Origin of the sequence: Acinetobacter legionensis, assembly GCF_048551735.1 — a bacterium.
Classification (GTDB): domain Bacteria; phylum Pseudomonadota; class Gammaproteobacteria; order Pseudomonadales; family Moraxellaceae; genus Acinetobacter.
In genome coordinates, this window is the sequence record NZ_JBIMBV010000023.1 from 1 (window position 1) to 57285 (window position 57285).

61 protein-coding genes, 1 other RNA gene and 1 pseudogene (1 of these 63 only partly in view) are annotated in these 57285 nt (G+C 38.1%); 29 read left to right on the plus strand and 34 right to left on the minus strand.

Annotated elements, in window-relative coordinates; translation table 11 throughout:
- The first annotated feature begins 205 nt into the window (after nt 1-205).
- The 13 genes from ACG9ZL_RS17770 (at nt 206) to ACG9ZL_RS17830 (ending at nt 5908) form a co-directional block, all read left to right on the plus strand.
- Nucleotides 206-418, plus strand: coding sequence for a hypothetical protein (locus ACG9ZL_RS17770; RefSeq protein ID WP_419360984.1), 213 nt, complete (start codon nt 206-208; stop codon nt 416-418).
- 64 nt (nt 419-482) lie between these two features.
- Nucleotides 483-674 carry a hypothetical protein gene (locus tag ACG9ZL_RS17775; RefSeq protein WP_419360985.1) on the plus strand — a complete coding sequence of 64 codons (192 nt, stop codon included), beginning with the start codon at nt 483-485 and terminating at the stop codon, nt 672-674.
- The gene (locus ACG9ZL_RS17780; RefSeq protein WP_419360987.1) at nt 671-1231 is read left to right on the plus strand and encodes an Nmad5 family putative nucleotide modification protein; all 561 of its coding nucleotides are present in this window, start codon (nt 671-673) and stop codon (nt 1229-1231) included. The genes ACG9ZL_RS17775 and ACG9ZL_RS17780 overlap by 4 nt, the downstream gene beginning before the upstream one ends.
- A complete protein-coding gene (locus tag ACG9ZL_RS17785; protein ID WP_419360989.1) occupies nt 1228-1623 on the plus strand; it encodes a hypothetical protein in 396 nt (131 codons plus the stop codon). Before ACG9ZL_RS17780 ends, ACG9ZL_RS17785 begins: the two co-directional genes overlap by 4 nt.
- Nucleotides 1623-2678, plus strand: coding sequence for a hypothetical protein (locus ACG9ZL_RS17790; RefSeq protein ID WP_419360991.1), 1056 nt, complete (start codon nt 1623-1625; stop codon nt 2676-2678). Before ACG9ZL_RS17785 ends, ACG9ZL_RS17790 begins: the two co-directional genes overlap by 1 nt.
- Nucleotides 2679-2688: 10 nt before the next feature.
- On the plus strand, nt 2689-3480 hold the full coding sequence (gene bet, locus ACG9ZL_RS17795) for a phage recombination protein Bet (protein ID WP_419360992.1): 792 nt from the start codon (nt 2689-2691) through the stop codon (nt 3478-3480).
- Nucleotides 3461-4078, plus strand: a complete 618-nt coding sequence (locus ACG9ZL_RS17800) for a lambda exonuclease family protein (protein ID WP_419360993.1) — start codon at nt 3461-3463, stop codon at nt 4076-4078. The genes bet and ACG9ZL_RS17800 overlap by 20 nt, the downstream gene beginning before the upstream one ends.
- Nucleotides 4079-4127: 49 nt before the next feature.
- Complete coding sequence (locus ACG9ZL_RS17805; protein WP_275059632.1) at nt 4128-4472, plus strand: hypothetical protein; 345 nt, start codon at nt 4128-4130, stop codon at nt 4470-4472.
- Complete coding sequence (locus tag ACG9ZL_RS17810; RefSeq protein ID WP_419360995.1) at nt 4472-4669, plus strand: hypothetical protein; 198 nt, start codon at nt 4472-4474, stop codon at nt 4667-4669. The genes ACG9ZL_RS17805 and ACG9ZL_RS17810 overlap by 1 nt, the downstream gene beginning before the upstream one ends.
- Nucleotides 4670-4747: 78 nt before the next feature.
- Nucleotides 4748-5167: a hypothetical protein gene (locus ACG9ZL_RS17815; protein ID WP_419360997.1), complete on the plus strand. Its 420-nt coding sequence runs from the start codon at nt 4748-4750 to the stop codon at nt 5165-5167.
- Nucleotides 5160-5387, plus strand: a complete 228-nt coding sequence (locus ACG9ZL_RS17820) for a hypothetical protein (protein ID WP_419360999.1) — start codon at nt 5160-5162, stop codon at nt 5385-5387. The genes ACG9ZL_RS17815 and ACG9ZL_RS17820 overlap by 8 nt, the downstream gene beginning before the upstream one ends.
- Nucleotides 5387-5632: a hypothetical protein gene (locus ACG9ZL_RS17825; protein ID WP_419361001.1), complete on the plus strand. Its 246-nt coding sequence runs from the start codon at nt 5387-5389 to the stop codon at nt 5630-5632. Before ACG9ZL_RS17820 ends, ACG9ZL_RS17825 begins: the two co-directional genes overlap by 1 nt.
- The gene (locus tag ACG9ZL_RS17830) at nt 5633-5908 is read left to right on the plus strand and encodes a pyocin activator PrtN family protein (RefSeq protein ID WP_419361002.1); all 276 of its coding nucleotides are present in this window, start codon (nt 5633-5635) and stop codon (nt 5906-5908) included. It abuts the gene before it with no gap.
- Here the strand turns inward: ACG9ZL_RS17830 and ACG9ZL_RS17835 are convergent.
- On the minus strand, nt 5892-7031 hold the full coding sequence (locus tag ACG9ZL_RS17835; RefSeq protein WP_419361004.1) for a tyrosine-type recombinase/integrase: 1140 nt from the start codon (nt 7029-7031) through the stop codon (nt 5892-5894). The two genes, ACG9ZL_RS17830 and ACG9ZL_RS17835, sit on opposite strands and share 17 nt — an antisense overlap.
- Before the next feature lie 173 nt (nt 7032-7204).
- Between ACG9ZL_RS17835 and ACG9ZL_RS17840 the strand changes: the two genes are divergently transcribed.
- The gene (locus tag ACG9ZL_RS17840; RefSeq protein WP_244015433.1) at nt 7205-7657 is read left to right on the plus strand and encodes an Mpo1 family 2-hydroxy fatty acid dioxygenase; all 453 of its coding nucleotides are present in this window, start codon (nt 7205-7207) and stop codon (nt 7655-7657) included.
- 50 nt (nt 7658-7707) lie between these two features.
- Here the strand turns inward: ACG9ZL_RS17840 and ACG9ZL_RS17845 are convergent, their stop codons facing one another.
- The 6 genes from ACG9ZL_RS17845 to rpsB all read right to left on the minus strand — a co-directional run bounded on the left by ACG9ZL_RS17845 (nt 7708) and on the right by rpsB (nt 12331).
- Nucleotides 7708-8022, minus strand: a complete 315-nt coding sequence (locus ACG9ZL_RS17845; protein WP_004820009.1) for a branched-chain amino acid transport AzlD family protein — start codon at nt 8020-8022, stop codon at nt 7708-7710.
- Complete coding sequence (locus tag ACG9ZL_RS17850) at nt 8019-8765, minus strand: AzlC family ABC transporter permease (protein ID WP_419361006.1); 747 nt, start codon at nt 8763-8765, stop codon at nt 8019-8021. The genes ACG9ZL_RS17845 and ACG9ZL_RS17850 overlap by 4 nt, the downstream gene beginning before the upstream one ends.
- A 122-nt stretch (nt 8766-8887) precedes the next feature.
- Nucleotides 8888-9709 (minus strand): AraC family transcriptional regulator, encoded by an 822-nt coding sequence (locus ACG9ZL_RS17855; RefSeq protein ID WP_004722023.1) that lies wholly within the window; start codon nt 9707-9709, stop codon nt 8888-8890.
- 136 nt (nt 9710-9845) lie between these two features.
- Entirely contained in the window at nt 9846-10406 is a 561-nt protein-coding gene (locus tag ACG9ZL_RS17860; RefSeq protein WP_419361008.1) for a DUF3465 domain-containing protein, read from the minus strand.
- A 157-nt stretch (nt 10407-10563) separates the two neighbouring features.
- Complete coding sequence (gene tsf, locus ACG9ZL_RS17865; protein WP_004722025.1) at nt 10564-11439, minus strand: translation elongation factor Ts; 876 nt, start codon at nt 11437-11439, stop codon at nt 10564-10566.
- Nucleotides 11440-11578: 139 nt separating this feature from the next.
- Complete coding sequence (rpsB, locus tag ACG9ZL_RS17870) at nt 11579-12331, minus strand: 30S ribosomal protein S2 (RefSeq protein WP_004722027.1); 753 nt, start codon at nt 12329-12331, stop codon at nt 11579-11581.
- 219 nt (nt 12332-12550) lie between these two features.
- Here rpsB and map point away from each other — a divergent pair, with 219 nt between their 5' ends.
- The 4 genes and pseudogenes from map to ACG9ZL_RS17890 form a co-directional block, all read left to right on the plus strand.
- The gene (gene map / locus ACG9ZL_RS17875; protein ID WP_419361010.1) at nt 12551-13378 is read left to right on the plus strand and encodes a type I methionyl aminopeptidase; all 828 of its coding nucleotides are present in this window, start codon (nt 12551-12553) and stop codon (nt 13376-13378) included.
- A 329-nt stretch (nt 13379-13707) separates the two neighbouring features.
- Nucleotides 13708-14757, plus strand: a complete 1050-nt coding sequence (locus tag ACG9ZL_RS17880; protein ID WP_419361012.1) for an OmpW family outer membrane protein — start codon at nt 13708-13710, stop codon at nt 14755-14757.
- A gap of 129 nt (nt 14758-14886) precedes the next feature.
- Nucleotides 14887-16113 carry an MFS transporter gene (locus ACG9ZL_RS17885; RefSeq protein ID WP_336953902.1) on the plus strand — a complete coding sequence of 409 codons (1227 nt, stop codon included), beginning with the start codon at nt 14887-14889 and terminating at the stop codon, nt 16111-16113.
- Nucleotides 16114-16376: 263 nt separating this feature from the next.
- Nucleotides 16377-16490 (plus strand): annotated as a pseudogene (locus ACG9ZL_RS17890) (glutathione S-transferase); the annotation flags it as partial.
- 69 nt (nt 16491-16559) lie between these two features.
- On the opposite strand, the gene ACG9ZL_RS17895 reads toward ACG9ZL_RS17890, so the two are convergent.
- The 6 genes from ACG9ZL_RS17895 to ACG9ZL_RS17920 all read right to left on the minus strand — a co-directional run bounded on the left by ACG9ZL_RS17895 (nt 16560) and on the right by ACG9ZL_RS17920 (nt 26890).
- Nucleotides 16560-17804 carry an NADH:flavin oxidoreductase/NADH oxidase family protein gene (locus ACG9ZL_RS17895; RefSeq protein ID WP_336953903.1) on the minus strand — a complete coding sequence of 415 codons (1245 nt, stop codon included), beginning with the start codon at nt 17802-17804 and terminating at the stop codon, nt 16560-16562.
- 131 nt (nt 17805-17935) lie between these two features.
- Nucleotides 17936-19531, minus strand: a complete 1596-nt coding sequence (locus ACG9ZL_RS17900) for a dipeptide ABC transporter ATP-binding protein (RefSeq protein ID WP_336953904.1) — start codon at nt 19529-19531, stop codon at nt 17936-17938.
- The gene (locus tag ACG9ZL_RS17905; RefSeq protein WP_336953905.1) at nt 19503-20519 is read right to left on the minus strand and encodes an ABC transporter permease; all 1017 of its coding nucleotides are present in this window, start codon (nt 20517-20519) and stop codon (nt 19503-19505) included. The genes ACG9ZL_RS17900 and ACG9ZL_RS17905 overlap by 29 nt, the downstream gene beginning before the upstream one ends.
- Complete coding sequence (locus tag ACG9ZL_RS17910) at nt 20519-21589, minus strand: microcin C ABC transporter permease YejB (protein WP_419361015.1); 1071 nt, start codon at nt 21587-21589, stop codon at nt 20519-20521. The genes ACG9ZL_RS17905 and ACG9ZL_RS17910 overlap by 1 nt, the downstream gene beginning before the upstream one ends.
- 96 nt (nt 21590-21685) lie before the next feature.
- Nucleotides 21686-23545 carry an extracellular solute-binding protein gene (locus ACG9ZL_RS17915; RefSeq protein ID WP_419361017.1) on the minus strand — a complete coding sequence of 620 codons (1860 nt, stop codon included), beginning with the start codon at nt 23543-23545 and terminating at the stop codon, nt 21686-21688.
- Between the two features lie 72 nt (nt 23546-23617).
- A complete protein-coding gene (locus ACG9ZL_RS17920; RefSeq protein WP_419361019.1) occupies nt 23618-26890 on the minus strand; it encodes a LysM peptidoglycan-binding domain-containing protein in 3273 nt (1090 codons plus the stop codon).
- A gap of 215 nt (nt 26891-27105) precedes the next feature.
- Here ACG9ZL_RS17920 and dnaQ point away from each other — a divergent pair, with 215 nt between their 5' ends.
- The 3 genes from dnaQ (at nt 27106) to nudC (ending at nt 31056) form a co-directional block, all read left to right on the plus strand.
- Nucleotides 27106-28527, plus strand: coding sequence for a DNA polymerase III subunit epsilon (gene dnaQ / locus ACG9ZL_RS17925; RefSeq protein WP_419361021.1), 1422 nt, complete (start codon nt 27106-27108; stop codon nt 28525-28527).
- Between the two features lie 127 nt (nt 28528-28654).
- Complete coding sequence (locus ACG9ZL_RS17930; RefSeq protein WP_336953909.1) at nt 28655-30298, plus strand: chemotaxis protein; 1644 nt, start codon at nt 28655-28657, stop codon at nt 30296-30298.
- Nucleotides 30298-31056 (plus strand): NAD(+) diphosphatase, encoded by a 759-nt coding sequence (nudC, locus tag ACG9ZL_RS17935; protein ID WP_336953910.1) that lies wholly within the window; start codon nt 30298-30300, stop codon nt 31054-31056. Before ACG9ZL_RS17930 ends, nudC begins: the two co-directional genes overlap by 1 nt.
- Nucleotides 31057-31098: 42 nt before the next feature.
- On the opposite strand, the gene ACG9ZL_RS17940 is transcribed toward nudC, so the two are convergent.
- The 4 genes from ACG9ZL_RS17940 to ACG9ZL_RS17955 form a co-directional block, all read right to left on the minus strand.
- Nucleotides 31099-32001: an alpha/beta hydrolase gene (locus ACG9ZL_RS17940; protein WP_336953911.1), complete on the minus strand. Its 903-nt coding sequence runs from the start codon at nt 31999-32001 to the stop codon at nt 31099-31101.
- Nucleotides 31985-32692 carry a BON domain-containing protein gene (locus ACG9ZL_RS17945; protein WP_336953912.1) on the minus strand — a complete coding sequence of 236 codons (708 nt, stop codon included), beginning with the start codon at nt 32690-32692 and terminating at the stop codon, nt 31985-31987. Before ACG9ZL_RS17945 ends, ACG9ZL_RS17940 begins: the two co-directional genes overlap by 17 nt.
- 105 nt (nt 32693-32797) lie before the next feature.
- Nucleotides 32798-33214, minus strand: coding sequence for a YraN family protein (locus tag ACG9ZL_RS17950; protein ID WP_336953913.1), 417 nt, complete (start codon nt 33212-33214; stop codon nt 32798-32800).
- A gap of 13 nt (nt 33215-33227) precedes the next feature.
- Entirely contained in the window at nt 33228-34178 is a 951-nt protein-coding gene (locus ACG9ZL_RS17955; RefSeq protein ID WP_336953914.1) for a penicillin-binding protein activator, read from the minus strand.
- 10 nt (nt 34179-34188) lie between these two features.
- Between ACG9ZL_RS17955 and rsmI the strand changes: the two genes are divergently transcribed.
- Nucleotides 34189-35034 carry a 16S rRNA (cytidine(1402)-2'-O)-methyltransferase gene (gene rsmI / locus ACG9ZL_RS17960; protein ID WP_336953915.1) on the plus strand — a complete coding sequence of 282 codons (846 nt, stop codon included), beginning with the start codon at nt 34189-34191 and terminating at the stop codon, nt 35032-35034.
- 461 nt (nt 35035-35495) lie between these two features.
- On the opposite strand, the gene ACG9ZL_RS17965 is transcribed toward rsmI, so the two are convergent.
- The 3 genes from ACG9ZL_RS17965 to ubiH all read right to left on the minus strand — a co-directional run bounded on the left by ACG9ZL_RS17965 (nt 35496) and on the right by ubiH (nt 38369).
- Nucleotides 35496-35747, minus strand: coding sequence for a hypothetical protein (locus ACG9ZL_RS17965; RefSeq protein ID WP_336953916.1), 252 nt, complete (start codon nt 35745-35747; stop codon nt 35496-35498).
- 175 nt (nt 35748-35922) lie between these two features.
- Nucleotides 35923-37161: an FAD-dependent monooxygenase gene (locus ACG9ZL_RS17970; protein WP_419361023.1), complete on the minus strand. Its 1239-nt coding sequence runs from the start codon at nt 37159-37161 to the stop codon at nt 35923-35925.
- Nucleotides 37158-38369, minus strand: coding sequence for a 2-octaprenyl-6-methoxyphenyl hydroxylase (gene ubiH, locus ACG9ZL_RS17975; protein ID WP_034614245.1), 1212 nt, complete (start codon nt 38367-38369; stop codon nt 37158-37160). Before ubiH ends, ACG9ZL_RS17970 begins: the two co-directional genes overlap by 4 nt.
- Nucleotides 38370-39287: 918 nt before the next feature.
- Between ubiH and ACG9ZL_RS17980 the strand changes: the two genes are divergently transcribed.
- On the plus strand, nt 39288-40151 hold the full coding sequence (locus ACG9ZL_RS17980) for a hypothetical protein (protein WP_419361025.1): 864 nt from the start codon (nt 39288-39290) through the stop codon (nt 40149-40151).
- A 5-nt stretch (nt 40152-40156) separates the two neighbouring features.
- A complete protein-coding gene (locus tag ACG9ZL_RS17985; protein WP_336953919.1) occupies nt 40157-40402 on the plus strand; it encodes a hypothetical protein in 246 nt (81 codons plus the stop codon).
- On the opposite strand, the gene ACG9ZL_RS17990 is transcribed toward ACG9ZL_RS17985, so the two are convergent.
- The 4 genes from ACG9ZL_RS17990 to ACG9ZL_RS18005 all read right to left on the minus strand — a co-directional run bounded on the left by ACG9ZL_RS17990 (nt 40396) and on the right by ACG9ZL_RS18005 (nt 43538).
- Nucleotides 40396-40599, minus strand: coding sequence for a hypothetical protein (locus tag ACG9ZL_RS17990; RefSeq protein WP_336953920.1), 204 nt, complete (start codon nt 40597-40599; stop codon nt 40396-40398). The genes ACG9ZL_RS17985 and ACG9ZL_RS17990 overlap by 7 nt on opposite strands.
- A gap of 67 nt (nt 40600-40666) precedes the next feature.
- On the minus strand, nt 40667-41050 hold the full coding sequence (locus ACG9ZL_RS17995; RefSeq protein WP_336953921.1) for a GNAT family N-acetyltransferase: 384 nt from the start codon (nt 41048-41050) through the stop codon (nt 40667-40669).
- 206 nt (nt 41051-41256) lie between these two features.
- Nucleotides 41257-42579: a Xaa-Pro aminopeptidase gene (gene pepP / locus ACG9ZL_RS18000; protein ID WP_419361027.1), complete on the minus strand. Its 1323-nt coding sequence runs from the start codon at nt 42577-42579 to the stop codon at nt 41257-41259.
- Between the two features lie 326 nt (nt 42580-42905).
- A complete protein-coding gene (locus ACG9ZL_RS18005; protein ID WP_336953923.1) occupies nt 42906-43538 on the minus strand; it encodes a UPF0149 family protein in 633 nt (210 codons plus the stop codon).
- A gap of 64 nt (nt 43539-43602) precedes the next feature.
- Between ACG9ZL_RS18005 and ACG9ZL_RS18010 the strand changes: the two genes are divergently transcribed.
- From ACG9ZL_RS18010 to ssrS, 3 genes are all read left to right on the plus strand, one after another.
- Nucleotides 43603-44154: a hypothetical protein gene (locus tag ACG9ZL_RS18010; RefSeq protein ID WP_336953924.1), complete on the plus strand. Its 552-nt coding sequence runs from the start codon at nt 43603-43605 to the stop codon at nt 44152-44154.
- A 2-nt stretch (nt 44155-44156) separates the two neighbouring features.
- Nucleotides 44157-44441 (plus strand): cell division protein ZapA, encoded by a 285-nt coding sequence (locus ACG9ZL_RS18015; RefSeq protein WP_336953925.1) that lies wholly within the window; start codon nt 44157-44159, stop codon nt 44439-44441.
- A 100-nt stretch (nt 44442-44541) separates the two neighbouring features.
- A non-coding RNA gene (gene ssrS, locus ACG9ZL_RS18020) (6S RNA) lies at nt 44542-44723 on the plus strand.
- A gap of 689 nt (nt 44724-45412) precedes the next feature.
- On the opposite strand, the gene ACG9ZL_RS18025 is transcribed toward ssrS, so the two are convergent.
- The 3 genes from ACG9ZL_RS18025 to ACG9ZL_RS18035 form a co-directional block, all read right to left on the minus strand.
- A complete protein-coding gene (locus ACG9ZL_RS18025) occupies nt 45413-45877 on the minus strand; it encodes a hypothetical protein (RefSeq protein ID WP_336953926.1) in 465 nt (154 codons plus the stop codon).
- 250 nt (nt 45878-46127) lie between these two features.
- Complete coding sequence (locus tag ACG9ZL_RS18030; protein ID WP_336953927.1) at nt 46128-46343, minus strand: hypothetical protein; 216 nt, start codon at nt 46341-46343, stop codon at nt 46128-46130.
- Between the two features lie 212 nt (nt 46344-46555).
- Nucleotides 46556-47464, minus strand: a complete 909-nt coding sequence (locus tag ACG9ZL_RS18035) for a LysR family transcriptional regulator (protein ID WP_336953928.1) — start codon at nt 47462-47464, stop codon at nt 46556-46558.
- 94 nt (nt 47465-47558) lie between these two features.
- Between ACG9ZL_RS18035 and ACG9ZL_RS18040 the strand changes: the two genes are divergently transcribed.
- The gene (locus ACG9ZL_RS18040) at nt 47559-48518 is read left to right on the plus strand and encodes an alpha/beta hydrolase (RefSeq protein WP_419361029.1); all 960 of its coding nucleotides are present in this window, start codon (nt 47559-47561) and stop codon (nt 48516-48518) included.
- 189 nt (nt 48519-48707) lie between these two features.
- Here ACG9ZL_RS18040 and ACG9ZL_RS18045 read toward each other — a convergent pair whose 3' ends face one another.
- Nucleotides 48708-48848 carry a hypothetical protein gene (locus ACG9ZL_RS18045; protein WP_336953930.1) on the minus strand — a complete coding sequence of 47 codons (141 nt, stop codon included), beginning with the start codon at nt 48846-48848 and terminating at the stop codon, nt 48708-48710.
- Between the two features lie 378 nt (nt 48849-49226).
- A complete protein-coding gene (locus ACG9ZL_RS18050; protein WP_004722098.1) occupies nt 49227-49448 on the minus strand; it encodes a hypothetical protein in 222 nt (73 codons plus the stop codon).
- Between the two features lie 505 nt (nt 49449-49953).
- On the opposite strand from ACG9ZL_RS18050, the gene ACG9ZL_RS18055 reads away from it, so the two are divergent.
- On the plus strand, nt 49954-50124 hold the full coding sequence (locus tag ACG9ZL_RS18055) for a hypothetical protein (RefSeq protein ID WP_336953931.1): 171 nt from the start codon (nt 49954-49956) through the stop codon (nt 50122-50124).
- A 384-nt stretch (nt 50125-50508) separates the two neighbouring features.
- Here ACG9ZL_RS18055 and ACG9ZL_RS18060 read toward each other — a convergent pair whose 3' ends face one another.
- The 5 genes from ACG9ZL_RS18060 to kdpA all read right to left on the minus strand — a co-directional run.
- Complete coding sequence (locus ACG9ZL_RS18060; protein WP_336953932.1) at nt 50509-51216, minus strand: response regulator; 708 nt, start codon at nt 51214-51216, stop codon at nt 50509-50511.
- A gap of 27 nt (nt 51217-51243) precedes the next feature.
- Nucleotides 51244-53883, minus strand: a complete 2640-nt coding sequence (locus ACG9ZL_RS18065) for an ATP-binding protein (protein ID WP_419361031.1) — start codon at nt 53881-53883, stop codon at nt 51244-51246.
- A 244-nt stretch (nt 53884-54127) separates the two neighbouring features.
- A complete protein-coding gene (gene kdpC, locus ACG9ZL_RS18070; protein WP_336953934.1) occupies nt 54128-54733 on the minus strand; it encodes a potassium-transporting ATPase subunit KdpC in 606 nt (201 codons plus the stop codon).
- A 20-nt stretch (nt 54734-54753) separates the two neighbouring features.
- Entirely contained in the window at nt 54754-56799 is a 2046-nt protein-coding gene (gene kdpB, locus ACG9ZL_RS18075; protein WP_419361032.1) for a potassium-transporting ATPase subunit KdpB, read from the minus strand.
- 10 nt (nt 56800-56809) lie between these two features.
- Nucleotides 56810-57285, minus strand: the 3' portion of a protein-coding gene (gene kdpA / locus ACG9ZL_RS18080) for a potassium-transporting ATPase subunit KdpA (RefSeq protein WP_336953936.1). The gene runs 1249 nt beyond the window's last position; only the last 476 of its 1725 coding nucleotides appear in the window; its start codon lies off the right edge, out of view — the gene reads right to left on this strand; its stop codon occupies nt 56810-56812.

Consider the following 57285-nt stretch of genomic DNA (forward strand, 5'->3'; position numbering starts at 1 on the left):
AGAGGCAAAAACTAAAGTCTTAAGCAACAAATAAATTTTCAAATTAATTCTCTAACCCACCCTGCGTGGGTTTTCTTTTGTCTATTAAAGCATAAAAATAAATAATATAAAAATAACTGTATTTTATAGTTCCAACTATTGACTATATTTATAGTTTTGACTATATTTACCTCATACACAAACAAACCTCCTCAGTGAGACAAAAATGGAAATTCAAAATTTACGCTTACAACTCCTTCAGCTTTCAGGCGGTCAAGTTGAACACGCTCAAGCAATGGAGAAATACGTTTTGGAAGGTACTGGCTTAAATCAGCAAATGGGCGAAGCGGTAAAAACTGCGGAAGTTGGTGAAGATCCAGTAGATGAAAAGTGCGGATGCCTTATCTGCTTAATCAATCAATTTCAAAAAGCTTTTTAATTTTAAATAAAAAAGCCCTCACGACTCGACATCAAAGGGCTTTTACTCAAAGAGTGAGATAAGTATGAATCAAACACATCAAAAAAGTCAAACGACTCAATATTTAAATCAGCCTCCAACGGCTGAAAACACTGTTCAGTACAAACGCTCAGGGCTTGTTATTCCATCAATCATCATTATCGCTATGTGTTTGGGCGGTGTGGTGAATTGCTCAGGTTATCAAAGTGCAACGGCTAAGGTGGGGGTGAAATCATGAGTCGCTTAACTAATCAAATTCGTCAGTCATTACTTAAAACTGTCTTGGATCACGCCTTTTCTGAAAAGCAATCAAAAGCAAAAAGTGATCTAGTTTTAGCTGGTGATGCACTTTATATGGATCACCATGGTGAGCACATTAAAACAATGAAGAAGCTTCCAGCAAGTTTTCTTTATAAGCAAAGTCGCATGGATACCAATATTGGTGGTCAGCGACACATTGTAAGTCTTAGTGAATCAAAGCTAATGTCATATGAAAGCAACTGCTCACGTATTGTTTTTGGAGCTGATAATCCTATTGCTATCTCTTGGTTACAGGCTAATGAAAACGTCGAGAGTTTAGTTAAACAACGACATGCCATGGAGTGTGAAGTAAACGCTGTTTTGGAAAGTGTACACACATTCAAAAAACTATGGGAAGTGTGGCCTGAGTCAAAATCACTTCTTGAAAAATTTGAAGCAAAACCAGCTATTGCGATTCTACCTGCGGTTCAGGTGAATAAACTGAATGCGGCTTTAGGTTTGCCAGTTTCGGCAGCCAAGGAGCCACAACAATGAATATGCTTTCTAATTACGCTCCTGAAGCACCTACGTTTCAAAATCTTGTAGTTGCTGATAAGCCTGATATTAAAGGATCAACAGTCCACTTCTCGCTGATTGTACCGAACTACAGCGCTTGTTATGTGTCTGCTGTTGTTGAAGCAAATCAAACAACAAGCTCATTGGCTTGGAACAATACAAGTGATCCGCAAAACGATGTTGATGTGGATTATGACTTGCTTGAAGTAGCGACTTGGCACCGCCCTGTTGTTGAAGATTATGACGATATTTTTGCAGCTCATGGACTTCAATTTGCACTGACAAATAGCCAAGTTTACACACTTAATGAAATGCTTAAAGCGCATTTTGAAGAAGAAAAAGTTAATGAATTGAAAGGAGTAAAAGCATAATGGAATTACAAGTATTAGAACAAAATGTGATTGTTTCTGCATTCAACAATGCGAATGGCATTCAGGCAATCGTTGATCAAATTAAAGCTCAAGTGAGCAGTATCGTTCCCGATGTTACAACTGCAAAAGGACGCAAGGAAATTGCTTCACTGGCTTATAAGGTTGCTCAATCAAAATCAGCAATCGATGCTGAGGGTAAAAAACTCAAAGAGCAATACACGGTTGTTACCAACCAAATTGATGCCGATCGAAAATTTGCTCGTGATGAATTGGATGCCGAGCGTGACCGCATTCGTCAGCCATTAACAGACTGGGAAAATGCGGAAAAAGATCGTGTGGCGAAGCATGAGAATGCAATAAAGGAAATTACAGACTTCCTTTTGCCCGAAAACATTAATGTTGATGCGGAGATTTTAGCTTCAAATATTCGCTACTTAGAAAAAGTACCAATGGGGACTATGTTTGAGGAATTTGAAGAAAAAATTAAAATTGCCAAATTCGAAACACTTGAAAAGCTACGCAATGCCCTTGTTGCTCGTGAAAAATACGAAGCCGAGCAGGCTGAATTAGAACGCTTACGCCAAGCCGATATTGAGCGCCAACAGAAAGAACGTGACGAAAAAATTGCACGTGAAGCAGCGGACAAGGCACGTGTTGAAGCTGAAGCAAAAGCGCTTGCAGATCGTAAAAGAGCCGAGCAAGAAAAGCTTGAAGCAGAACAACGTGAAGCACGCTTAAAGCTTGAAAAAGAACAAGCTGAATTGCGTGAACAGCAATTAAAGCAGCAAGCCATTGAGCGTGAAAAGCAAGCTGAAATTGATCGCCAAAAGGCTGTTGAAGCTGAGCGCTTACGCATCGAGCAAGAAGCTAAAGCAAAGGCAGATGCTGAACTTAAAGAGCAGCAAGCACGCGAAGCCAACAAAGCTCATAAAAAGAAAATCTGCAATGAAGCGCTCCAAGGTCTTATGAGCATTGGTGTTTCAGAAGAATTAGGCAAGCAAATTTTACAGGCGATTCACAAAGATGAAGTGCCACACGTATCAATCAAGTTTTGAGGATTAGAAGATGAATGCACCAGTAAAACAAAACAATATCGTTCAGGCTCAAATGCACAAAGTAGCATTGGCATTTGACATGGTTGATGTGGATCCAGAGCAACTAAAGCAAACATTAATTGATACAGTTTTTAAAGGCGCGAATGATGTACAGCTTGTAAGTCTTTTGATTGTTGCTAATCAATACAAGCTCAATCCATTTACTAAAGAAATTTACGCATTCCCTGCCAAAGGTGGTGGCATCACCCCTGTAGTTGGTATCGATGGATGGGCGCGAATTATTAATGACAACCCTCTTTGTAATGGTATTCAGTTTGAACAAGATGATCAATCTTGCACATGCAAAATCTATCGTAAAGATCGTGAACATCCAACTGTGGTTACTGAATATTTAAGCGAATGCCAAGGCACATCCGAACCTTGGAAGAAATATCCTAAGCGCATGTTGCGCCATAAATCTTTAATCCAGTGTGCACGTGTTGCCTTTGGTTTTTCGGGTATTTATGACGAAGATGAAGCTAAACGGATTGATGATTGCCAGGTTAAAACTGTCAGTGGATTTAGTGAAAATAGTATCCCTGCTGGATATCCAGAATTTGAAGAGCAGCATCTTCAACACTTACGCACTGAAGCAGGATATGGAACTGAGCGCCTACAAAATGCATATGTGAATTTACCTAAGGGAGAATGTAAGAATCACTTCTGGTCTACTCATTCTGCTGATCTAAAAGAAATGGCTCAATTTGCTGATGAAGCTATAAAAAAACAACAAGGAGAAACCTATGAACATTCTCCAGCGTAGTGAAGATTGGCATGCAGATCGATGTGGAAAAGTAACTGCTAGCCGTGTGAAAGATATCGATGCAAAGCCTAAAACTGGCAAAGCATTAAACGCATTAGGTTTAACCATTCTGACTGAGCGCCTTACTGGCGTTCAGGAGGAAACTCCAACTACCAAGACTATGCAATGGGGAATTGATCAAGAACCTTATGCGATTGCAGCCTATGAAAATAAAACAGGTAATTTTGTAATAAGCACAGGTTTGATTGATCACCCGAGTATTGGAAATTGCGGGGCTTCTCCTGATGGGTTGGTGGGTAAAGATGGTCAGATTGAAGTTAAATGCCCTACTCCATCTGTTCATTTAAATACGCTGTTGTTGCAGGAAGTACCTAGTGAATACATTCCTCAAATCACGTTGCAATTGGCTTGTACTCGTCGTGAATGGTGTGACTTTGTGAGCTACTGCCCTTTGCTTCCTGAGCATTTGCAGATTGTTGTAATTCGCATATTAGCAACAGATCTGGATATTACGGGCATTGAGATGTCAGTGATTAATTTTAATCAATCTATCTATAAGGCTATGCGACAACTTGAATTAAAGGAGCTCGCAGCATGACCCTCCTAAAACTTTACTTTCAACTTTGGCAAATGGCGTGGTGGTTGTGATGGAAATAAATCAATTAAAACCTGTAGAGGTTGTGCGTGATGAGTATGGTTCATGGATTCATCCAGAATACCGTAAATACTTGGATGAGCATCACGAAAACCAAGAATGGCTTTCGCAAAGTGAATGGGATGCTATCAAGCGTCACTTCAATATCGAAACTGTCTCATTTTATCTTGAAAGCTGCACCTCAATGGATGATTGGGAAAAAATGATGGAAAACGCAGATTTAACAGATTGGAAGCCAATCGCTCCAAATGGATTTTTCTTAATGGATATTCACTTTACAGAAGATGATGCAATAGCTGTATTTGCTCGTCCGATTCGTGAAATTGAGGTGGCGTGATGGAAGCACACGAAAAACGAATACTACTTGAAGCTGTAGACACTCTAATCCGTCGTCCTGCTCAAGCTGACGAAACCACACTTGGTAATGCAATTGGTTATTTCACAAAGCTTGTAGAGGATTTGACTCAAGGTCAAATAACCTTGCTTCCAGTGCAAAAACAGCAATTAAAAGACGCTATTGAAGAAGTAGCTTAACAACAAATTCGAGCAAAAATCTGCGCATTATCATCAAAAAATAGGATTTTGCGCAGAATAATGCACATAGGTGATGAGATGGAAATTAATAAAATTAGAGAATTGGCTTTAGCAAATGGGTTTTCACTTAAAGAGCAAGCAAGTGGAAACATGGATCTTCATTCATACGTTTATGAGTTTGCAAATGCGCTGTTGAAAGAAGCCACCCCTGAAGGGTTTGTTTTGGTGCCGAAAGATGAACTCACCTCAACATATTATTGGGAAGGTGCCGAACATACTGTGAACTGTGTATCTGAATATGAAATGGAATTAGAAAAAAATGAAATTGCAGAACTAGAAAAGTGGGAGCAAACCAAATCAACTAAAGCATTTTTTGCAAACATTTATTCAGATGAAGATAACTTCGAAATTGTAGAGTTTGATTCAATTGAAGCTGCTGAACTAGCCATCAAAGAAAATAAAGCAATGATCGAAGCACAGGAGCAAAGTCATGACTAAATACGAATGGTCGAATGTGCCATCCATAGTGAAATTTATAGCAACGGATAAAGATGGTTTTAAAAGTTATTTTGAATTAAAACCTGAGATATTTATGGAAGGTTGGATTGATGATTCTGATGATGGATTTTTTTCACAGTATGAAAAATCTGAATTCCAAGGCAGCTGGCAAGACTCACTAGAGGAGCGACCATCGAAAGAAGAAAAGGAGGTAGGTTGATGACTAAAACTTACGAAATCCGAACCCTTTCAGATTTCTTTAAAGTTCCAAATGATCGGATTGAAGATTGCTTAAAAGAGTTTGCTGTTGGTTTGGAATTTTTAAAAGCAAATCATGAACTCATGGGGCTGGAAAATGGGCAGATGGAATTTTTTAACTGGACCGATGATGGCAAGAAAAACATAACCGCCGATTTTAAGTTTGGCAAAGATGTGATTCGATCTGAAGTGAAGGAGGAAGGTTGAATGGGTGCTCTAGAATTTTCTACTTATGATTATTTGTTCTTGAAACATAGATCAATAGTCATAAAGCTCATGGATGTGGCTGAAGAGTACTATCCGGCATTGAAAAGAGCCACAATTAACAAAATGGCAAATGATAATGAATTTCCATTCCCTGTTTTTAAGATTGATCAAAAAAGCCGTACAGCACCATATTTTGTAAATCTTAAAGACTTAGCTGATGCTCTTGATAAAGAGCATCAATCGGCAGCCAAAGACTATGCTACATTTCACCGATGAGATGTAGCATCTCTTCAAATGTCATAACATTTCTTCTAATTTTTAATGATACGTATCGCTGCAAACTGGACCATGTTGTATGAAGGGTATACTGTTGTATTTGAGGAATAGTCATACCCTTTTCAGCTAATCGAGTTGCGCCCTCATGACGTAAATCATGAAAGCGTAAATCTTCAACCCCCAACAATGTGCAAGTTTCATTAAATTCAGTTGAAATAGATCCAGCACGTAAAGGGAATAAATACTTAGATTCACACTCAGATAGAATCATTCTGTTTCTGTATTTAGGACTCAATGCAAGATCAATTAGTTTTTCTAGTTCATCAGAAACAATAAATTCTTTGTGATTCCCCTTGGATCCATTTGGATTTTTAAGATCCCTAACCAGAAAAACCCTGTGCTCTCTATTGTAATCTAAAACCTCAAGTCTAGTGATTTCAGCCTGTCGTCTACATGAAAAAATTGCAAATATCATAAGTAGGTGCATTGGGTATACAGATCTTCCACGGTTCCATGTTGATGTAAAGAATTTTAAAAGTTTTTCTAATTCTGCTCTCTCATACAATCTATCTCTCGTATTACCTCTATTGATTTGTCTTGTTTTTCTTAACTGCAACATACCGTCAATTACTTCAGTATATTTAATATCAGCACCCCATAATAATCTTGCGTGATTAAGTACTGACTTCAAGTGCTGCAATTCATTTAATATAGTTGATGGGGAAACAGGATTTAAGCCTAATTTTGGATATCCTATTTTTCTAGCTTTAACATGTTCGGTGATATTCATTGCACCAAATTTATCAGAACTAATTTTACTAATCGGAAGCTTCAACAAAACACGCAATGATCTTATTGTAGTTATTGAGTATTGATCACCCACCTCAACAAGATACTTGTTAATTAAATCCCCAATTGTAAATTTACTTGCTTCAACTTTACCTTTTATGATTTCAGGATTATCTTGTATTTCAGCCTCTCTTTTTTTTAGCCAATTTGAAGCTGTACGCATTGTTGCAAATGTTTTGGATTCTTTATAAATTACACCTTGTTTATTTATACGAATTTCAGCTCGATAGCGAATAGTGCCATCTGTCAATTTTCTTTGAGAAATAGTGCCCACATTTACGCCTTTTTAAGTTTTTTCTTTAAGGTGTAAAATTATGGCGTAAATAGATACATATTAATAGTTATTAATACATGTTAATGCGTATTAATGAATATTGAAAAATTTTAACAAGAATATGAATTTTAAGTAAAAAATACCAAGTTATTGATTATATGGAGATATGAAGAATGTTAAGAAAATCAATCACCGAATGGTTCGATGAATATAGCGAAAGTCATCAAAACAAAACCAATAAAGCCATCCATTGGGCTTGTGTTCCCGCGATTTTATTTGCCATCATTGGGATTCTTGCACATTTTAGTGCTTTGCTTACGGCACTACTTCTAGTTCTAACCCTCGTTTTCTATGCCCGTTTAGATATTGTTCTTGCTGTAGCAATGACCGCATTAATTGCAGTCATGGCATGGATCATTTACTTACTCCCAGTCGGTGTTGGTTTCTATATTGGGGTATTTATTCTGGCTTGGATTGGTCAATTTTATGGTCACAAAGTCGAAGGTAAAAAGCCTTCTTTCTTTAAAGACCTTCAATTCCTCCTCATTGGCCCCGTATGGTGCATGGATGCCTATCTTGGTAAAGTACTACCGAAATGGAAAACACGCCAGAAACTGGCTTTTTAGCGCAAATAAACCAGAGGGAAAATTCAATTCGGCTTTTCCCTCCATTTTCTTCAATTTAACAGATAAAATAACCCGTAAAAGCACAATAAACTTAAAGCTAAATTGACTAGAATTTTCTTAGAAATAAGTGCTAAAACAACACAGATCATTGCTGTTAAAAAATAGGCATCCAAAGGCAATGCACGCAATTGATCTCCATTAAAAAATACAATTGGGGCACAAATAGCGGTCAGCAAACATGGCGCTGAATACTGCAACATATTTCCAATCACACGAGGCAATTTCAGGGCGATTTTAGGTTCTAAAAAAAAGTAACGGTTAATCAATACAATGCCTGCCAAAGTTAACAATAAAGTCCATGTCATTTTGGTGCTCCTATGTTTGTTACTCCGACGATTTTTGCCGTACACATCGCACTAAACATTCCCAAAATCCCAGATAGCACAATGCCCGCTTCAAATTGAAAATATTTAAAAATACAGGCAGATACTAAAGTAAATATGACGCCCACTAAAGTTGCGCTACTTTTCACCATAGGCACAATAATCAAAATAAATACCGCAACAATTGAAAAATCTAAATGTAAGCTTTCTAAATTTGGAATTGATTTAGCCAGTACAATTCCCAATACACTAAACAGACACCAAGCCAAATAAAAACATAGCCCAGCACCAAACAGATAAGTAAAGTTGCGTTGTTTATCTTTGCCAATACCGACAGCAAACAGTTCATCTGTCAGCAAGAAGCCAATTAATATGCGTTGCTTAAACGGAAAACGACTGACATCTTGACGAAAATTAAGCGCATAAATTAAATGCTGACTGGTTAAGAAAAATACCGTAATCATAATCGTCAAGGCAGATGCATGTGACATGACTAAACCTAAACTTACCAACTGTGCTGCACCTGCAAATACAACAGCGGACATTGAGAACGCTTGTGCAAAGCTTAATCCAGCATTGATTGCCATTGATCCAGCCAAAATACCCCACGGTAGTACGGCAATAGATAAAGGTAAAATATCGACCACACCTTGGAAAAAAGCCTTTTTATTTTGCATAGACTTCGGCTCAATGTCGGCAGTATAAGATTCAAATTGATCACTCATTTGCAAAATCCAAATCTAAGAATTTAAGCAGTATCTTATAAATGATCAGTGATCGCTTGGATGAAATTGCTATTTGGTGAGGGACTGTAGAACGTTTAAATGACTATTCCCAAATACATTTATTAAATATTTAATGTGCTTAAATATTGAGAAGGTGTAACCCCGACTGCTTTTTTAAAATGACGATTAAAATGACTTTGATCTGAAAAACCACTATTTTGAGCAGTCATTGCGATACTCTGCCCTTGTTTTAATAATTGGCGCGCTTTCTGTAAACGGACTTGAACCAACCAGCTATGCGGTGGTAAGCCCGTATATTTTTTAAATTCACGTAAAAAATGCCAAGGGCTTAATCCTACATATGTCGCCAAATCAGTGAGCGAATAATCATGCTCAGGAAAACTGCTTAATAAATCTTTGACTATTTCAACTTTCCGTTGTGCTTCTGGTAATTCAGCAGGTGTTAATTTGGCACGACCATAACGACTGATTAAGCGGGCTAAAGTGGATAAATACATACTCTCTTTCAGTAAAGTATTTTCTTTTTGTTCTAATAAATCAAAAAGTAAACAGAGTTGCTGTGCCAATCCAACATCTTGCACAACTGCTTGTGGGAACCACGGTACGCTATTTTTAACACTAAAAAAATCTTGCCCTGCATCTAACAACATTTCTGGCGTTGGATAAATTGCACGATATTTCCAGCCTGACTCGACAGCAGATGAACCTGTATGAATTTCATCAGCATTGACTAAAATAATGTCGCCCTTCGGTGCTGTATGTAACTGCCCAGTCCGATAAAAACTCTGTGCACCATCTTCAATCACACCAATACAATAACCTTCATGCACATGCTTTGAAAATTGCTTATGGTGATACTGTGCTTTTAACAACTCTAATCCACCCAATTCTTTTAGGTGAAAATAGCTTGCCCACTCCTGCATTTTTTCTATTCAGACTTTAGATAATAATTTAAAAATAGCATGTTTATAAAAAGCGTATAGAACAAAATTGCTATCTATACGATTAGACATGGAAAATACAAAGATCTTTTGTGCACATAAGAGAATAACCAATAGATTACTGATAGGTTTTTCCATTATGTTTTAGCCAACCATCTTGATGACGACGCTTTGGATCATGGTGTGTCCAATGCATTACACCACCTTGATTACTATATTCATATTCGCCAAAAAATTCGACAGTATCACCTTTGCGTAAATTATCGATACGGGGTGCTAAATCAATATTATGCGCAACCAGTACAGTTAAGCCATTATCCAGTGCAAGAATAAATTTTTGATGACGTGAACCTTCATTATCATCACGCAACACGGCTTTTACTCGACCAATCGATTGTACTTGAACATTACTGAGTTTTGCATCGTAGGCTTTTCGAATAACCTCAATACCATTTTGATTTTGACTATTGGCAGACGGCTTATCTTTAAATTGGTTATCTTTACTTTGCTCATTCACATGCTGTGTATTGTCTTGTGAATGATTGTTTTGCTGATCGATCGATTCAACTTTAGAGGATTCAGTTGCTTGATTTTTTTGTTGATTAAGATCAACGCCTAGATAAGCTGCGACGATCACTGCGATTACAGCACCAATACCAAGTTGAGTTTTATTTGCCATAAAGTTTGAGTCTAATCAATGTTCATTGTGGAATTATAAAAGAATAATCTTTTAGATATGTATGAATTAATTCTTCTGAATCTACTTCAATTAAATTACAGACAAAAAAAACCCCTCTAAGGAGGGGTTTTCAATAATTATACTCAGTGAGTAAAAATTATTTAGCAGCCGCTTGAGCAGCAGCAACTTCTTCTGCAAAGCTCATTTCAGCTTTCTTCTCAATACCTTCACCTACTTCGAAGCGAACGAATTGAGCTACAGTTGTTGCAGTCGCTTTCAATACTTCAGCAACTTTTTTGTCGTTGTCGATTACGTATTGTTGACGCTCAAGAACAACTTCGTTCAAGTATTTTTCAACTGAACCAGTCACCATTTTTTCAACGATGTTCGCTGGCTTACCAGATTCAATCGCTTTAGCTTCAGCAATTTCTTTCTCTTTCGCGATAAGATCAGCAGAAACATCTTCAGCAGTTACAGCAACTGGGTTGAACGCAGCAACGTGCATTGCAATACCTTTACCAGTTTCAGCAGAACCTGTGTAAGAAACAACAACACCGATTTTTAAACCGTGTTTGTAAACTGCAAGGTTTTCACCTTCAACAATTGCAGCACGACGAACTTGGATGTTTTCACCGATTTTTTGAACAAGCGCAATACGAGCTTCTTCAACAGTTGAACCATCTTCAAGTTTCAATTCAGCAATTTGAGCAGCATCAGTTACACCAGCAGCAAGTGCAGCAGCAGCAACTTTCGCAGAGAAACCAGCAAAGTTTTCGTCTTTCGCAACGAAGTCAGTTTGACAGTTTACTTCTAAAAGAATTGCTTTATTACCTTCTTGAGCAATTGTGATCGCGCCATCAGCAGCAATGTTACCAGCTTTTTTAGCTGCTTTTGCTTGACCTGATTTACGAAGATTATCAATCGCTAATTCGATGTCACCGTCTGCTTCTGTTAATGCTTTTTTGCATTCCATCATTGCAAGACCAGTACGGTCACGTAATTCTTTTACCATGCTCGCAGTAACTGCAGTCATGTTGTTCTCCTAAATACGGTAGAATATGAATCTGTTCAACAAAAACGGCCCAAAGGTTCCTCTGGGCCGCTTTGCTTTCTCGACGCTCAATTTGTCATCATTTTAAATCACAAAAATGACAAGCTTGCGTCAAAACGCATTAAGCCTCAGGAGCTTCTTTCGCAGCTTCTTCGCCTTTAGCTTGAGCATTCGCTTGAGTTTGAGCGTATTCTTTACCAGCAAGAATTGCATCAGCCATTGCAGAAGCATAAAGTGTAACAGCACGGATCGCATCGTCATTACCAGGAATAACGAAATCTACGTTATCTGGGTTAGAGTTTGTATCAACGATACCGATTACTGGAATACCAAGGTTTTTAGCTTCTTTAATCGCGATTGCTTCGTGATCAACGTCGATGATGAACAATGCGTCAGGTAAACCACCCATGTTCTTAACACCGCCTAAAGAGCGTTCAAGTTTTTCCATTTCACGAGCGCGTTCTAATGCTTCACGTTTAGTCAGTTTAGCAAAAGTACCATCTTGTGATTGAGTTTGAAGATCTTTCAAACGGTTGATTGACTGACGAAGAGTTTTCCAGTTAGTCAACATACCACCCAACCAACGGTGATCAACATAAGGCTGACCAGCGCGTTGAGCTTGTTCACGAATGATGTTAGAAGCAGCACGTTTTGTACCAACGAACAATACTTTGTTCTTTTTGCTTGCTAGATTGTTAACAAAATTCAAAGCATCATTTAACGCAGGAACAGTATGTTCAAGGTTGATGATGTGAATACGGTTACGCGCACCAAAAATGTATTGACGCATTTTTGGGTTCCAGAAGCGAGTTTGGTGACCAAAGTGCGCGCCAGCTTGAAGAAGGTCGCGCATGCTTACGTTGTAATCTGCCATTTTCTTTACCTTAAAAGTTTGGGTTAGGCCTCCATATGTCCGCATTCTCCACCCTTTCAGGCACCCAGAGTAATGTGACGACATATGTGCGGATTTTTAAATTACCCTTATCAATATTTCCATAAACCATTCACAAAGAAAGTCACAGAAAGCATTTGATAAATTGGGCGGCTATTTATACCATAGTCACATACAAATTTCCAAAAGTTTTTAAAGATCATGAACAGTACTTACGAAGCGCCACGTCGATTAATCAAAACCGCAGATGAAATTGAAAAAATGCGTGTTGCAGGTCGATTGGCTGCAGAAGTTTTGGATATGATCAAACCGCATATCAAACCAGGTGTCAGTACACTTGAATTGGATACGATTTGTCATGACTATATTGTCAACAAACAAGACGCTATACCTGCATGTTTAGGTTATGGCGCTGCGCCTGGTCGCCCTGCATTCCAACATGTGATTTGTACCTCTGTAAATCATGTGGTATGTCACGGTATTCCATCTGCAAATAAAATTTTAAAGAAAGGCGATATTCTCAATATTGATGTCACTGTGATTAAGGATGGTTATCACGGTGATACCAATATGATGTATGTGGTTGGTGGTGAAACATCGATTATTGCTGAACGTTTGTGTAAAGTTGCTCAAGAAGCAATGTACCGTGGTATGGAAACCGTGAAACCGGGTTCAACCATCGGTGATATTGGTGCGGCGATTCAAAAATATGTTGAATCAGAACGCTTTAGTGTAGTGCGTGAATATTGTGGTCACGGTATTGGTACCGTATTCCATGATGAACCACAAGTCCTTCACTATGGTCAACCTAATTCAGGCATGGTTTTAGAAGAAGGTATGACCTTTACCATTGAGCCAATGGTAAATGCGGGTGTTTGGCAAACACGTTTAATGGGTGATAAATGGACGGTGGTGACCAAAGACCATAGTCTTTCAGCTCAATACGAACATACCCTGCTGGTGACCAAAGACGGTGTAGAAGTTTTAACCGCGCGCCCTGAAGAAGATCTATCTCGTTTTCACAAATAATGAAAGTCATTGACTAAAATGACTTATAGTGCTTAACAAAAGGTCATGTTCATATGGCCTTTTGTTATAACTTGAATTTTTCCTTTTCTGCCAAGTCAATGTTTTATCATTGTTTTTAACCGAGATCGTGACTTATTTTTAGCATGTAATATCATGACAATATGATTACAGTTATATTACATATATAAACTTATGATAAATAAAACATTAAAAAAAGAACATTCACTTAAAAAAAGCCTTTGTAAAGACTACATTAATTAACAGCAAAAACTTCTAATAATAAAAACGCATAAAAATTAGTATCAATTACGGACATGGAGTCCAAACCTATGAAAAAACCATTACTTTGCATCATGACCTCATGCATGACTTTACCGATGATGGCGCATGCAGATTCACCTTATTTTAGTCTTAAAGATGGTGATGGGTTTAAACGCTTTTCTGTTTCAGCAGGTTGGCTACATGCAATGCCACAGGGTAACGCTAATCCGATCAAAGTGAATACTGCCGTTGCAGAAGGAACACAATCTAAAGTAGGTGATATTTCTAAAAAGGCAGTTTTAGACGCAGCAGTTAAAGAATCCAATCCTTTTCTTTATGGTGCAATCGGCCTTTTGGGTGACACAATTCCTGGCGCTTTAACGGGCACAGCCACAGTCAATGGTCTATCCAGTTGGACCTCTGAAGGCACTGGTCTAACAGCAAAAGATGTGGATACTTTTGGTCTGATGGGAAACTACTACTTCACTGATAATCTTTCATTAGAGTTTAAAGCAGGTGTTCCACCTAAAGTTGAGATTGAAGGTAAAGGTCAAATCTATGCACCATTGACCGGTAAAGATTCTACACCACTTGGCAGTATTGACTTAAAAAAAGATATTGCGATTACTGATTTAACAAAACATTCAAAAGCAGCATCTGCAACTGCATGGTTGCCAGCGGCAGAACTACATTATCAATTTGGTAAATCTGGTGTGAATAAACTTCGGCCTTATGTGGGTGTAGGTGTCATGTATGCACATTTTACTCACCTAAAAGTCGATAATGGCGTAAAAGACGATCTGATTGCAGCAGGTCACATGATCCAGAACGTATTAGATGGACAGGCTGGGGCAGCATTAGATGGCAAAAAATCATCTGCAAATCCTGTAGTTAAAGTAGAAGCAGATGATGCTTGGGCACCTATGGCCACACTGGGTGCAACCTATGATTTTAATGATCGCTGGTTTGGAGTAGGCTCTGTCACTTATGCACCAATGAGTAGTGATGCGACCATTACCATTTCAGACTCAAATACCAACAAACAACTTGTTACAGCCAAAACCAAAATTGATATTGATCCTCTGATTACTTATGTCGGTGTGGGTTATCGCTTCTAAAAATTAAATTTATTTTCGTTAACATATGCTGACTGATCACTGAAATTTATCGATTGATAAATTTTTATTCTATCGCGAAGTCCCATTGAATCATCTACAATTCTCGCATGATGATTCAATGGATAGCTTATGTCAGCACTATACGACGACACACGTTTCTCTAAACCACTCATTTATATGCTCATCGGTAGTGCTTTTATCTTGGCACTCTCTTTAGGTGTACGTCACGGTTTTGGGCTTTATCTTGTACCCATGAGCCATGAGTTTGGTTGGAGTCATCAGGTTTTTAGTTTAGCCATTGCCATACAAAATCTATTCTGGGGTGCAGTACAACCTTTTACTGGTGCGCTTGCAGACAGATATGGCAGTAAAAAGATTGTTGCAATAGGCGGGGTGCTCTACACCATTGGTCTATTGTTAATGTCTATCAGTTCAAATGTGCTGTTACTAGATATCAGTGTCGGCTTAATTATCGGCTTAGCCCTCTCTGCAACATCATTCTCGGTATTACTTTCAGCCGTAGGACGAGCAGCGCATCCAAGCAAGCGTAGTATGGCAATGGGTATAGCCAGTGCGGCAGGTTCATTTGGGCAATTCATTATGTTGCCCACCACTCTACTTCTCATTAAGAACTTTGGTTGGTCATCTGCGCTAGTCATTACAGCAATACTCATCGTGCTGATTGTCCCATTGGCATGGATGCTTAAAGCGCCTATGTATGTACCGCCAAATGCAATTAAACAAGCGATAAAACCCAATTTAAGCTTTAAACAGATTCTTAAAATTGCCTTTCAGCATAAACCTTTTTTATGGTTAGCCTTTGGTTTCTCGGTGTGTGGATTCCAAGTGGTTTTTTTAGGCATTCACCTACCCGGTTATTTGATTGATCATGGTTTTGATGCATCCACTGGAACGATCTTTCTTGCATTGGTTGGTCTATTTAATATTATCGGAACCTATACCGCAGGTTGGCTTGGTGGTAAGTATTCCAAACCGCATCTGCTTATGGGTTTATATGGTTTACGTGGCGTTGCGATTGTTGCGTTTCTGATGCTGCCATTGAGTATTTGGACTGTTTACGCCTTTGGTATCGTTATGGGGATTTTATGGCTTTCGACTGTACCCCTAACCAATGGCATTGTGGCCAATATGTTTGGTGTGAAATACTTAACCATGCTAAGCGGCCTAGTGTTTTTCACTCACCAAATCGGTTCATTTTTTGGTGGATGGCTAGGCGGTTTAAATCATGATATAACGGGTAACTACAACATCATTTGGGGATGCTCAATTGCCTTGTGTGTAGTCGGCGTTATTGTGCATTTCTTTGTCAATGAAGAGGCTGTGGTTAATGACTAATTCATTCTCGTGGCTCAAGCTCAGTATCTGGTTGGTTATTGTTGTTCTGTTCGGGCTGTCAAGTATGCTGTGGTTGAACACGCCTGAATTATTTGAATATTTTAATATGGCTTTTTGTGCGCATTAACCCATTGTCCAATAGCTAGATTGCTTTCTTTCAAAGCCCTAACTGCTTTTAGGGCTTTGTTTTGTAATCATAAGCCGTTCAACATTTTTAATTTAAACCTTGTTGAAACAAAGCCTGTTTTGAACCTCACCCAAGATATCAAAAGTTCACTGAAATTCAGCGCTATCTTCTGCAAATAGAAAGCAGACCCGCCTTTCAAACGGCTTTAGTGAAAGGACAATGGTCTGCTGACACATTTAAATCGTATTGATCTAAAGCAGACCAATAGCAACCTTAAAATCAATTTTTTAAGTCGCGACTACGCTTCTCCCAATCTTTATTAGGCTGATTTTCGCGAGTTTACTCGTCCTTGAATCACCGCTTTGATATTATTTTTTGCATAATTAAAGAAAACCTTGAGTGGAGAAAGCTTAGGATTTGGCTTCTTCCCTTCACCAATTGCTTTAAACTGAGCGGCATACCACAGAATTTCCATGATCGCCATTTTATCAACAAAAGGGATACCCGTTTTGATTTGTTCTACTGCATATCGAACATCCTGACCAGCAATCAAGTTGTTGCTGACTTCAGGTTCTACCGCAAGAGGACGTGCAATCCCAATAAATTCACACGCACCACTGTCTAAAGCCGCATTCATTCCTTGCGCTGTACGGAAACCACCTGTCACCATAAGATGACATTTGACTTCTTTACGAATTTTTTCTGCAAAATCCAAGAAATATGCTTCACGTGCAATCGTACTTTGCTTACGTTTATCCGCTTTTGCGCCTGCCATTGCCGGTGCTTCATAGGTACCACCAGAAATCTCAATCAGATCGATCCCTGCTGTATCAATGGCTTTAAATACTTGAACCACTTCTTCTTCTGTGATTCCGCCACGCTGGAAATCTGCAGAGTTCAGTTTGACTGAAATAATAAAGTTTTCTGAGGTTTTAGCACGCACTGCAGCATAAATTTCTAATAAGAAACGCATACGGTTTTCAATCGAACCACCCCATTGATCTTGACGTTTATTGGTCAATGGTGAAAGAAATTGACTGATCAAATAACCATGTGCACCATGTAATTGTACACCTTCAAATCCTGCTTTTTCACAGATCCGCGCAGCTTCAGCAAATCGTTGAATGATATCCAAAATTTCTGCTTCATTAAGTGCACGTGGTGTACCAAATGTCGTCGCCAACATTGGACTAAAAGGCACTGCTGAAGGCGCAACAGTTTCTTTATTGAGCCCTTTTGGACACTGACGACCTGGATGTGATAACTGAATCAGTTGTACCATCCCGTGCTTTTTACCCACATTTGCCCATTCAGTCAGTTTGGCAAGATCACGTTCAGTTTCAACTACAACAACACCCGGCTCATTCTTAGCACGGAAATCAACCATCACATTCCCCGTAATGGCACAACCCAAGCCGCCTTTCCCCCAAGCATCATATAAACCTAAATGCAATTGGTTCGGTTGCCCTGCATGGTTGGCCAATGCTTCACTCATCGCACCTTTAATGATTCGGTTTTTAAATGGTGTGTTTTTTATTTCTAATGCTTGTGCAAGATGGCTCATGGTCAAATCTCTTTAGTGATTAGAGCTTTTACTCTAATTTAAATTTATAATAGTTCAAGCGTAAATTTGACAATGCATTTTGTCAACTTTGTTAATGTGAATATTTTTTAAACTAGACCATCTATACAGCGTTAATACTGACTCGCGGCAATTAATCGCTTGGTATAGTCATTTAAAGGTTTATCAAATAAGGCTTGAGTGTCATGAAACTCGATAACTTTAGCATCTTTTAATACCAGAACTTTCTGACAAAGTGCTTTTACAACCTGTAAATCATGACTAATAAATAAATAACTCATCTGATAATCCTGTTGTAACTGACGCAGTAATTTTACAATCGCACGCTGTGTGGTCCGGTCAAGTGCTGAGGTTGGTTCATCGAGAATCAATAATTTAGGGCGTAATACCACAGCACGCGCTAAAGCCACACGTTGCCGTTGACCGCCAGACAACTCATGTGGATAACGCTGTTTAACTGTTATCGGGAGATCTACTTTATCTAAAATTTCATTGATACGAATCAGCATTTCAGCTTCTTTTAGACGTTGTAGTGTTAAGCCCTCTCGAATAATCTGGTCAACAGTCATACGTGGATTTAAGCTGCTTAACGGATCTTGGAATACAATCTGAAAATTGGATCGAAGTGGACGTAATTTACGCTGGCTCAACCTGTTCAAGTCTTGATTGAGTAGGAAAATATTACCCGAGCATTGTTTAAGTCGTGCGATTGCCAACGCCAAAGAGGTTTTACCAGAACCGCTTTCTCCAACAATGCCAATGGACTCAGCTCGATCTAAACGTAAATTGATCGGTTCAACGGCAACAAAATAATCTTTAACTCGATTAAATATGCCCTTTCTTATTGGAAATTTAACCCCAACACGATGCAGAGATAAAACTAAGTTACGTTTATGTGGTAAAGCATTGGCTTCACCAAAATCATGATCCAATAAATATTGGGTATAACTGGTTTTAGGGTTTTGAAAAATATTTCGAACTGTGCCTTTTTCTTCAACCTGTCCCTGATTCATCACAATCACTTGATTGGAATATTTACGCACCAAATTCAAGTCATGGCTGACTAAAATCATCGCCATTTTATGGTTTAGAATAAGCAGTTGTAATAAGTTTAAAACTTGCGATTGCAATGTAACATCTAAGGCTGTTGTGGGTTCATCCGCTATAATAATTTCAGGCTTTTGGGCCAAAACTGATGCAATCAAAACACGCTGTCTTTGACCACCTGATAACTCATGTGGATAACGATTCAACTTATCCTCAGGTTCTTCCATCCCGACATCACATAATAAATCATAGACACGCTTTCTGACTTTTTCCTTGGACATCCCATCTAAAAGTAAAGTCTCACCAATAATCCGCTCAACTTTATGTAGTGGGTTGAGTGCAGTCATCGGTTCTTGAAAAATCATGGCAATTTTTTTACCACGGATCGCCAACTGCGCATTTTGATTAAGAGACAATAGATTTTGCTCATCATATAACGCTTGCCCAGTCACAGTTAAATTTTCAGGAAGCAAGCCAAGTAACGCCAAACCACTAATTGATTTGCCTGAACCACTCTCCCCGACAATCGCAACAGTTTCCCCAACATGTAGGTCAAAGTTAAGATTATTGACCAGCACCTCTTTACGCTCATTTTCAATATGCAGATGTTGGACAGACAACAACAAAGATTGATCATTTTTGACGTCTTGGATCGAATGCATCGCGTGTCGCCTCCCCAATATAAATCAATAAAGATAGCACCAAGGCCAAAGTAAAAAATCCGGATAAAGCCAGCCACGGCGCATTTAAATTATTTTTACCTTGTAGTAATAATTCACCGAGGGAGGCTGCATCTGGTGGAAGCCCATAACCTAAAAAATCCAATGCAGTAAGTGCGGTGATATTTGCAGTCAGCATAAATGGAAGTTGAGATAAACTTGAACTGATCACATTGGGCAAGATATGTCGGAACATAATCATCAAATCACTCACCCCTAATGCACGTGCTGCTTGAACATAATCTAAATGACGGGCACGAAGAAACTCAGCGCGCACTATACCGACCAACTCTGTCCAGCCAAAAATCAACATAATCAGAAATAGCCAATAGACACTCGGGGTAAATATACTGACCAAGATGATCACCATAAATAAAGTCGGCAAACCACCCCAAACTTCAAGCAGACGTTGCCCAATTAAATCTACCCATCCGCCATAATAGCCCTGTATCGCCCCAACAATAATTCCAATAAATGCAGCAAATAGTGTCAATGCCAAACCAAACAACAGTGATATGCGTAGACCATAAAGAATACGGGTAAATACATCACGCCCTTGATCATCTGTACCTAACCAGTTTTGTGCGCTGGGTGGTGATGGAACAGGAACGGCTAAATCCAAATTGGGAGTTTGGAAGGAATAACGAACCAGTGGCCAAATCGACCAGCCTTTTTCCTCAATCAACTGCTGAACCACCGGATCACGATAATCGGCTTCTGTTTCAAAGACCCCTCCAAAATGTGTTTCAGGATAAGCCTTTAAAACTGGCATGTAATAATGCTGATCGTATTTGACCAATAAGGGCTTATCATTGGCAATAAATTCGGCAGAAATTGAAAGGATAAATAAAACGATAAATACAATGAAACAGACAAAACCCAAGCGATTATTCTTAAATTTCTGTATTCGTGCTTGCATGACCAGTGACATTATTTTGCACCTCTCGATTCAAAATCAATTCGCGGATCAATCACACGATAAATCACATCACAGATTAAACGTAAAATCAGCCCAAATAAGGTTAGAAAGAACAAAGCACCAAAAATCACAGGATAATCACGTTGTTGCACGGCTTCAAAACCCAGCAAGCCTAAGCCATCCAAGTTAAAAATAATTTCAATCAGTAGATTTCCAACAAAGAACACCCCAACCAATACTTCAGGCAAACCGGCAACAATCACCAACAATGCATTGCGAAACACGTGTTTATATAACACGTCATTTTCAGTTAAGCCTTTTGCTCGTGCTGCAAGCACATACTGCTTATTGAGCTCTTCCATAAATGAATATTTTGTCAGATAGGTTAAACTTGCAAATCCGCCCAACACCATGGCCAGCAATGGTAAAGCTATGTGCCAAAAATAATCTGCTATTTTTTCAAATAAATTGAGACTGTGAAAGTTGTCTGAAACAAAGCCTTGTAATGGAAACCATTGTAAATAAGAACCACCAGCAAAAAATACGATCAACAATATTGCAAATACAAAAGCGGGAACGGCATAGCCCACAGCCAAAAGTAATGAAGTTGATTTATCAAAAAATAAGCCATGTTGTTTGGCTTTTTTAATCCCTAAAGGAATTGAAATTAAATAAATTAAAAAAGTACTCCACGCACCCAAGGAAATGGTGACTGGCATTTTTTCCCATAACAATTCAGTCACAGGCTTATCTTTAAAAAAACTCGTGCCAAAATCTAAAGCTAAATAGTTTTTTAACATCAACCAGAATCGTTCATGTGCAGGTCGATCAAAGCCATATTGCTGTTTGATTTTATCGACCATATCTTCGCTTAAGCCCTGTGCACCACGATACTCATGGTTATTTACCGAAGATGATAGACCTCCAGCAGTCATATTGACCCCTTGGAAGTTTTCTGCTTGTTGAATCGCTTGTTCAACAGGCCCACCAGGTGCAATTTGAACCACAACAAAATTGATCAAGAGAACAAAGAACAATGTCGGGATGATCAGTAACAGCCTTTTGAGTATATATGTGCCCATTGAAACGATGTTCCTTATGACCTCATGAGGGTAGATATGTCAATTTAAACATCACTCACGTTGAGCCACTGATGTTTTAACCATGAAGATTTAAAATTATGCTTTTTTAAATGCTCGATTTTTTAAATATTGCTCTACTTTTTTCGCTTGATCTGCATCTACCCACCAATACTCTAAACCGAGGGATAATTTTGGTTTAACTTTGGGTTGCTGATACATATTCCAATAAGCATACCAGTTTTTATCATTGCCATAAGTCAGAATTTGATAATAGCCTGCACGTAATACCCGATCCAGTGCTCGGGTACGAAGTACCAATTGTTCACGGTTTGGTGCATAAATAATCTGTTGAATCAGCTGATCGACCACTGGGCTTTTGACCCCCGCATAATTGTAATTGCCCACTTCATCGGCAGCTTTACTGCCCCACATCTGTGCCTGTTCAGCACCTGGTGTTAATGATTGCGGCATATCGATAGCGGTCATCTGAAAATCTAAACGGCGCATACGCTCTGTATATTGTGGTAAATCGACTTGACGAATATTTGCCTGAATCCCAAGTTTTTTTAAATTACGAATATAAGGCAACAAAGTCCGTAGTGCACCATCTTGATGAATCAGAAATTCAATTTGAATGGGGCGACCTTGTCTATCCACCAATAGTCCATTGTGAAAACGATAACCCGCCTTTAATAGCATCGAACGTGCAATCAATAAATTCTGTCGGTTAAAACCACTGGCATCTGAAACTGGGTATTTCCAATCTGCCAATACACCTTGCCGTTGTAATGCGGGCAATTGCTTTAAATAAGGTGTTAAAATTGCAAGTTCTTTCGCGCTTGGTTTTCCAGTCGCAGCAAGCTCACTGTTTTGAAAGTGGCTTTGCAAGCGAATATTTTGACCATATAACAATGCTTTGTTGATCCATTCAAAATCATAAGCATAGGTTAATGCTTGGCGAAAATTGAGATCATTGAATGGCGCCTTTCGGGTATTAAAAACCAAACTTTGCGTGAGCGCTGGTGTTTCAATCTTAGAAATATATTTTTTCACCAAACCTTGTTTTACCGCAGGAAAATTATATTCAGTGACCCAGTTACGGGCATTTTTTTCTTGATAAAAGCGATATTGTCCAGATTTAAACCCTTCAAAAGCGATTTCAGGGCTTCGATAATAAACATATTTCATGCGATCAAAGTTATAACGACCACGATTGATGGCTAAGTCCTTTGCCCAATAATTTGGATTGCGCTTATAGCTAATACTGCGCCCAGAATCAATATGCTCAATCAGATAAGGCCCCGATCCTAAAATCGGTTGCAAGGTCACTTTGCTATAGTCTTTATTTTTCCAATCTGCTCTTGAATAAATCGCAATTTTTGCCAAAATAAAGGGCATGTCTGCATTGTGGTCTGATTTAAATGTCATTTTCACTTGGTATTTAGACAATACCTCAGTCTTGGCTAAATCAGACAAATACATTTGAAAGCCTAGATTGGCTTTACTTTGAATGGTATCAAAACTAAATTTAACATCCTCAGCCGTGACAGGTGAACCATCACTAAAACGGGCTTTAGGATTTAAATGGAAAATAACAAATTTGGTTTTAACTGGATCATAAGTGACTTTTTCAGCGAGAAGCGGATATAACACACCCGGCTCATCCAGTGAGCTATCCATTAAGCTATCAAATAGATAATTAATCCCTTCAGTTGAACTGCCTTTGCCATTCATACTGTTGAGATTATCAAAGGTGCCTATACTCGCTGTACTGATATAGCCGCCTTTGGGTGCATTGCTATTGGCATAAGGCATCGCCTGAGCTTTGTCATACTGTGGAGCATTATGTACAGCAATATATGCTGTTGTTTGTAGAGCAGCATCAACATTTAAGCTTGCAACATATAATCCCAATGCCAGCCCGATCGGGCTGACACATGCAAAACTTAGGCGCATTCCCCTATTTTCCTTTATTCAAAAAATTTTTTGAAATGTTATGCTTTAAACGTTGCTCCAATAAAATGGCGCTTAAAGATTCGGAACTTTAATTATGCTGCCAATGCGTAATGACGCGTTTGGTTTTATTTCATTCATCTCAGCAAGTGCACTGGTATCAATCCCAAACTTGCTGGCTAAACGAATCAATGAATCACCACTTTTCACTTTGTATTCAGTCACTGTTTTAGGAATACGAATAGATTGTCCACGTTGTAAACCCGCACGTGGACTCAGATCATTCAATTCAGCCAGTTCTTGAACTGACATACCAACACGGTTTGCAATCGCATTTAACGACTCACCAGACTTCACCGCATAGCTTTCAGTATTCTTACTCGAAGCTTTAGCTGTTGCTTTCGCAGTCGCCTTTAGGTCTTCTTTTTCTTTAGATAGTGTGGATTTACTGGGTAATTCCCCATCAAGCTTTAAGCGTTGTCCAATATCCAAAGCCTGATTACGCGACAAACCATTTAATTCACTTAAATAAGACAACTGCAGTTTATATTTTTTTGCAACGCTTGCCAGTGTTTCACCTGATTTGACCACATGGATATCTTTACTAGCGCCTTCTGATTTCGATTCATTTCTCGCTTGTGTTTTGTCTTTACTGCTGCTTTCAGGCGTGCCAGTCAACTTCAATTTCTGCCCAACAAATAAACCAGATGTACTCTTTAAACCATTTAAATCGGCAATTTGGTTAACTTGCAAATTATATTTATTTGCCAGCGCTATCAGGCTATCACCAGATTGCACAGTATAGGTTTCTGGTGTTGTTGTTCCAACAGGGATCTTAATGATTTGACCCACAAGCAAGTTTTTAGATGTCGAAATTTTGTTTAATTCAGCTAATTCTGCCAAGCTTAATTTAGACTGAACCGCAATACTGGATAAGCTATCGCCACTTTGAACTTTATAATTCTCAGTTTTATAGGTTGTTTCAGCTTTTATATTCTTAAACTTACTTTGATCAATCACTTTAGAGTCAAGTTTAGCTTCTGGCTCATTGACTTCACTGAGTGGCACATTGATCTTTTGCCCCACAAATAAGCTACTTGAGGTATCTAGACCTGGAGTCAAATCAGCGAGTTCATGTACGGATAAAGCATAACGATCGGCAATCACTTTAAGATATTCGCCACGTTTAACTGCATAAGCCTTGGTTTTGATTTTTGCAACAGGCTTAGAGGTATCCGCACGAACAACTGCTTTATTGATTTCAGATAATTTATCATCTGAAGCATCTTTAAGCTTTAATTTCTGACCGACAAATAAATTACTGTTACTATTCAGATTATTATAATTTGCCAATTGTGAGACAGATAAATCAAACTGATTTGCCACACTGGTTAAACTGTCATTTGGTTTAACCACGTAATTGGTAGGAGCGGAATCCGTGGTTTTGCGAGAAACCACAGGGGTATCAATTTGTGGTTTGGCATCATATAAATACAAAGTCGCCCCAACAAATAAAGTTCCATTTGGATCAACTTGGTTCCATTTGGCAATATCGCGCCAATTTACGCCATTCTTTAAAGCAATCGTTGCTAAAGTATCCCCTGCCAAAACGGTATAAGTACTGCGTTTACCTCTTGGTGGTTCAACCACAACTTCAGTTTCAGTTTTCTTAAAGTTCTTATCCTGATTCAGTTTAGCTTCTTCCGAGTTTGCAGGTGTGGTATCTGCTAAACCTTTAGGATATGAGAATCCAACCGTATTTTCTTTACCTTGAACCTCTGCAACAGATTGACTGGTTTGAATTGCAGTCAGTTTAATTTTACCATCATATGGATCAAGTACTTCTGTCCCTTGTGGAGCAATCGCCTTAATCTCTTTGACCACTTCTTCTTTTTCAGCTTGAGTGGCTTGAGGTTCTAAAACTTGCTTGACCGTTTCTTTTTCACCTTCAGCTTTTACTGCGGCAAGGATTTGTGCTTTTTCATGTGCAGAAATTGGAGGTTCCGCTGCAACAGGTTTAACATTGGCTGCATTTGTCACAGCAACAGGAATACGTGGCGCACTAGGAATATCAGCATTGGCAGCAAATTGCGCTAATGCATTCGAGCCTTGTGGTGTATTTTTGAGTGTGCTCAATGAGCCTGTGGTTGTGGTTTTTGCTGTTGTTAAAGCAGGTGGCGTTGCTTTACTTGGAGTAATCGATTGAGTGACTGTCGAGGTTACCGCTGTAGGCGTTAAAGTTCGTGTAGCTGTGGTTGGAGCAGTATTACTTGCCCATAACCCACTATCAGAACCCGGTTTTAACCCTCTTAATTTTGCATCAATCGTCGGACTAAGATCCGCAGGAATCAAAATACGCAAGGTACTTGATGGGTCAACCACTTCACCACGATGACCAGGGTTTAACGCGTATAATTCAGCACGACTTAAATTGGTAATTGAAGCAATTTGATTGAGTTGTACGCCTGGTGGCACCGCAACTTCTCTAAAGTGCGGACGATTGGCAATCGGTGGTAAGCTCACCCCATATTTAGATGGGCTTTTAATAATCTGCGCCACTGCTAAAAAGCGTGGTACATAGTTCATGGTTTCTTGTGGTAATCTCAATGACCAATAATCTGTTGGTAAACCCGCAGCTTGGTTACGGTTAATTGCTTGCTGGATCCGCCCTGGACCTGCGTTATATGCGGCCAAAGCCAATTCCCAAGAGCCAAATTGATTGTATAAACTACCTAAAAACTCATAAGCAGCACGTGTTGATTCAACTACATCACGGCGCCCGTCATATAAACTGGTTTGTCTTAGACCGTAGATTTTTCCTGTGCTTGGGATAAATTGCCACATCCCTGCTGCTGCTGCACTACTGGTTGCTGCTGGATCATAAGAACTTTCAATAATCGGTAACAATGCTAATTCAGTAGGTAAACCACGACGTTCAGCCTCTTTCACCGTATGATAAAGATAGCGTGATGCGCGTGCGCTTAAACGGTCAATATAGGGTTGGCGGGAAACAAACCAGCTCCTTTGCGCATCAATACGAGGATCCCAATGATTTTCATCCATTTTAAAACCGACTGACATCCGCTTCCATACGTCACCGTGTTTTAAAATCAGTAGGCGATCGCCCTCTACTGCACGAATATCTGTTGCAGAAAGTAAATCTTCTAGAGAGTCCAAACTGCTGGCATCCAACATACCTGCTGACTTTGATGTTTGAACTTTTGATGTTGTCGACGTTGAAGAACACCCTGCAGTCAACCCTAATGCTGCGAATGCAGATGTTAATAATGATAATTTAAAGAAAACAGTCGCAGTAGGTTGCCACACCATTGTGGTAGGTTTAAACATAAGAGTTCCGAACAACATTTAGTAAATTATTTTATCATTGCCATTTTAGTAGAGCTAAACGCGCTTACAAGGCAAATTTTGAATGCGAATTGCATACAAATGTTACAAGAAATTAAAAAAATCTCAGTTCATGCGTAGAAAACGCCGATTTGCGTATACAATAAATTCTTAAACCGCGATGTTCAACTCTTAATTCACTTTCATTGGTTATTACTATGTCACAAACAATCACACTTTATGTCGACGGTGCTTGTAAAGGCAACCCAGGTCCTGGTGGCTGGGGCGCTTATATCATCACTGAAACAGAAGAACATAAGTTGTGTGGTGGTGAACTTGATACAACCAATAACCGCATGGAGCTTACCGCAGCCATCGAAGGGATCGCATTTTGCCCAATCGAAGCAAAATTAGTGCTTTGGACCGATTCAAACTATGTAAAACGTGGCATTACCGAATGGATTGAGGGTTGGAAAAAGAAAAACTGGAAAGATGTAAAAAATCCAGATCTTTGGAAAAAGCTTGATCAAACCTGCCAAGGTCGCAAAATTGAATGGAACTGGATTAAAGGTCACGCCGGACATGCAGGCAATGAGATGGCAGACCAATTGGCGAATTTAGGTACACAGCAAATACTCGACGCAAAAAAAAACAACACTGCGCCAACCAAACTGACTCAACCTATGACAGCGGCTGATGATAAAAAAAAAGATGAAAAAGACTGGCTGCTTGACGATCCCTTTGGATTTGACCTGATTGAATCAGACGAAATGATAGAATCGGAAATTAGACCTCAGCAGGATGTCATGCCAGCGCATAAAATTGTGATGGAACAACCATCAACCCAAGATATCAATGAAAATGATGAGCCAGCAATGAGCCAACCCGCAATGCGAGATATTCATCCACAAATTGTGATTACACCTGCTACTGTCAAGTTACATGGCCCTAAACAGTTTATTTTGGATACGGAGACCACAGGTTTCTATTATCAGGACAGTGACCGAATTGTTGAAGTTGGCGCTATTGAAATGGTCAATCGAAAACTGACCGGCAGTTCGATTCATATTTATATTAATCCAGAGAAACCAGTTGGCGATTCAGAAGCCATCCATGGTATTACAGATGAATTTTTAAAAGATAAGCCAAAATACAATGAAATTGCCCAAGTTTTATTTGACTACTTAAAAGGCAGCGAAATTATTGCGCATAATGCAAGCTTCGATATGAACTTCTTAGATATGGAGTTCAAGCGCAGTGGCCTACAGGCACTCTCAGAAGTATGTGAAGTGACTGATACCTTGGCGATGGCGAAAAGCAAACATCCTGGGCAAAAGAACTCTTTGGATGCTCTAGTTCGCCGTTATGAAATTCCGCAACGAGATCGTACTTTCCATGGTGCCTTACTCGACGCTGAAATTTTAGCTGATGTTTATCTTGCCATGACAGGTGGTCAAGTATCCTTTGACATGGATGCTCTTTCTGCACATACTGATCAGGCTCAAAGGAATACAACTCGGAAAAAAATTGAAATCAATGCCCCAGTCATTTTACCTTCAGATGAAGAATTAGAAGCACATGAGAACTGGGTCAAACAATTTCAAGAAAAACATGGGGAAGCCTGCATTTTTGCAAAATAAAATTTGAAATTGATGGCTATTTTTTCTGTAAAGATGGTCTTCTTCGGCTATATTAAAACTTAGAAAATTAGCCTCATTTTGAGGCTATGAAATAAAACATTCAGATACCCAGGATAGGTGCAGATCAATGTCTTACCAAACCTCTATACATTTTGATCCGACAGCATTACTTATTATTAAAAAAGAAGTCGATAATTCAATTTTACAGGTAGAATCTGCTGTCAGTAGCTTAGTTGAAGACCAAACTTTACCCTTCGGTATTGATGATGCTTTGCTCCAATTTGAACAATGTGTAAATGTGCTGATGCTCATCGATATGCCGCATGTTGCTAAAATTGCGCAACTCTCAGCAGCGGTGATGCGTAAAGTGATGCAAAACCCACATGAGATCAATACTCAAGAAGTCATCGCTTTGAGTGAAGGCACCACCATGCTCAAACGCTATATTGAGTTTATTTGCCTTCGTGAAGTCAGAGCGCCACAATTTTTGCACGACACCTTAAATCGCTTAGAACTTTCTTTAGGTCTAGAGCTGACCCCAGAAGGCCAAGCGATTATTCCATTGCTCGACTGTGTTACACCGAATTTTAACTTGCAGCAATCACCTGAGTTAGAGCATTCAGTGTATGTACATAAGCTGTATAAATTATGCTTACATAAACTGCTCAAACAACAAGAAACAGATTTAGATTTACAGGGCATCAAGCTGGTTGGGTCTTATTTGGCAAATGCAGCCAAAGGCCAAGCAAGTGAGCAATATTGGGCTTTGGTTTCAGTTGCTTTAAATCACATTGAAAATATCATTCTCAATGATACACGCCTCAGAACGCTAATCAGCATTGAAACCAATATGTCTTTATTCTTTAAAGATCTATGCGGATTCAATCCATCCTTATTAGATACTGCCAATATCCTAAGTATTTGTATCAGCCAAGAAGATGAAATATCACAACACATCCGTGAACAGATTAATGTTGGTGAAGATATTCTGACTGACACTCAACTACAAATATTTAGTCGCCATTTATATGGCCCTGACTTTGAAACCATTCATAGTGTGAGCCAACTGATTACGGACGAAATGTCGCAAATCCGTAATGATATTGAGTTTAACTACAAAAATATGAGTGATGAAAAAACGCAAGAATTGAAAAGCAAACTGACTGATCTTGCACATGTATTTAAAGTCTTGAATCTTAATGAAGCCTATAGCGGACTGAAACAACAGGCTGACCTACTGTCTCAAGACAACATGCTCAAAGATGAAAATTACGCACAACAGTTGATGAACAGTATTTTATCAGCAATGAATTCGATTGGTATCTTAGAGCGTAATTACACATCGAGTCGTTTACAGTTAAAAGTGAATAACTTGCAGATTTCATTAGATCGTCTAGATGAAGCACATGCAGCATTATTGACCGAGACTAAAGCATTGGTTGATTTAAGCTCACAAACATTGGTGCAATATTTACAAGATCCTCAAAGTACAAGTTTAGACCAACTGCCATCACAATTAAGTGAAATTGGTGGTGCGCTGTTGTTCCTTGCAGCGAAAGATGGTCAAAAGGCATTGCTGCTTTCTGCGGAGTTTATTCAGACGAGTCTTAACAAAGAACAAGCGTTTAACCTTGCGCAAGTCAATAAACTGCTTGATGTTTTAGCCAGTGCAGACATGATGATTGAAAATCTACAAAACAAACAACCTGTTTTACAATCCATGTTTGATGTAGCATTAACAAGTAGTCAAAGTTTAAAATCGGTAGCCTAATGTCAGAATTATCACTTGCATATATCTTTCACCATCAACAACTTTTAGTGGATGAAAATTTACAACTGCCTAAAGTAGAAAAATTAGCAAGTGATATCAGCTTTAACTCGGGCGATCAGATTATTGCCCGGGATCTTTTTATTGAAGATCAAATTCCAGAGGGATATCAATTGATCCCAATTCGACAATTGATTTCACAATGGACAAAATCTGAGTTTGAACAAGCCAGTCGTGCTGTACAATTGCTTGAATGGCGAAGAAACCATAAGTTTTGTAGCCACTGTGGCCACGAAACCGAGGTTCATCCCAATGAATATGCTATGGTCTGCCCTAGCTGTCGTTATCATCAATACCCGCGTGTACAACCGTGTATTATCACCATAATTACTCGTGGCGATAACGAAATTCTATTGGCAAAAAATGCCAAGAATAAAAGCAATATGTATGGTCTTATTGCGGGTTTTGTTGAGGTCGGTGAAACACTGGAAGAAGCGGTTAAAAGAGAAACTTTGGAAGAAGTTGGCCTACATGTCAAAAATGTCCAATATTTATCAAGCCAACCTTGGCCTTTTCCAAGTAATCTTATGTTGGCCTTTAAGGCAGAATATGAATCTGGTGAAATCGTCTTGCAAGAAGAAGAAATTAGTGAGGCTCAGTTCTTTAAATTTGATCAGCTACCCGAAACGCCTTTTAGTGGCAGTATCGCCCATGCCATGATTGAACATGTGATTCACAATAGACCTATGCATAAAGACTGATCTTGATTGAGATATGTTCAAATCAAAAATGTCTAGCGATCGCTAGGCATTTTTCATTGCTTCATTTAAAACCTTAATAATTTCAGGTCGGGTTTTATAGAATCGACTAAATAGACTTGAAACACTGCCCATAATTGAAATATGACCAGTTTTAGGAATCGTGTAAATTTCACAATGATTACCTTGTTCAAGTAATTGCTGTTTAAAATCAAAAGAGTTTTTAGCTTTAACAATCTGATCATTTTCAGCCAAGAACAAATAATGCTTTACCTCATTTTTTTCAACAAAATAATACGGCATTACTTGTTGGTAAGGAATGCTTTGATCAAACGCATTTTCGGCTAAAGCATCACCTTTATAATCGAAATGATAAGGTCCAGCGATTCCAATCAAAGCTTTAATATTTTGTTTGATGGCTAGTTGGTAGTGCTTAGGATGATAAAGCAAAGACGCAATATTAAATGCGCCTGCTGAATGCCCCATCAAGGCAATTTTATCCATTGAAATACCAAACCGTGCTTGTTGTTGCTCCAAATAATTCAATGCAACAGCAAGATCATCAATATAGCTTGGAAATTTATGCTCAGGTGCCAAATGATAGTTCAGCACTGCCACGTTATAGCCAAAACGACTAAACGCCTCACCTACAAATTTATAAGCACTTTTATCACCATGGCTCCATGCCCCACCGTGAACAAAAAGAATCAGCGCATTTTGTTGCTTTTTATTAGAAATATATAGATCTAAACGTTGTCTCGCCTTTAAGCCATAGGCAATATTATACTGAATGGAATAGCCCTTTTTAGGGGTCAAGCCATTAATAGTTATACTACCTAAATCGTATAAACGAAAATCTTGATAGTGCGATTTAAATTGAGATTTTAGGTATTCAAACTGCTTTCCAAATCTAACTTTTAAAGCTTTTAACCTATTGTTGAATAACATTATTGTTTGGCTCTGTAGCATTAGGATCAATCGCAACAGGTGTCTGTACATCAGGCTGTTGTTGTACATTATTTACCACAGGTGCTGTGAAAGATGAAGTTTGGACTGAATTATTCGTTTGTTCGATGTTATCAATCAAGGTCACAATTTTAGTCACATTTCCAACTTTTTGTAAAACATCATTTAAATCTGCTATTTCAGCATTATTTAAACGACCTAAAACATACAGTATGCCGTCTTCTGTATGAATCAAAACTTTATTGTCTGAAACCACTGGTGCTTTCATCACTAAACCACGGGTATTCACAGTGACCGATGCATCTTGCATAATCGTGCTATAACCGATCTGATTACCCACAGTAAGATAATTATGAACAGTTTTAACATCACTCATTGCCCGTAGATTATCTTCAGCTAATTGCTTTAGATGTGCATCAGGCACTTGACCTGTGAGTAAGACATTGCTGTGAAAACTATTAATATTGACACGAGATTGCTTAAATCGAGCATCAAGCTTATACAAGTTGATTTTGGCAGTCCGCTCAATAGAGGAATCAATAAACACTTGTCCTAAAGATCGAACACCACTATCTGTTCCCACTGGTGAAGAACCAGTACCACCTGAGATAAAACTCGCGCAACCAGATAAACTTGCTACACACATCATGGTGATGACAATACGTTTTAACACTCAGCAAGACTCCTATTAATTTCAGCCTGCTAAACAACCATTTTAAACGCTGTTAACATGCTGGAAAATATATTTATTTTTGAAATAACTGTACCTAAATTTCAGTCACAGATTAATCAAGTCTGCATCCAAAGTAAATGCATTTTCAATCCAAGATTGATCATAAGAGATTTTACTGAGATCTTGCTGTACGTTTTTTGCAATTTTATGATGTAAATCAAAACCAATCACATCAAAACGGCAATAATATTGTTCATATTGTGGATGTTCTTGTAAAAACTTAAACGCCGTTTTAATCATTTTTTGTTGTTTTGATTGATTTACCGTTTCAAAAGCATGCCCCATCTGTGTCGGAGTTCTTGCTTTCACCTCAACAAAAATTAACTCTTGTTTAGATTGGGCAATAATATCTATTTCACCAAAGCGCGAGAAATAATTCAATTTTACGATATCGTAGCCATGTTGAAGCAGTAATTTCACTGCTTCTTGCTCCGCCCATTGTCCTAAATTATTTTTTGCCATGAGAAACCTGTCATCACAAAGGTACTAAATTATTTTTTGAACGTTCAAAACATTGTGGAATACGTTCAACACGATTTCCATCAATTTTAATTTTTCCAGTGCGCCCATTAAAGGTTAAGCTTTTTACATTCGGGTCCAAAACAAATTGTTCAGCAATATGCCAAGCATCTCCACCAAAGGCATATAAACGCTGATACGGTAACGAGGTCGGTTTATCTTTATAGGCTTTGACCACATCATCCCATTCGGCGATGTATAAGGCTGGAACATCACAGAATTTCATCCCTTTAGGCAAGGCCTTTTTTTCATCGACGGCAATGGCTTGGGTATAAATTTTTTTCTTCTGCAATTTTGGAAAACTGGTCAACCATTGGTTTGAACCTAACAGTAAAATACCCTCTCGCTCCGAAATCGACTTTGGCATATGCTCTACAGGATCAACTTCACCCATATAATTGGCAAATAATGCATTTAAAAAGTTAATAGATTCTGCTTCTGTGCCTTTTTCACGCACCACATAGAGTTTGCTAACTTTATCATGCTGGATATAATCAAGCAGCGCCAATGCATCGTCATTTTTAGAAAGACTATATTGCCAAACACTTTTATAGCTTGGATAAACTTCATTGAGTGCCAATACAGGTACTTTAGGCTTTAAATTAATTAAAGCCTCAACATCAGGACGAGCCAAAGGCCCAATAATCATTTTAGTCTTTTTATTGACATGCTGTTTTAACAGCGCTTTGATGGTCTTTTGATCTGAATCGACAAATTTTAATGGTATTTCATTCTTTGATGTCTGCGCGGCACTTAATATTCCTTGTTTAATACTCAAACCCGCTCGCGACATAGGGCCTGTTTCAGGTAATATAACCAGAATTTCTGCGTGAACTTGGATTGCGAATCCAACCATTCCCAACATAATCACTCTTTTAATACTGTTCAACACTAACTTATTCTTCATGGAGACCTTTATGAGTGCTCAATTATTCGTCGTAGCGACCCCAATTGGGCACTTAGATGATATGACTTTTCGTTCTATTGAAGTTTTAAAGTCTGTTTCTGTTATTGCGGCAGAAGATACACGTCAATCTGCTCAATTATTAAAGCACTATAATATCTCAACTCCGCTCACTGCGTGTCATGATCATAATGAAAGTAACAAAATTGATATACTTATCGAAAAATTAAAAAGTGGTCAGAATATTGCACTGGTCAGTGATGCTGGTACACCATTGATTAGTGACCCGGGTTTTAAATTGGTACGCGCTGCTCAGGAGAATGGTATTCGCGTCATTCCTGTGCCGGGTGCATGCGCTGCTATTGCTGCGCTAAGTGCGGTGGGTCTACCAAGTGATCGTTTTAGCTTTGAAGGCTTTTTATCATCAAAACAATCGCAACGATTAATTCAATTAGAAAAATTAAAACATGAGTCACAAACCATGATTATATATGAAGCACCTCATCGTATTTTAGATAGTGTCAAAGATATGGCTGATGTTTTTGGCGCAGATCGCCCTGTAGGTTTTGCACGTGAAATTACCAAAACATTTGAAACAATTAAAAAAATGACATTGGGCGAGTTGGTGACATTTATTGAAAAAGATCGTAATCAGCAAAAAGGTGAAATTGTGTTAGTCATTGGTGGTGCACCAGATGCCAAAGATCAAGACGTTGAACAAGAGAAGTTAGATCAACTTTTAAATCGCTTATTACAAGATTTATCTGTCAAGGCGGCATCACAACTTGCTGCGGATCTAACCGGCATCAAAAAGAAAATCGCCTATCAACGTGCTTTAGAGCTGACTAATCAACAATAATTTTATTTCTTGAGTTGAGAAAGGCGTGTATAGGTATTTCTCAACTTACTTTATATATTAACCCACATTATTTCGCTATTCTGTTTGTTTTTCTACTTGCTTGCTCTCTCAACGCACTTTATTCCTCAATCTGCATTGCTGCAGGCGACTGATTGTTCTGGTTGCTTTTTTACCTACCTTAATCTTTTAAAAAACAATAAATTTTAATCCCACACTGATCAATCTGGCACGTATAAAAATAGATATAGGAAAACAAATAATCAAAAGTACAACATTCCTGATGATTTAATCACTCATATACTTAAAGCAAGCAGCAAGGATCCATAAAAATAAAATAGTTCATTAAAATTTCAAGTAAAAAGCCACAAACACTAAAATTTTTTAAGATTGGGATTTAAACATCGAAAAAATAGACAGCATTTCAACCAAATTTAAAAAAGCACCTTTCGGTGCTTTTAAAATCAATCTTTAGCAGATTCATCAGGTGGAACTTCGGTAATTCTCCCACCACGCGCTAAAAATGCAGCGACCTCATCTTCCAACGCTTCACGCTGTCTTTTTTTCGCTGTCACAGTGAGTGTTTCAGCTTCAGCTAAATCTGTATCTGAAACTATAGAATCACTTGCCGCAGCACCTTTTTCAGCCGCTTTAGCTTCATCATCGTCTACTGCATGATCTTCTGAATTATCATCATAATCATTTGTATCTGTCATCTTTAACTCCCCATCAATGACGTCAATGTACCATCCGAAAAATGGTGATGTTTTACAGAGAAATGTATCAAGCTCTTCGCCATTCGACTAGTATCTAGATACACAAAATCGTGTTTTTTTTCATCAAATTCGTAATGTTGTTTAAATGATTGGTTAAAAAATATCAGAAATCCAATTAAATGGCATATTGCGTGCTTTTTAAAGTTGCTAGCCCATTGGCTTGGGCCATAAATTGATCTTTTAAAAATGGCATACTTTCAACTTGTTTTAAGCCAAAATTACGCGCCCAAACCAATGGAAATATTTCCGCAGTTTCTAAAAAACCAATCATCGACATACTATGCATCATGGCATCATTTTGCCCTTTGCGTTGGTGTTCGTAACGCTTTAAGGTTTGTTCATGTGCCCAGACGCCACGCTGTTTATCTTTAAGTAATACATCACACAGAATAGCAGCATCTAAACACCCAATATTTACACCTTGTCCTGCTAAAGGATGAATCACATGCGCTGCATCACCAATCAAGGCCAACCCATCTTTTACATAACGTTGTGCTGCGCGTGCCTTGAGTGGAAATTGAGCCCGTGGGGTTGCTTCAACGATCTTGCCCAACATATGATGACTTTCACGTGTCAATAACTCACAAAAATCAGCATCATTTAAGCGCGCATATTCCTCTGCATAATCATCTGGTAAGGTCCAAACGATTGAAATCCAGTGTTCAGCTTGTTCTGGCTTTAAACTCGCCATCGGTAAAAATGCCAATGGGCCTGTCGGATGGAAAATCTGACGAGCCACATATTGGTGTGGTTGTGTGGTACGAATCGCACAGGTCAAACCTGCCTGTTGATAATCTAAAACATCAAGATCGATAAATGCTTGATCACGAACAAATGAATTTGCACCATCTGCACCAATCACTAACTTGGTCTTTAGCTCAGCCCCATCTGCAAGTTTAATGATCCAGCAGCCTACACCCTGCTCTACTCGCACAACTTTAACTTGAGTACGATAATCTTGCAGTTGCTCCAACATTTCCTGTTGGATGGCAAGGTTTAATAAACTTGGTTCAACCATTGAACCTAAGCTTTGCTCAGCTGTGGGAAAGTTTTCTGAGGCTTGCCCAAAGTTAATTTCGCCATAGCCATTTTTATTCCAGACTTGCATGCCTGTATAAGGCATTTGGCGAGCGATTTTTTCCCATACATTCACCGTTTTTAACAAGTGAATCGTGGCTTGGCTCAAGGCTAAAACCCGTGGATTAGCAACAGCTAAAGTCTTTTCTGCATCTAAAATAGGGGCTGCATCTAAAACAGTGGCTTGCATACCACCTTTTGCTAAAAGTAATGCGGTTAAGCCACCCACCAGACCACCACCAACAATCACCACATCTAATATATCTTGCTGTGTCATGCTTTTAATCCCATCGCATAATTGGCAACCAAAGGTTTAATCCCCGGAATCACATCGAAAGCTACCAAGCCGGTATTACGCAATAATTTTAAGACCGGATTTTGATTACTAAATCCACGCACTACAGAATCACAAAATTTAATCACGCGCTGCTGATCAGTTAAGCGAGATTGTTCATAGGCCTTTAACATCTCAGGTTGACCAATATCATCAGATTGCGCAATTTGCGTTGTGATATAACGCATCAGCACATCTGCATCACGCATACACAAGTTAAAACCTTGCCCAGCAACAGGATGAATGGTATGTGCAGCATTGCCCATCAAAATTACCCGACCCACCGCTTGTTTTTCAGCAAGTACTTGTGCCAATGGGAAGCTAAAACGTTTGCCTGTTTTTTGGAATTTTCCTGCGCGATCACCATAGGTTTGCTGTAAAGCATCAAGGAAATGTTGGTCATTTTCATCCCCTAACCATTCATCTTCAGTGCCTTTTTTCACTGGCCAAACCACTGAACGACGACATTCCCCCGGCAATGGAAGCAATGCCAATGGACCTAAATGGCTAAAGCGTTCAAAGCCCACTTGATGATGTGGTTTCGAGGTTTGTACTGTTGTGACAATTGCCACCTGATCATAATCATGTACATCCACACCAACACCTAAAGCTTGGCGGCAGAAAGAATCACGACCATCTGCAGCAATCAACAATTTGGCTTTAAGTGAATGGGTATATTCTTCACCACGATTGGCTTCAACATATACATAGTCACCCTCTTGTTTTAGTGAAGTGACTTGTACACCGTCAATCAATTCAATTAAAGCTTGCTGGCGAACTTGAGTCAGTAGTACACGGCCTAGCCATGCATTTTCAATCACTTGTCCAAAACTTTCGACTTTTTCTTGATCTGCGACTAAGCGAGCTTTACCAAAACTGCCTTGTTCAGTGATATGTACTTCGAGAATAGGAGTCGCATGTTCTTGCAAAGCATCCCAAAGACCGAGTTTTTGATAAATTTGGACGGTACGACGTGATAGCGCGGTATTTCGTGCATCAAAACTGGAATGATAGGGTGCAAGATTGGCATCATCATAATTTGGATATTTCACAGCCTCTAAAAGCTTTACCGCAATATTGGCTTTAGCCAACATCAGAGCTAAGCTCAGCCCTACCATTCCACCGCCGACGATGATGACTTCTTGTTGCATGCTTTTATCCTTTCTATATGTGATTCAGCGTACTGAATACTTATAATCTTGATTGATTTCATATTACATCATGGAAAGTTATTTTTATATTGAAATAGGAAATTGTTGGCTGTATTTGTACTGAATCAATACGCTATTTTTAATAAAAGTATGAAAAGTGAAAATTTCAGCCAAAGGATTAAGCAATAAAACCTAACAGCCATCATCATGTTTATTCTTAGTATCGCACTCCTACTTATCCCATTTTTTGCAACCATCACGCCATGGCTTACCCTTATACCCATTGCAATATGAGAAACTCACGGTTGGGCATTAAAAATTCAACAAAATGAACAACAAATTTTAGTCAGAAAAAACAGGTGGTTGAAATTTAGCTTTTACACTTAATGAGTCAGCCTTATATGTAGGAGGTGCCTTAGGTGCCGGTATTGGTAGAATATTCTTTTATTTCCAAGTTCCATTATTTTTACTGCCCAAGCTTGCCAGCGCTGTTGTTTTTATTGGTTTTATTTATCACTTAATTATATTTTAAATGCTTAAAAACTCGATCACTCAATCGACTTACTAAAATAAGGTTTTAACTACAAAAATAAAGAATAAATTACATCCAATAAAGACCCCAAATAAAAACCCGCTATAGACTAAGCAATTCACCATGCGATAATAATCATATAATTTAATTTAATAATAAATTTAATTAACAATTAAAAATGTTTAATTAAAAACAAAACATAATAAATCTATATAAAAATTTAAAAACTTCAATTCCACTTAAATACAATTAACATAAAATATCCATTAAATATAAAATAAAAAATGTAATTATTAATATTTTGTATCAATTAAACTCCCCTGAGAATTGCATCATAAATCTAATTTTGATAAAAACTTAAATACAAAAAACTTGAGCATGCATTCATGAAAAAAATTAAAATATTAGGTGTTGTTTTATTTTTATTAAGTTCAACAGCATATACAGATAATCTAAATATTAAATCATATGACACCTTTAAAACAGTTGAGCATATATCATCAGACACAACAATACAGTCTCAATTACGAATAGTACTGGGTCAAGATTATTCAAAGTTTTATCAAAATATAGAAACTTATGCTTCTCCATACAAACTAAAAACTGCTAATGCACTTTATTATGAAGGAAGAAATAAAGAGGCTACAGCCTATTCAGCAGCGACTATTTATGAGGATGGAAGAATATTTGCTGCGACATTTGATCAGGAAAATAATATTCTAAAATATTTTACAAATGATGCTAGCTGTACAACAGATTTACACCCAACAATCAAAGCCTTTTCAAAACAATTTATCACTCCTAAAATTGTTTACGCTAATTCAAATAACAATTCAATTCTTAGATTTAATATTAATCAAAAATCCAACTGTAGCTCCTATATTACGCCATCAACTCAACTACAAAGTAAAATTAAATCAAGAGCCTTCGGTAATCAAGAAGCTGCAAGAAATGTTGCAACAGATATATGGAATGCATCTATTGCAAATTCTTGGGATTATAATGAAGAAATTGGAGTAGTTTTATCACAAGCAATCAACGCTATTAAAACTTGTTCTGCTAATTTTAATTTAGTACCAAAGCCACCTGGATATGGATCAGCTCCTGGACTTAAATATATCGGAAAATATTTCACTAACATCTTAGCTTATATTACTGGTGTTAAAACACAACCAATATATAGAACTTGTATTGTCACAGTAGCAGCGAGCTATAGAACAGCTATGCAACTTGCCTCATTAGGAATATAGCTAAATTGAGCTTATCAATTTGGATTATACTATTCTTTATTAATTCATTATTTTGGAAATGGGTTATCTCTTGGGGTGGTGCAGAATTGATTAAAGGCTGGAAAGCTGGTCTATTTTTTGATTGGCTTGTTGCAGATTTAAATACTGAACAAATTAGAGCCTATGCTTTATTGGTTTGGATAGTTTCAGGAATTTGGTTCCTTGTAGGAATTTTTATGCCTGAACTTAGATTCTATAGTTTGAGTCAATAAAAAACGATTGTCCAATCAAGTGATAAAAAATTCATTCCAGCAGGTTGGCGATCTATAGGAGTATGGCTATATTGAATAAAATCTTTTAGGCCTTGCTCACCAAAATGTAGGTGGATAACGTCTAATTGCTGGCTTGTTAATTGAATATTCTTATTTGTGATGTTACTTGGCTGAAATGCCAACAAAGAACAGGACATTACTGTCAAAAAAGTTGCAATAAAACTGAATCTCATATGTATCACTATGATTTACCCTTATTTCTATTTAAATATTTTTATTTATTTCAATCATAAAACCTAGACAATCTCTCTTATTATCTCCCAAAGCTGGAAATATAGCCCAATGCTTTAACAAGGTTATTTCAGTAAATCCTGTTTCAATCAGAACCTTTCGTGATTTCACATTTTCTGCATCATAAAAAGTCTCAATTCTTTTAAGCCTACTGTTATTTTTTAAATAGACAATGACAGCAGTGATCGCCTCTCTCATAAAGCCCTGCCCTTGAAACTCACTTCCAAGCCCAAAATGAATTTCGCCATAATCTCCTTTGTGAATAAACATCACGAGCCCTATGGCTAAATTGGTTTTGCGCTCGCCAATAATCCAAGCAAAATCTTTATCATTATTCTCCCATTTTGACCACTCCAATTTTCGAACATACACTTCGTTTGCTCAATATTGGCATGGGGTAACCTTTGTAAGTATTTCGAAGACTCCCTGTCTCCGCAATACTCATTAAAAATTGAGATTTCATCACCTTCAACAAACTTTCGTAGAATCAAACGATTTGTTTCTACTGGCTTAACTAAAACGGTGTAAGTATCCATACATACTCACCTTTTAAATTGAAAAACTTATTCTGACTTTGCCATCAATGCTTCAATCTCTTCAATCGATTTCACCACATTTTTAGTCAAGACCAAAGGACCCTGTTCAGTTGCAACCACATCATCTTCAATTCGGATACCAATACCACGCCATTTTGCATCCACTGTTTCATCATCAGGTGCAATATATAAACCGGGTTCTACAGTAACAACCATACCCTGCTCATAGCTACGCCATTGACCATTTTCATCTTTATATGCGCCAACATCATGCACATCCATACCGAGCCAATGCCCTGTACCATGCATATAAAACTGACGATAGCGTTCAGATTCAATAATTTGATCGACATCACCTTGCATAATACCAAGGTTGACCAAACCTTCCACCATGATCCGTACTGCAACATTATGCGGTTCTTTATAAGAATGACCGATTTGAATTGCATCAATCGCAGCAATTTGTGCATCTAAAATAATTTGATATAGCACTTTTTGTTCAGGACTAAACTTACCATTTACAGGAAAAGTACGGGTGATGTCTGAGGCATAGCATTCATACTCAGCAGCCGCATCAATCAACACCAAATCACCATCTTTTAAGGGTTGATTGTTCTCAACATAATGTAAAATACAGCCATTTTTCCCACCACCCACAATACTGTTATAGGCAGGTACACAACCCTTCTGACCAAAGATATAATTCAACTCAGCTTCTAAAGCATATTCCATCATCTCAGGATGAACTTTTTGCATGGCACGCATATGTGCATCTGCACTGATATTTGAGGCGATTTGCATCAATTCAATTTCTTGAACCGACTTATGCAAACGCATTTCATCTAAGATTTGATCAAGTTGAATCAACTGCGCTGGAACGCCAAAACCACGTCCAGATTCATTGGCTTTGGTGATCCAAGTACTGACCTTGGCATCAAAATCTGCACGTTGACCAATACGATAGAATAATTTTTCTTTATTTAAAATTTTGGCAATAATTTCTTCATCAAGCAAATCAATCGCATAAGCTTCATCCGCTTCATAATCATCAACCGCACCATCGATTCCAGCGCGGTAACCATTCCAGATTTCCATTTCACGATTACGTTCACGACAGAACAAGCTATAGATATATTCCTCACCTGCTTCGTCTGTTTCTATCACTGCGACTGCTTGTTGTTCCGCGAAACCAGTTAAATAGAAAAAGCTACTGTCAGCACGAAACTTATAATCTGCATCTCGGTTACGCATGACTTCTGGACTGGTTGAGATAATTGCAATGCTATTGGGACCCATTTGTTCAGCGAGGCGGTCACGACGTTCCTGAAAATCTGCTTGAGTTAATTTCATTCTCTATTCAGCTTGTATTTCAGATGATTAATTTGGAAGAAGCTTTAACTTACAATTACGCTTAGATGAATGCAAATACTGATGATTCAATATCTGCATTTTTTAAAGTAATTGTATTATTACTCTCGTTCTGCGCTAAACCTCGACAACAGAACAAGGGAAACATTCCAGGCTAAAAAAATTAACCCTTTGCTGCACGACTTGATTCAACTTCTATATTTTCAAAGTTAATAACCTGACGCCGCAAAGGGAGCTGTAAAACCAAGTACTCATCAAACAGATGATGTTCTTAAAGTTTAAGTTTCTTAGCTTGCTTTATCTTAGTTTTAGCTTGGACGATGTGGAGTAAACATCTCTACAACATTGTTGCTTTCAGAAGCATCAATCGCTTGTTTCATTTTGCTATGAAAATTTTGTAATAGAGGGCTTTCAGATACTGGAACTTTTTTTCGTCCCATTGATAATGACACAGGGATCAAGCGTACAAATTCATACAATTCAAGATAGCTTGCTTCCCCCTCGTCATCGTCATCTGATTCATCAAACTCAACAGACGCTACATCTTGTAAACTTTCAATGAGCTCTTGTTCATCTGCACGAATATGACCAGAAGCCAATCCAAAGCCAAGTACAACCCCAGCACACCAATCTGCCAATGATTGCACACGCTCTGCCAAAGTATGCTCATCATCTGGGAGCATCGGAAGATAGTCTAAATCATCATCCGAAAGTGCATGTGACACATCCTCAGCTTCTTCTGACAATAGCGCAAGCACTTCATCGTCTAATTTTGGAACATCAAGCGTAGATAAAATTTGTAACCATTCATCTCGAGTTGGAACTTCAGTAACACAAACTATACCTGTCAGTATGCCATGTAACTCACTCGGGCTTGAAATTTCCTCAATCCCCTCAAAATTTTGATTCCAATCTGACCAACCTGAAATATCGTCTTGCATTCGTTTATCCAATCTCTATACTTCTGTATATATTACCTTTGATTGCAAATCTGTGCGACCCGTTATGTTAGAACAATTACAGCGTCTACAGACGCATATTGGTGTTTTAAAAACACGAATTGAAACTGTTGAGAAAGAAAATGCATCGCTGTTAAAAGAAAAGGATAACAGCGAAGAGCAAGCTCATGCTCAAATTAGTCATAAAAATAGCATTATCACCCAAAAACAAGATGAAATTGATACGCTCACTGAGCAACTCTCTCAGTTACAAAATCAGTTTCAACAGCTCAATACAGATGCCACATCTTTGGCGGAGCGTTATGGGCGTTTGGAAAAAAGCTGTACCGATTTAAAAAATCGTTTTCAGGAAATTTTAGCTGAACGTAATGAATTACGCGTAGTCAAAGAAAAGATGGCAAATGAACAGCGCCATCACTTACAAGATATCAAAAATCTTCAAGATGAGCGTGAACGTTTAATTCAAAAAAATGAACATGCCAAAACAAAAGTAGAGGCCATTATTCAACGTCTTTCGATTTTAGGGACTGAACAAGATCATCATGCGCAAGAAATCCAACAGCTTGCTCATCCATCAGAGTCTAATGAGGAAGTATGAGTATGTCTGAACATGTGACTGTAGAATTACGCTTAATCGAACAAAGTTTTCGTTTAGGCACCACAACAGATAAGCAACCAGAACTAGAACGTGCGGGTCGACTTTTAAACGAAAAGTTTCAAGAGTTTCGCCGTAAAGCACCCAATGTTGAACATAATAAATTGGTAATCATGGTGGCTTTAGAACTGATGCAAGAAGTTTTAGGCATGAATAAATCGTTACAAGAATATGCACAATGCGAACGTTTATTAGAAACAATGCTAGAAGATGTTGAAAAAGCGGGATAAACCGCTTTTTTTTCGTGCAATCAAGTGGCTTTTTTGCATTGTATTTATAAATTTTGAGCGTTGGTGATTTGCCACAATCCCCAAATTATGTATACTTAATATAACTCTAGGGTGTTCGCCAGTACGTCTATTCCCCTGCCGATACTTAAACTTATGGATGTGTTCTGTATATTTTGAGTGTATGCCCACCTTGAGTGGGAAACCCATTAAGTGTACGTCGCGTCCACCTTGAACTCATCGGGTTCAGGGTAACGACCATGCAGCGGCATCTCTGGAGTGTTTTATTTTAAATAATAACAATAATTTATGTGGTTTTAATTTGTTTTAATAAATCGTTTCAACTTATCCCATTTAATGCTTTGTATTCTTCATCCTTAAGAATTGAAACAAAATCATCTTTGATTAGAATTCATCACTTTACTGGCACTAAAAGCATTTTATTATTAGTTAAGTTAATAATGAAATGATTTGGATGATCTAGACTCAAAGCTAGGTCAATTCCTAAACTCATTACAGCATTGAGAATATTCATTTTCTGTATAACAAAAAATGATTTCATTTAATTCACCAAAAAAACCCAATTAAATATTCACTGCGTTTATGAAAAAATCAAAAGTGGATTACCATCACTACGTCCACTAGAGCTGAAATATAGCTATACCCTACATGAGCTTGGTACTTAAACTTATGTTACTATCTCTGAATTCTTATGATTTCTAAGCTTAAGAGAAATATAGGAACAACACCAATCCTAAAATGATCAAAGATATGATTAGCCATACATTTATACAATTAAAACTTTTAATGAAATTCCACATTTTGCTATCCCTTAGAAATGGCTAAGGAATTCTACTTTTTGGAATTTAATTTAAAAATTATAAATTAGTCTGAGCTACAAAAAAATTCGACTGTAAAATAAGTATTTAAATATATGGCAATTATCCTAATATATTCATTTAAACACCGAATATCTATAGACATTCTTTATAGTTCATTGTAAAGCTTTTCAAAAACTCACCTTTAGCATTATTTAATTGATAAACAATATTGCCTTGTGTGGTTTTTTTAAAGACATCAGACTCAAATAAATCACTTTTACTACAGATGTTATTTTTGGTCAGATTTTTATACTTGTTTTCATCAAATTTCTCTGTTAAATCTTCTGTAGACTCAATCCCCTTTAAATCCGATATCAGCAACAATCCATTGCTGGTTAATCTAATTCTAGAAATGCTGGCTAAGTCATCTGTTCGATCAGGCTTAATTTGCGAAAAATTATAATTAATCACTTTGACTAAATCATTATACAGTTCGAGATTAATGATATTGAATTGATCATCAACTGCTCCAATTTGCAAAAAAGGTTGGTCTAATGAGCTCTGAGCTTTCAATTCAGCACATAGTAAAAAACTGAGTATAAATAATAAATTTCGCAACTTGTTTCTCCTCATCAACAATCCATCCATTGAAGTAAAACACTGCAAATACAAGTTTAAACTGCTGTATTACTAAATTCACGATAGCAGAAATACTCAATTTGTTATGTATACGACCAAAAATTGTTGCTGCTAACGTGTATATTCATCCTTTGTTCATTGAAAGAAAAAGTTAGATGCTGAATAGATTCAAAAATCTATTCTTTCATACACTAAAAAGCCCACCTTTCGATGAGCTTAAGTCTAAAAATTATGAGTTATTCCACTCATTAGAGTGAACACCCAACTCATCATCACCTGTCATCAGAACTGCTGTTAAAATTGGAACTGCTAAAATAACAGGGAAGAGAACAATCCATAGATCAATGGATAGCTGATTCGAAAAAACAAAATGAATCACGATCGCGATTAAAGCCAATATTCCAAACAAAATACTTGCGAATCGAGTGGCAAATTTTGAAAGCATTATTTATTCCCCTAGTAATTAAAAATTTTCACTCTAATAGTTATGTCCTATTTTTCGAAATTAAGCAAAGTACTTTGACAAAAACCCTAAAAAAAATATGGATTTCTATAAAATACTTTTTATTTTTTCCTTAGAGGTGAATAACTTCGGTTCTACAATCACATCTTTTTTGTCAAGCTTTCTTCAACAATTGGGAAAATGCATAATAAATATCAATAACCCAATGAATCACGAAGCATATTGATAAGCGCCTTAAGTGTAGTGGATACATGACGATAACCTGGATAGTAAAGGCTAAGACCACGATAAATTGGGCTAAACTTTTCCAAAACAATACTTAATTGTTGCATTTCCACAGCATTTTTCACCAAATGATCAGGCACAAATGCGATACCAATACCATCTATTGCAGCGTCAACCATTAATGTTTGATCTGTAAGTGTCAGTGGGCCTTTGACGTCTATCTTTTCAATAATGCCATTCATATCAAATTCCCATCGAAAGATTAAGCCACTATCAAAACGGAAACGAATACAATCATGTTCATAAAGATCATGCGGAACAAGTGGCGTGGAATTTTTTAATAAATAGTCAGGTGATGCGACAGCAACAAAGCGTGCGGTTTCAGTCAAACGGATTGCAACCATCTCTTTAGGAATATCATCTGCAAGCCGTATGCCTGCATCAAAATTTTCTCCAACGATATTGGTTAATTTACCATCACACACAATATCTAAATGAACCAATGGATAATGTTGTAAGAACTTTTTAAGAACGGGCTTTAAAACCAACCTAACTGCCCCTTCACTGGCATTAATTCTAAGTACACCACTCGGCTGATCTCTAAAATCATCTAAATGATTCAGCGCATTTGAAATATTTTCCATGGATGGTCGAAGTGAATCAACCAATTTGATTCCAGCATCAGTCAAAGAAACGCTACGTGTGGTTCGATTAAAAAGCCGAACATTTAAACGGCTTTCCAAACCTTTTATGGCATGACTAATTGCTGAAGGTGTGACGTTTAACTCAACCGAAGCTGCACGAAAGTTTCGATGAGAGGCCACAGATAAAAAAATGGTTAAAGCAAAGAGTTCACCGCTTTTCAATTGATGAGCCATTTTCACTATTCTATAAAGTTTTATGAGATTGTTCTCAATAATATATTTATATAGGCTGAATGAGTACTCAAAATTGATGATAAGGAAAATTACAATGCCCAAACATGGTAACTATGCTGTAGAAAAAATAACATTTGATTCACATGGCGATGCCGTAGTTGGCGATTTATATAAACCAAATACTGATGGGAAACTCCCTGTTATTATCATTCTTGGGCCATATTCTTTTCAAAAAGAACAGGCACCCACTCAGTATGCGACGCGTTTAGCAGATGAAGGTTTTATCACCCTCGCATTTGATCCAAGAACTGTTGGCGAGAGTCAAGGCATGCCACGACGTCTTGAAAATCCAAAAATGAAAAATGAAGATGTCATTGCTGCAATTGATTACATCTGTACCCGTAACGATATCGATACCGATAAAATATTTCTATTAGGAGTTTGCCAAGGTGGACCTGAAATGCTAGATATCGCTTCTTATGAAGATCGTGTCAAAGCCGTTGTTTCTGTTACTGGATACTATCGAGATAAAGAAACTGATTTATTTATGCTTGCGGCAGGTGTTACAGCAAATCCATTTGATGTTGAATCTGCACCTACGATCGAAGAGTTAGAAGCACTATTAGCGATCCGTTTAGAGAAAGCACATAATGCCAAAATACTTTATGAAACAACAGGTGAGGTGATCTACCAACCCTTAGTATCGCCAGACCTTGGTGATCGCGTCAAAGGCTCGAATGCAGGTTTACCTGGTCCAATTATATGGAGTTGGTATGGAGCATGGACGCTAAAAAACTGGGAGAATCGCTACGCGATTATGAGTGATCTTGATCATTTTTCTTATTCAACTGTAGCAGGTGTTGCAAAATTAAAGAAACCTGCGCTTATCATTCATTCAGATACCTGTATGAATCCAGCAGCGGCCCGTCGTCATTTCGAGTCAATTCCAACATCAGATAAAAAGCTTATCTGGGAAAATGGAACCAATCATTTCCAGTATTACGAACAACCTGACATTGTTGACAGAACAGTTGCACATGCCGGATTGGTTTAATCAACATCAAAATTAAGTCCGAATCGCTTTAGCTCTGAGCTATCAAAACAAAGCCGTTTAAAGGGCTTTTATTTCCGAAGCTTGTTGTTACTTTACAGTACACTTTTCTAGATTATGTTTTCCATTGCGTTAAACAAATGAAAAAACCACCTACTTGGTGGTTTTTTCATTAAAAAGTTAGTTTAATACTTATGCTAAGGACTCTTTGTGAGCATCCTCTTTGGTTTTCGCTAAATTTTTGCCCTTGGTTTTTTCAGCATTATTTTTATGAGACCGATAGTAATAAGCAATTGCAACGCCTGTCCCTAATAATGCTACTGTCTTAAACATGACATACCTCATACTGAATTGAATAACGTGTATTAGTGATACCATCAAATTCTACATAAAGTATTTCGATATGTGAGTTATGCAAGTTTGTGTGAAACTTTATTACATTTAATTTCAGAAATATAAGTAATTCATAGAATTTTCAGTATCATGCGTGATTGAAAAAAATCCCCCATGTAACCAAACAGTCACATGATAAGTTTTTATCATTTAGACATTCCTTTTCAGTTCAATTATTTTAAAAATGTACAATATTCATCAATAAAAACAGATTAAAAACGATGGCTTAATTTTTAGTGTTCAAGCATCCAGGATATGCTTTTCGCCCATAAAAAAAGCCCATCTAGCGATGAGCTTTTTTAAAATATCTATTACGAGTTATATCGCAATTCGATAGAGTTGATTTTGGTTAAGATAGAAAGATGAACCATCAATATTAAATTGACGATCGTCACCAGATTCTAACTCAATCTTTTTCCCTACTTCGACCCAACTCATACCAGTGCGGTTGCTTTGTTGTCTTTTTAAAGGAACGATCTTTACGCGAATTTCATCGCCATTTACTGCAGAGGCTATTGTCCAGCCATTTAAAATATTCATTTTTCACTCAATTGTTTTGAGCTTTTGCAAACAGAGAAGTATTTAACTATTAAGACCAACAGATATATTTTTGGAACTAACGATAAGAAGGCATCTAACCTTAATTTAAACTTTTGATATTTACATCAGCTTGATATTGCAGAAGTCAGAGTTGAAGCCAACCTTCAAGTCTTGCTTATATATTAAGCACATCTACTTTAGTATTTTCCATACTACGCTAAAGCAATATAATATGCAACTTAAATAACATTTAATTATTTTAAATTAAAAATAGCCTTTTATATAATGGCTTTGTGATGTTTATGTACGTGGCTGTATTTACAAATTATTTATATCGCCATTTAAAACAATACACTACAAACATTTGATATTTTTATAAATATATTTTGTCGATATAAACTCAGTCTACCGAACATATCTCCACATATGGCTCTCACAACTACCTTAGTGTAAGTAAATTTAAAGACTACTATACAGACTCACTTCACAATTTAAGAAGACTAGAATGTCATTTAAAAGTTTTTCACAAAATTCAACTCAAGCAAATTCAGATACTAAAAACGTTGAGCAAACTCCACCTAAAGATGCACCTCAAGCAACACCAGGGGCGACACCTCCTAATCCAAATCAGGACAATAAAGAAGTGAAAAAACCTGATACAACTCAACCTAAATAATATCTAAAGCTTAATCTAAAAAACTTACCGATGTTCGGTAAGTTTTTTTGTGTTTTTTATAAAACTATAATTCATATAAAAAATCAAGATTATCACAAGATGTAAAAAAGCCCACAAAAATGCGGGCTTTTAGATCGGCATGCTGCGAACTCATGCTCAGCGTTAACTGCTTAGGTTTTAAATCTATTTAGAGGGAATACGCAATTCCTGTAACAACCTAAACACTTCCGTTTCGCTTACGGATTCGATCAAAGCTAAGGTAACACAAATCAGTAGCTTAAACTGGATAAAATATATTTCATTACGCTTTATTTATTAAACTATAATTGCACCAAATTTAGACTGTGTGTTTCACAACTATAAAGATACAGTTAGACGTAAAATTTATCCCACAAAGCGTAGCCCTACGCCTGGTTCAGTTACAATATATTTGGGTTGTACAGCATTATCATTCAGTTTTCCACGTAATTTGGCCACCAAAATTCGTAGATAGTGGGTATCTTCCTGATGGGTTGGACCCCATAAATCACTCAAAATCTGAGGTTGAGTAATCAACTGACCTTTGTGCTGAGCCAATAAAGTGAGAAGTTGATATTCTTTTCGGGTTAGAGAAATAAGTTGCTGGTTTAAAAACACTTGTCTTTGGGCAAAATCAATCTTTAAAAACCCATCATCAAAAAATGCTGACTCCACAGCAACGTTTTGAAATTGTCTGAGCAACACCCGAATCCGAGCCATAAGCTCCTGAACACTAAAAGGCTTGGTCACATAATCATTGGCTCCAGCATCTAGCAATTTGACTTTTTCCTCTTCATTGGAACGTACTGACAAAACAATCACAGGGACATGCGACCAAGCCCTTAACTCAGATAAGACCTCTAAACCATCTAAATCCGGCAGTCCTAAATCTAGAATAATTAAATCAGCTCCCTGTAAAGCCAAAAGCTCTAAACCCTTTTGTCCATTTTCAGCCAATAGTGTCTTATAACCCTGCGCTCTAAGTGCAATATCAAGAAACTTACGAATTTGAGTTTCATCATCAATAATCAACACATTGGTCATGGAGCTTGTCGATACATTTTGTTCTGGCATGCTTTTTCCTAAAATCACTAAATGCACTTATCCAATCTGCTGGATAGGCAATTGCATACGGATGCAAGTCCCTTGATTATTTTTGGCTGAGGATGCGCTAATTTTACCCATATGCGCACCAATAATTGCTTTGACGATCGTTAAACCTAATCCTGTGCCATACTGCCCACGGTCCCCTCGTTCCATAGTATAGAACATATCAAAAATACGCTCACGTTCATCTTCTGGAATTCCTAAGCCTTGATCACTAATCGAAATTTCAAGTTCATTTTCATTCAGTTGTAGAACTTTAATACTGACCGCTTTATGTTCTGGTGAAAACTTGGCTGCATTTTCCAATACATTAAAAATCGCTTGTTCAATTAAAGCAGCATGAACAAATAGGCTGAGTGTTTGGTCAGGTAAATCAACGTCAACAAGACTATTTGGCATATAACGTTTTAAACGGCGCACCGCTGAACCAATCAATTCATCGACACCAATCCAGTCTCGTTTAAGCGTTAAACCTTCATGCCCTAAGCGTGTCATATCTAACAAATTTTGAATATAGCGATCGAGTCGCTCACCTTCTAAATGGATGGCTTCTAACAAACTATCTTGATCTTGTTGATCCATCGAGTGACGATAATTGCTCAAAGTATCAGCCGCACCAATCATAGAGGCTAAAGGTGAGCGTAAATCATGAGAAACGGATGATAACAGTGCCGAACGTAATCTCTCGGTTTCTGAACTCACATTAGCAATTTCCAATGCTTTGGTGAGTTGGGTTCGAGAAATCGCTTGAGCAATATATTCAACCATGGTTTCAGTCAGTTGCTTCTGTTCAGTATTTAATACAGATGCGTTTTTGAGAAACTTTACGCCCACCACCCCGAAACATTGCTTTGAGGCCAATAAGGGTAAAAACCACCAATCATTTTCAGTCAATGTTTGGGTAAATCGTCCTGAAGGTTGATGGTTTTTGAACGTCCAATCTGCTGAAATTTTTTCTTTACTGTTGATAACTTCAAGCGAAGACGTTGATGATTCTGGGAAATAAAACCAGACCTCGGCCGATAAATTTTTACTTAAACTACTTTCTGCTATTTTCTGGACTTGCTCTAAATCAATCGCTGTGGACAACTTTTGACCTAAATCTTGCATAATACTGTTATAGCTATTGGCAGCTTTTAAAGCCATGACTTGCTCTTTAAGTCGTGAAGCTAAACGACTGGAAATCAATGCTGCTCCTAAAAATGCAACCACGGTAATCACGCCCTGATGTGCCGAAATCTGTAAGGTAAATTTAGGTGAAATAAAGAAAAAGTTATAAGCCAAAAAGAACAACAGCGCTGAAAATACCGCAGCCAGCATTCGTGTCCTAGATGCAACAAATACCACGGCAGTGATAAAAATTACGGAAAGCTCTTCAATCCCTAAATACTTTTCGCCTAGACTTGCAATCACAATACTGATAACAGTGGTGGCTAAAACAAAAAGTATTTCTCTAAGGTTTAGAAACGAATGCGTATCGTGGAAAAAGGGCTGCCGACTTTGTTCAGCGAGAATCGGGACAATACTTAATTCAAAATTTGGCTGGTATTTAAGTAATTGATCAACAAAATTTAAACCCAAAGGAAAGAATTGCCGATGAGATTGCGCCAATACCAAAGTTGAAATGCCTCGATCAATCACATAGTCAAAAAGCGTTTTTGCATGTTGCTGACCATAGAGTATTTCAGTCATTCCACCCAATTGACGGGTTAAGTTTAGAGCTCGTTCAATTTCTCGACTCGATAAATTATCTTGTTTTTCCGTTATTTTTGAATCTTTAGAAAAAATTACCACAGTCCAATTTGCCTGACGATTTTCTGCAATTCGACAACCAGCACGAACCAAAGCCTCCGCCTGTCCATTGCCTTCAAGCATAATTAAAATATGATTTTTCAGAGGAATGGGAACAAGCCCTTGTATGGCAAAATTTTCTCGAACATCGGTATCGACATGACTAGCAACGGTTTGCATTGCCAATTCACGTAATGCTGTAAGATTTGAACTGTTGAAAAAGCGTTGCAATGCCTGTTCAGCTTGCTCAGGGACATAAACTTTACCCTGATTTAAACGCTCAAGTAATTCATTGACAGGTAAATCAATTAATCGAATATCACGAATCCGCTCAAACACTCGATCAGGTACGGTTTCAGTCACCCGAATACCCGTAATTTGATAGACCACGTCATTTAAACTTTCTAGGTGCTGAATATTCATGGTGGTAAATACATCAATACCCGAATCCAATAGCTCATTGATATCTTGCCAACGTTTTTCATGACGACTATTTGGCATATTGCTATGCGCAAATTCATCCACTAAAACAATACTGGGTTTGCTTGCAAGTACAGCATCAAGATCCATTTCTTCAAGATAATGCCCTTGATATTCAATCGCCTTTCTTGGAATGATCACCAAACCTGAGATGAGGTTTTCAGTTTCAATGCGACCATGGGTTTCAACATAGCCAATTACAATGTTGACACCTTGCAAGGCAAGTTCATGTGCACGCACTAACATTGCAAAAGTCTTCCCCACGCCAGGTGCAGCACCTAAAAATATGGTGAGGCGCCCAGATTGATATCGCTGAGTGTGTTGCAGCAGAACATCTGCTTTATTATTTCTATAATCGGTCATCACCGTCTGCTTGTTTAATATTTATGAATCGAGGTCCAGTTGTGTCGCTGTACTGCCACTCAATAGCACAAATTCCCATTGGGAAATATCGTTGGATTGCACTTGATCCATCTATGAGCAAAAGCAAAAAGAGAGGCTGTTTGAATTCACACTAAAAATAGAATCCTAATAACCCCCTCTTTAAAATTAGGGAAATACTGTGCCCTCATCCTAGGTTCATTTCAGTTTGATGCTCTTAATCAATTCATTTTTTTACAATTTGATCCAAAGCCAAATTTAATTCAAGTACATTGACTCTGGCTTGCCCTAAAATTCCAAATGTCGGTTGTAAGCTACTTTCTTGTACTAACCTTATCACATCCTGTTCCTGCAAATGTCTTGCTTTAGCGACACGTTTCACCTGAATCATTGCAGATTGAAGACTGATTTGAGGATCAATTCCACTCCCTGAAGCTGTGACCAAATCAGCAGGAATAGCACTTTTTTCAATGTGCTCCTGCATCGCGATTTTATCTAAACGTGCATCTACAGCCTTATGCAAATCAGGATTGGTTCGTGCCATATTACTTCCCGCCATTGCCATAGGATCATAATTGGCAGCAGATGGTCTTGGTTGAAAATATTGCGCTTGCACAAAAGGTTGTGCAACCAGTTGAGAGCCTAGTACTCGATCATTTTCAACAATCAAACTCCCGTTGGCTTGTTGATCAAAAAGAATTTGCCCCAGTCCTGTTGCGGCGGCACTGTAGACAAACCCACATAGGCCCAAAGCAACGATGGTTAGTCCGAATGATGCTCGGGTTAAGCCAACAAACGCTGATTCAACCAATAGATTATTTTCAGTCTTCATTTCTATCATCCTCAAAATTTCTAAAGCGCCAATAAAGGGCTGATCATTAGATCAATCACTTTGATAGCGATAAATGGCAACAACACACCACCCACACCGTAGATCAATATATTTCGACGTAATAATTGCGTCGATGTTGAAGGCTTAAACTTCACCCCACGCAATGCAATTGGAATCAGTAATGGAATAATGATGGCATTGAAAATAAGTGCAGAAAGAATTGCACTTTCTGAACTTCCCAAGCGCATAATATTTAAGGCGCCCATTTGGGGAATGGCTGCTACAAATAAAGCAGGTAAAATTGCAAAGTATTTTGAAATGTCATTTGCCAATGAAAAGGTGGTTAATGCGCCACGCGTAATCAACTGCTGTTTACCTATCTCAACCACCGATAACAATTTAGTTGGGTCCGAATCCAAATCCACCATATTGCCAGCTTCTTTTGCTGCTTGGGTCCCAGAGTTCATAGCCAAACCAATATCAGCTTGCGCCAAAGCAGGTGCATCATTGGTTCCGTCTCCAACCATAGCGACCAGATGACCTTTATTCTGTTCATCACGAATACAATTTAACTTGTCTTCGGGTTTTGCTTCAGCAATGTAATCATCGACACCGGCTTCAGCCGCAATAGCAGCAGCGGTTAAAGGGTTATCACCTGTGACCATGACTGTTTTAATACCCATTTCACGTAAACGGGCAAATTTTTCCTTGATGCCTTGCTTAATCACATCTGAAAGTTCAATTACTCCAAGAATATTCTGATCTTTTGCCACAACTAACGGCGTAGCACCTTTTGAAGCCACTTGCTCTACACGGGTTCTCAGCTCACTATGATTCTCAAGATTCTGTGAAACAAATTTAAGAATTGCATCTAATGCCCCTTTGCGAATTTGAGGTCCATTCAGTAAATTTACCCCAGAGATTCGAGTTGCTGCATTGAATGCAATAAACTCGACTTGTTCAGGCTCAACAATATGTTCGCCTTGCTCTTTTGCCAAAACTACAATGGATTTGCCTTCTGGGGTTGGGTCTGCAAGTGAGGTCAATATTGCGGCTTGACGAAGTTCCGACTCAGTCACGCCTGTCAGTGGGAAAAATGCTGTTGCCTGACGATCACCGTAAGTGATGGTGCCTGTTTTATCGAGCAGTAATACATCCACATCACCAGCCACCTCAACGGCTTTACCCGATTTGGCAATCACATTGGCTTTTAAAGCCCGATTCATCCCCGCAATCCCGATTGCAGGCAACAACCCTCCAATCGTGGTTGGAATTAAACACACCAACAGCGCCACCAAAAGAATAGGATTGATTTCAATTTTTAAGAAATGTCCAATAAAAGGTAAACTCACCACCACTGCAATAAAAGTGACAGTCATAACAGTCAGTAAAATGCCCAGTGCGATTTCATTGGGTGTTTTCTGACGATTAGACCCCTCAACCAAAGCAATCATACGATCAAGAAAGCTGTTACCCGCTTCTGCGGTGACTTGTACCACAATACGATCGGTTAAAACTTTAGTTCCCCCAATCACACCCGACTTATCTGTACCTGCTTCACGTAATACAGGTGCTGACTCCCCTGTCACCGCAGCTTCATTAATTGTCGCAAAACCATGAATAATTTCACCATCCGCTGGAATAAGTTCTCCTGCACGGACTTCAATCAAGTCATTCATTTTTAATAAGCTTGCAGCAATTTGCACCCCATCTACATCCTCTTTAGAGCTGAGTCGACGTGCGGTCAAATTTTGACGGGCTTGTCTTAAGGAAGAAGCTTGACCACGACCTTTGGCTTCTGCAATGGCTTCAGCATAGTTAGCAAACAATACGGTGATAAATAAAATCAAAGTCACAGATAAGCCAAATATTATATTGGCTTTGCCCGCTAAAGTACTGACTAGTGTGATGATGGTGCCCAGCCAAACAATCGCCATCACCGGATTTTTAATGGCATGTTGTGGTAACAATTTAATCAAGGCATTTTTCCAGGCTTCGCCTTGGAATAAAGTTGATGATATATTTTTAGTAGAGTGTTTTTGAATAGATTGTTTTGAATGATTCATTGTCTTCACCTTAGCCTTGTACCAATAACAGCTGATCAGCAATAGGCCCTAAAACAAGGACTGGCATAAATTGTAATAAAGTCAACATCACCACAATTGCGATCAGAGTGAAGGCAAAAGTTGGGGTTTCCACTTTTAAACTACCACTGCTTTCAGGAGCTTGACGCTTTGCAGCTAAACGAGCAGCAATCATTAGCGGGATGATCAATGTTGGGAAACGTCCAAGCAGTAAAGCAATGACACAGCTAACATTCCACCACACTGTATTGTCAGCTAAACCTTCGAAACCGGAACCATTATTGGCAAAAGCCGAAACATACTCATACAAGACTTGGGAAATGGCATGATATTGCGGATTGCTATTACCTGTAAGCTCAGGGAAAAACAAAGCAATTGAGCTTAAACCCAGAATCGTAATCGGCTGAATTAAGATCACCACAGCAAGTAATTTGATTTCACCTGCTTCAATTTTGCGTCCAAATAATT

Excerpts from the sequence above, each read along its gene's own strand:
- ACG9ZL_RS17950 (WP_336953913.1), bottom strand. The coding sequence starts at position 33,214 with ATGGCAAAAAATAATTTAGGACAATGGGCGGAGCAAGAAGCAGTGAAA.
- ACG9ZL_RS17930 (WP_336953909.1), top strand. The coding sequence starts at position 28,655 with ATGTCTTACCAAACCTCTATACATTTTGATCCGACAGCATTACTTATT.
- ACG9ZL_RS17785 (WP_419360989.1), top strand. The coding sequence starts at position 1,228 with ATGAATATGCTTTCTAATTACGCTCCTGAAGCACCTACGTTTCAAAAT.
- ACG9ZL_RS18040 (WP_419361029.1), top strand. The coding sequence starts at position 47,559 with ATGCCCAAACATGGTAACTATGCTGTAGAAAAAATAACATTTGATTCA.
- ACG9ZL_RS17955 (WP_336953914.1), bottom strand. The coding sequence starts at position 34,178 with ATGAAGAATAAGTTAGTGTTGAACAGTATTAAAAGAGTGATTATGTTG.
- bet (WP_419360992.1), top strand. The coding sequence starts at position 2,689 with ATGAATGCACCAGTAAAACAAAACAATATCGTTCAGGCTCAAATGCAC.
- ACG9ZL_RS18060 (WP_336953932.1), bottom strand. The coding sequence starts at position 51,216 with ATGCCAGAACAAAATGTATCGACAAGCTCCATGACCAATGTGTTGATT.
- ACG9ZL_RS18055 (WP_336953931.1), top strand. The coding sequence starts at position 49,954 with ATGTCATTTAAAAGTTTTTCACAAAATTCAACTCAAGCAAATTCAGAT.
- tsf (WP_004722025.1), bottom strand. The coding sequence starts at position 11,439 with ATGACTGCAGTTACTGCGAGCATGGTAAAAGAATTACGTGACCGTACT.
- nudC (WP_336953910.1), top strand. The coding sequence starts at position 30,298 with ATGTCAGAATTATCACTTGCATATATCTTTCACCATCAACAACTTTTA.
- ACG9ZL_RS17990 (WP_336953920.1), bottom strand. The coding sequence starts at position 40,599 with ATGTCCTGTTCTTTGTTGGCATTTCAGCCAAGTAACATCACAAATAAG.
- ACG9ZL_RS17805 (WP_275059632.1), top strand. The coding sequence starts at position 4,128 with ATGGAAATAAATCAATTAAAACCTGTAGAGGTTGTGCGTGATGAGTAT.
- ACG9ZL_RS17840 (WP_244015433.1), top strand. The coding sequence starts at position 7,205 with ATGTTAAGAAAATCAATCACCGAATGGTTCGATGAATATAGCGAAAGT.
- ACG9ZL_RS17855 (WP_004722023.1), bottom strand. The coding sequence starts at position 9,709 with ATGCAGGAGTGGGCAAGCTATTTTCACCTAAAAGAATTGGGTGGATTA.
- kdpC (WP_336953934.1), bottom strand. The coding sequence starts at position 54,733 with ATGAAGACTGAAAATAATCTATTGGTTGAATCAGCGTTTGTTGGCTTA.
- ACG9ZL_RS17915 (WP_419361017.1), bottom strand. The coding sequence starts at position 23,545 with ATGCGCCTAAGTTTTGCATGTGTCAGCCCGATCGGGCTGGCATTGGGA.
- ACG9ZL_RS17850 (WP_419361006.1), bottom strand. The coding sequence starts at position 8,765 with ATGAGTGATCAATTTGAATCTTATACTGCCGACATTGAGCCGAAGTCT.
- ACG9ZL_RS17770 (WP_419360984.1), top strand. The coding sequence starts at position 206 with ATGGAAATTCAAAATTTACGCTTACAACTCCTTCAGCTTTCAGGCGGT.
- ACG9ZL_RS17800 (WP_419360993.1), top strand. The coding sequence starts at position 3,461 with ATGAACATTCTCCAGCGTAGTGAAGATTGGCATGCAGATCGATGTGGA.
- ACG9ZL_RS18015 (WP_336953925.1), top strand. The coding sequence starts at position 44,157 with ATGTCTGAACATGTGACTGTAGAATTACGCTTAATCGAACAAAGTTTT.
- ACG9ZL_RS18030 (WP_336953927.1), bottom strand. The coding sequence starts at position 46,343 with ATGCTTTCAAAATTTGCCACTCGATTCGCAAGTATTTTGTTTGGAATA.
- ACG9ZL_RS17880 (WP_419361012.1), top strand. The coding sequence starts at position 13,708 with ATGAAAAAACCATTACTTTGCATCATGACCTCATGCATGACTTTACCG.
- ACG9ZL_RS17830 (WP_419361002.1), top strand. The coding sequence starts at position 5,633 with ATGGGTGCTCTAGAATTTTCTACTTATGATTATTTGTTCTTGAAACAT.
- map (WP_419361010.1), top strand. The coding sequence starts at position 12,551 with ATGAACAGTACTTACGAAGCGCCACGTCGATTAATCAAAACCGCAGAT.
- ACG9ZL_RS17940 (WP_336953911.1), bottom strand. The coding sequence starts at position 32,001 with ATGTTATTCAACAATAGGTTAAAAGCTTTAAAAGTTAGATTTGGAAAG.
- ACG9ZL_RS17780 (WP_419360987.1), top strand. The coding sequence starts at position 671 with ATGAGTCGCTTAACTAATCAAATTCGTCAGTCATTACTTAAAACTGTC.
- kdpB (WP_419361032.1), bottom strand. The coding sequence starts at position 56,799 with ATGAATCATTCAAAACAATCTATTCAAAAACACTCTACTAAAAATATA.
- ACG9ZL_RS17905 (WP_336953905.1), bottom strand. The coding sequence starts at position 20,519 with ATGTCACTGGTCATGCAAGCACGAATACAGAAATTTAAGAATAATCGC.
- ACG9ZL_RS17845 (WP_004820009.1), bottom strand. The coding sequence starts at position 8,022 with ATGACATGGACTTTATTGTTAACTTTGGCAGGCATTGTATTGATTAAC.
- pepP (WP_419361027.1), bottom strand. The coding sequence starts at position 42,579 with ATGAAATTAACTCAAGCAGATTTTCAGGAACGTCGTGACCGCCTCGCT.
- ACG9ZL_RS17825 (WP_419361001.1), top strand. The coding sequence starts at position 5,387 with ATGACTAAAACTTACGAAATCCGAACCCTTTCAGATTTCTTTAAAGTT.
- ACG9ZL_RS17810 (WP_419360995.1), top strand. The coding sequence starts at position 4,472 with ATGGAAGCACACGAAAAACGAATACTACTTGAAGCTGTAGACACTCTA.
- ACG9ZL_RS17895 (WP_336953903.1), bottom strand. The coding sequence starts at position 17,804 with ATGAGCCATCTTGCACAAGCATTAGAAATAAAAAACACACCATTTAAA.
- rpsB (WP_004722027.1), bottom strand. The coding sequence starts at position 12,331 with ATGGCAGATTACAACGTAAGCATGCGCGACCTTCTTCAAGCTGGCGCG.
- ACG9ZL_RS17820 (WP_419360999.1), top strand. The coding sequence starts at position 5,160 with ATGACTAAATACGAATGGTCGAATGTGCCATCCATAGTGAAATTTATA.
- ACG9ZL_RS18035 (WP_336953928.1), bottom strand. The coding sequence starts at position 47,464 with ATGGCTCATCAATTGAAAAGCGGTGAACTCTTTGCTTTAACCATTTTT.
- ACG9ZL_RS18005 (WP_336953923.1), bottom strand. The coding sequence starts at position 43,538 with ATGCAAGACGATATTTCAGGTTGGTCAGATTGGAATCAAAATTTTGAG.
- ACG9ZL_RS18050 (WP_004722098.1), bottom strand. The coding sequence starts at position 49,448 with ATGAATATTTTAAATGGCTGGACAATAGCCTCTGCAGTAAATGGCGAT.
- ubiH (WP_034614245.1), bottom strand. The coding sequence starts at position 38,369 with ATGCAACAAGAAGTCATCATCGTCGGCGGTGGAATGGTAGGGCTGAGC.
- ACG9ZL_RS17885 (WP_336953902.1), top strand. The coding sequence starts at position 14,887 with ATGTCAGCACTATACGACGACACACGTTTCTCTAAACCACTCATTTAT.
- ACG9ZL_RS18045 (WP_336953930.1), bottom strand. The coding sequence starts at position 48,848 with ATGTTTAAGACAGTAGCATTATTAGGGACAGGCGTTGCAATTGCTTAT.
- ACG9ZL_RS17910 (WP_419361015.1), bottom strand. The coding sequence starts at position 21,589 with ATGGGCACATATATACTCAAAAGGCTGTTACTGATCATCCCGACATTG.
- ACG9ZL_RS17900 (WP_336953904.1), bottom strand. The coding sequence starts at position 19,531 with ATGCATTCGATCCAAGACGTCAAAAATGATCAATCTTTGTTGTTGTCT.
- ACG9ZL_RS17965 (WP_336953916.1), bottom strand. The coding sequence starts at position 35,747 with ATGACAGATACAAATGATTATGATGATAATTCAGAAGATCATGCAGTA.
- ACG9ZL_RS18065 (WP_419361031.1), bottom strand. The coding sequence starts at position 53,883 with ATGACCGATTATAGAAATAATAAAGCAGATGTTCTGCTGCAACACACT.
- ACG9ZL_RS17790 (WP_419360991.1), top strand. The coding sequence starts at position 1,623 with ATGGAATTACAAGTATTAGAACAAAATGTGATTGTTTCTGCATTCAAC.
- dnaQ (WP_419361021.1), top strand. The coding sequence starts at position 27,106 with ATGTCACAAACAATCACACTTTATGTCGACGGTGCTTGTAAAGGCAAC.
- ACG9ZL_RS18010 (WP_336953924.1), top strand. The coding sequence starts at position 43,603 with ATGTTAGAACAATTACAGCGTCTACAGACGCATATTGGTGTTTTAAAA.
- ACG9ZL_RS17860 (WP_419361008.1), bottom strand. The coding sequence starts at position 10,406 with ATGGCAAATAAAACTCAACTTGGTATTGGTGCTGTAATCGCAGTGATC.
- ACG9ZL_RS17775 (WP_419360985.1), top strand. The coding sequence starts at position 483 with ATGAATCAAACACATCAAAAAAGTCAAACGACTCAATATTTAAATCAG.
- rsmI (WP_336953915.1), top strand. The coding sequence starts at position 34,189 with ATGAGTGCTCAATTATTCGTCGTAGCGACCCCAATTGGGCACTTAGAT.
- ACG9ZL_RS17815 (WP_419360997.1), top strand. The coding sequence starts at position 4,748 with ATGGAAATTAATAAAATTAGAGAATTGGCTTTAGCAAATGGGTTTTCA.
- ACG9ZL_RS17920 (WP_419361019.1), bottom strand. The coding sequence starts at position 26,890 with ATGTTTAAACCTACCACAATGGTGTGGCAACCTACTGCGACTGTTTTC.
- ACG9ZL_RS17970 (WP_419361023.1), bottom strand. The coding sequence starts at position 37,161 with ATGACACAGCAAGATATATTAGATGTGGTGATTGTTGGTGGTGGTCTG.
- ACG9ZL_RS17980 (WP_419361025.1), top strand. The coding sequence starts at position 39,288 with ATGAAAAAAATTAAAATATTAGGTGTTGTTTTATTTTTATTAAGTTCA.